The sequence below is a fragment of the Pseudaminobacter soli (ex Li et al. 2025) genome, assembly GCF_003012705.1.
Lineage (GTDB): Bacteria > Pseudomonadota > Alphaproteobacteria > Rhizobiales > Rhizobiaceae > Pseudaminobacter > Pseudaminobacter soli.
Genome location: NZ_PXYL01000024.1, coordinates 1 through 53,159 on the forward strand (window position 1 = coordinate 1; position 53,159 = coordinate 53,159).

A 53,159-nucleotide genomic window follows, 5' to 3' on the forward strand; every position below is an offset into this window, starting at 1 on the left:
CAGGGTGTGGCTGGCCGCGCGAATGCGGAGGCGAACAAACCCAGGCAAGCGCATCGAACGGGCGGTCGAAGGACCGCAAGATTTACCTAAACGAGCGCGTCCGACGACCGCCCGTCTTCCCAGGTTCCCTCATCCTGAGCTTGTCGAAGGATGACAATGGCCAGACGGTGAAAACCGGGCGTGGCAATGAATAGGTGCGTGCTTCGAGGCTCGCCCTGAGGGCGAGCACCTCAGCATGAGGGAAGTTGGCGCGGCACTTCAGAATGTGGGAGGCCAGCGCCAACCGTAGCCCTCATGGTGAGGGTGAGGAATGGTGCGCGGAGCGCACGAAAAGCCAAAGATTTGGCTTTTCGAATGACGAACGCCCGGAGCCATAGCGGAGGGCCGAAGCCCGAAGGGCGAGCCTCGAACCACGAGGGTGGGATGAAGTGCGGCCCCCTCAAGGGGGAGGGAGCGCGTCCTCAATACGGCCAGTCGCCCTTCCCAAGCGCACGCACCGCATCGACGATGCGCGTAAAGCTTTCGCGCGCGCGGCCGACCGAGTGGCGGGCCCGCAGATAGCCATGCACCAGTCCCGGCTCGTCGAACCACCAGGCCTTGCCGCCGGCAGCCAGGATGCGGTCGCGATAGTCGCGGCCGTCATCGGACAGCGGGTCACATTCGGCGGTGATGACGGCCGTCGGCGGCAGGCCGGAATAGTCCGCATCGTTGAACGGGGCGAAGCTCACATCCTCCGAGATGTCACGCCCGCCGGCCCGCATGTCGCGATAATAGTCCATGTCGCGAACGCTCAGCAGCGGGGCGTCGGAATGCGTGAGATAAGACCCCTGCCCGAGCTTACCGCCGAGGCCGGGATAGATCAGAACCTGGCCAATGGCCGCCCGGCTGTGACCGCGCGTGGTGTGCGCCACGGCCGCCGCCAGATTGCCGCCGGCCGAGTCTCCGCACAGAACGATGGGCTGCGAATAGGTCTTGGCCGCCCATTCGAAGGCCGCCCGGCAGTCGTCATAGGCTGCAGGGTGGGTGTGCTCCGGCACCAGGCGGTAGTCGACCAACACCACCTCGTAGCCGCTGCGCTCGCAGATTTCGGCGCAGACGTCGTCATGGCTGTCGAGCCCGCCCAGGATAAAGCCGCCGCCGTGGAAATAGAGCACCACGGCCGCGTCGTTCGGCTCGACATTGCGATAGATGCGAACCGGGATCTTGTGCGTCGGCGTTTCGACGGCGGAATCCGTCGCCGTCACGCTTGCAGGATAGCCGGCATGGAACTCGCGGCACATCCGGTCATAGGTGCGCCGCTGCTCTTCCACGCTGTGGTCGACCGCGTCCGGCGGATAGAAGCTGTTGGTGCGGTCGATGAAGGCCCAGGTCTCGGCATCGATCAGCTTGCTGTAGTCGGTCATCGGTCGTCCTCCTGCACTGCTATGCTATTTGCCCTTCCACACCGGGTCGCGCTTTTCGGCAAACGCGCGAAAACCTTCCATGTTGTCTTCGGAGGCGTAGAGCTCGTCGACGGTGCGGAACTTGCGCTTGGTGATCCAGTTCATGGCGTCCTGGAACTCCATCGCCTCGGCCCTGCGGGCCACTTCCTTGATGGAGGCGAAGACCAGCGGCGGGCCGCCGGCGAGCAGGCGGGCGATCTCCCAGACACGGTCCTCCAGCTTGTCGGCCGGCAGCACCTCGTTGACGAGGCCCCAGCGATGCGCTTCGGCCACGTCCATCCAGCGGCCGGTAAGCAGCAGGTCCATGGCGATGTGATAGGGAATGCGCTTGGGCAGTTTTATCGTCGCCGCATCGGCCAGCGTGCCGGCACGGATTTCCGGCAGCGCGAAGGAGGAATGCTCGGAGGCGTAGATGAGATCGCAGGACAGCGCGAGCTCGAAGCCGCCGCCCACCGCCATGCCGTTGACGCAGGCGATAACCGGCTTGTTCATGTCGCGCAATTCCTGCAGGCCGGCAAAACCGCCCACGCCATAGTCGCCGTCAACCGCATCGCCATTGGCGGCGGCCTTGAGGTCCCAGCCGGCGGAGAAGAACTTTTCGCCGGCCGTCTTCACGATGCAAACGCGCAGTTCGGGATCGTCACGGAAGGCCTGGAAGGTCAGGCCCATCTGACGCGAGGTGGCAAGGTCGATCGCATTGGCCTTGGGCCTGTCGAGCGTGACTTCGAGAATGGCGCCTTCGCGCCGGGTTTTTACGACATCGGACATTTTGGAAACCTCCCTGGCGGCTCAGCCTTCGACTGAGACCGCAACCTTTTTCTCGTGGGAAGCGGCGGCTGCCGCTTCGCCTTCGTTGGTCACCAGAAGCGCGTCGGCGATCCATGCACCCTTGCCCTCGCCGCAGACGATCAGCGGGTTCACGTCGAGTTCCTCGATCGTGCCCGCGCGTTCCTGGACGAAGCGCGAAATGGCGAGGATCGCGTCCACCGCAGCCGACACATCGGCCTTGGCGCGGCCGCGATAGCCGTCGAGTAGCGGGTAGAGCCGCAGGCTCTTCAGCGCCGCCTCGACTTCGTCGCGCGATGCGGGCAGAAGCAGCGTGGCGCTGTCCTTGAGCAGTTCGACCAGCACGCCGCCGGTGCCAACGGTCATGACCGGGCCAAACAGCGCATCGCGCGTAACGCCGACGATCAGTTCGGCGACGCCGCCCTCCACCATGCGCTCGACATAGAGGCCGGTGCCGAGCGGCAGCAAAGTCTCGGCGGTCACCCGCACTTCTTCCGCAGACTTGAGGTTGAGTTTCACCGCACCGAGCTCGCTCTTGTGGGCGACACCCAGCGCCTTCAACGCAACGGGGAAGCCGAGCTTCTCGGCAGCCGCGACAGCCTCCGCGACGCTGGCCGCGCGCGCGCCCTGCGGCACTGCAAGACCGGCCGAACGCAGCAGCGCCTTGGCTTCGGCCTCGTCGGGCGTATTGCGGGCCGAACCGGCAGTCGAATTTGCATTCGACCCGATGGCACCACTTGCCGGACGCGCCCATGCCTCGCCGATAAATGCCGCCGCCTCGGCCGCATCCATCGCCTCGACGATGCCCTGCAGAGGTACGATGCCGCGCTTGAACAGCTCGGCGGCGTGCGCCTCGGTCACGTTTTCCAGCATCGAGGCGACGATGGCGCCGCGTGCCTTGTTGGTCTTCACTGCGGACTTGAATGCGCGCACCGTCGGCCACCAGTCGGCATCCGAGCAGCGGTCGCCGCGCGGGAAGTCGAGCACCAGCATGTTGAGGTCGAACCCACCCGACACCATCGCGGTGAAGGTGTCGGTCATGGCCGGCTCGTTGGCCCAGATGAAGGTGTGGTAATCGAGCGGATTGGCCACCGCCACGAAGGAGCCGAGCGTCGATTTCACCCGCGACCAGTGCTCCTGGGTGAGCTTAGGGAAGCGCACCTTGCGGCCTTCCGCACTGTCGGCCATCACCGAGGCCTCGCCGCCCGAGCAGCTCATCGAGGACAGCGTGTAGCCAGGCAGCGGACCGAAGGCGTGCAGAACCTTCAGTGTCTCGAGGAAGGACGGGATCGAGTTGACCCGTGCAATGCCGAGGCGCTTGAGGAAGGCGTCGGACGAAGCGTCCGAGCCGGCGAGCGAGGCGGTGTGCGACACGGTCGCGGCGCGTGCCTGCTCGGAGCGGCCGACCTTCATGGCCACGATCGGCTTCTTCAGCTCGCGCGCCCGCGCCGCCAGCCGCTCGAAACCGTCGACCTTGTCAAAACCCTCGATGTGCAGGCCAAGACAGGAAACGCGGTCGTCCTCGATCAGGCCGAGCGCCATTTCGGAAAGACCCGTCTGCGCCTGGTTGCCGGCCGTCATCAGGAAAGAGATCGGCAAACCGCGCTGCTGCATGGTGATGTTGCAGGCGATGTTGGACGACTGCGTGATGATCGCCACGCCGCGCGTGCCGGGCTCCAGCCGCTGGCCGCCATGCTGGTCGGGCCACAGAAGCGCGCCGTCGGCATAGTTGATGAGGCCGTAGCAGTTCGGCCCGATGACAGGCATGGAGCCCGCCGCCGCGACCAGCTCGGCCTGCAGCCGCTCGCCGTCGTCATCGTCTGCGCCGGCTTCGAGGAAGCCCGAGGCGAAGCAGATCGCCCCGCCAGCACCACGTTCGGAAAGTTCGCGCACGATATCGATGGTGGCGAAGCGGTTGACGCCGATGAAGACGGCGTCGGGCGCGCCCGGCAGGTCGGCGACGGAGGTGTAGGCCTTCACGCCCTCCACCTCGTCGCGCTTGGGGTGCACCGGCCAGATGTCGCCGGCAAAGCCCATTTTCAGCGATTGCTTGACGACGTTGGGCGCAAACGAGCCGCCGCCGATGACCGCAATCGATTTCGGACGCAGGAGCCGTTCAAGACGCAGCATGGCTCAGCCTCCCACGGCGCGCAGCAGCGCGCGGCTGATGATGTGACGCTGGATTTCCGACGTTCCTTCCCAGATGCGCTCGACGCGGGCGTCGCGCCAGATGCGCTCCAGCGGCAGGTCGTCCATCAGGCCCATGCCACCATGGATCTGGATCGCCTCGTCGGCGATGAAGGCCAGAACCTCGGTGGCCTTGAGCTTGGCCATGGCCATGTCCTGGTCGGTCACGGTGCCCTGGTCATATTTCCAGCCGGCTTCGCGGGTGAGCAGCTCCGCCGCCTTCAGCTCCGTCGCCATGTCGGCCAGCTTGAAGGAAACGCCCTGGAACTTGCCGATCTGCTGGCCGAACTGCTCGCGCTGCGCGGCATATTCGATGGCATGGCCAAGCGCGCGCTCGGCACGTCCGAGGCAGGTCGAGGCGACCTGCAGGCGGGTTGCGCCGAGCCAGCTGTTGGCGACCTCAAAGCCCTTGTGTACCTCGCCCAGCACCTGGCTCTTGGGCAGGCGGCAATTGTCGAACTCGAGGATGGCGTTGGTATAGCCGCGATGCGAGACGTTGCGGTAGCCGTCACGCACATTGAAGCCCGGCGTGCCCTTGTCGACGAAGAAAGCGGTGATCTTCTTGCGCTTGCCGCGCGGGGAATCCTCCTCGCCCGATGCCATGAAGACGATGGCGAAATCGGCGATGTCGGCGTGGCTGATGAAATGCTTGGTGCCGTTAAGGACAAAATCGTCGCCGTCCTGCACGGCGCTCGCCTTCATGCCGCGCAGATCCGAACCGGCGCCCGGCTCGGTCATGGCCAGGCAGTCCCACTTCTCGCCGCGAATGCAGGGATAGAGGTACCTTTCCTTCTGGTCGTCGGTGCCGGCGAGCAGGATGTTGGACGGGCGCGCCACGCAGGTCCAGTGCAGCGCATAGTTGGCGCGGCCGAGTTCCTTTTCGTAGAGCAGCCACGACACCGTATCGAGGCCCGCGCCGCCGACTTCGGCTGGCATGTTAGCGGCGTAGAGACCGGCCTCGATCGCCTTGGCCTTGATCTCCTCGATCAGCTCACGGCGCAGATGCCCGGTGCGTTCGACTTCCGCTTCATGCGGGTAGAGTTCGTTTTCGACAAAGGCCCGCGTCGTGTCGACGATCAGGCGCTGTTCTTCGGTAAGCCCGAAATCCATGATTTACCTCCCATGCAAGTGGCTCGGTACAGCCACCTTGAATTCGACCCCCACTCCGGTTTGCTTCGCAAACCACCTCTCCCCCCCGGGGGAGAGGAAGGGCGTTTCAGCCGCATTCGCTACGCCAATCGCCCCCTCTGCGGATCACGAGACGAACGCTCGTGCCGCAGGTCTTTCCTCTCCCCCATCGGTCGAGTGAGAGGCGTCGCAAAGCGCGACGGAGTGGGGCCGAAATGACAGCGACACAAACCTTACGCTGCGGTTTTCCTCTTCACCGCAGCCGCCTTCTTCACCGGCTTCTCTGCCTTTGCCTTCGCGGCAGCCTTGGAAACCGGCTTCTTGGCGGCCAGCTTGGCGAGGCGCTTGGTGTAGTCGTTGTGCAGTTCACCAGCGCCCCAGCCCTTGCCCTTGTTCTGCTTGCCCAGCGCTTCCATGATAGCGACGAGGTTGTCGTCGCGGATCTTTTCCAGCTCACGGATCGACCATTTGTCGGACTGCTCGTCGGACTGGCCGGCAATGAGATCGACCAGCTCGTCATTGAACTCCGGCACGTCCATCAGCTTGGTCCACGGCCAGGACAGGCACGGACCGAACTGGGCCATGAAGTGGCGCATGCCCGCTTCGCCGCCGGCGATGCGATAGACCTGGAACATGCCCATCTGCGCCCAGCGCAGGCCGAAGGAGTAGCGCATGATGTCGTCGAGTTCCTCGACCGAGCAGATGCCGTCCTTGATCAGCCACAGCGCTTCGCGCCATGCGGCTTCCAGCAGGCGGTCGCCGACGAAGGCCTCGATCTCCTTGCGGATCACCACCGGCTTCATGCCGATGGAGGCGTAAAGCTCGCGCGCCTTCTCGACGAAGGCAGGCGTGGTCTTCTCGCCGCCGACGATCTCGACCAGCGGCAGGAGATAGACCGGGTTGAACGGATGGCCGACGACCAGGCGCTCCGGATGCTTCAGCGCCGGCTGCATATCGGTCGGCTTGATGCCCGAGGTGGACGAGCCGATCAGCGCATCGGCCGGGGCATGGGCGTCGATCTCGGCCAGCACCTTGTGCTTGATGTCGAGCCGCTCCGGCACGCTTTCCTGGATGAAGTCGGCGCCCGTCACCGCCTCGGCGATGGTCTTGGCGAAGGTCAGCTTGCCTTCCTGGGGCAGGCCGCCGGGCAGCATCTGCTTGTAGGCGCGGCGCGCGCCCTTCATCACCTCGTCGACCTTGCGCGAGGCCTCCGGATCGGGATCGTAGATCGCGACGTCGATGCCATTAAGCAACAGACGCGCGACCCAGCCCGCGCCAATGACTCCGCCGCCGATGGCGGCTGCTTTCTTGATACTGCTCATGCGGATGCTCCGGCTCTTTGGCTGGCTATTTCAGGATTGACGAGCGCGACGCGCTCGCCGACGCGGATGACCGCGGGATCGTAGGCCTGGCGGGAGAATACCTTCTCCACCATGGGCCGGAAGAAATCGAGCGGCAGGGTTTCGTAGTCAGGGTCGAAGCTCGACTGGTCCCACCGCTCGCAGAACTGGTCGCAGTCGTCGTAGTAGGGATGCCCGGCAAACTTATCGCGCGCATGGCGATTGCCGCCGACGTGATGCGCGTAATAGAGGCGCTGGAAATCCCCGTGCTTCTCGACCACCCAGTGGCATTGTTCGCGAACGAACGGCCGCAGGATCGCGGCCGCATATTCGTCGTGGTTGTAGGGCGCGTAGATGTCGCCGATGTCGTGCAGGAGCGCGCAGACGATCCAGTCGTCGTCGGCGCCATCGAGCCAGGCGCGGGTGGCCGCCTGGACAGAGTGGCCAAGCCGGGTGACCTTGTAGCCCGACAGGCTCTCATCGAGCTTTACGAGCGCGTCGAGAAGGCGCCCACCGGTCCTGACGGCGAACTCGATCTCATGCTCGTTGAGGAAGGCGTAGTCCTCGCGGTCGCCATCCTTCATCGCCGTGAACTTAACCGTTTCCATGGCGTCTCCTCCCTTCTCCGCCTGGAAGCCCTTGCCGGGTTATGCCGGCAAAGGCGCACGCTTGGTGAGGTTCAGCTTCTGGCGCACTTCCTCCGGCCCGATCACACGGGCGCCCATGCGCTCGATGATGCCGACTGCGCGATCGACCAACTGCGCGTTGGTCGCCAGCACGCCCTTGTCGAGCCACAGATTGTCCTCGAGGCCGACGCGGACATTGCCGCCGGCAATCACTGCGGCCGCGGCATAGGCCATCTGGTTGCGGCCGAGCGAGAAGGCCGACCAGTTCCAGTCCGACGGCACGTTGTTGACCATGGCCATGAAGGTGTTGAGGTCGTCCGGCGCACCCCACGGAACGCCCATGCAGAGCTGGACCAGCGCGTCGGGCTTCAGCACGCCTTCCTTGACCAGCTCCTTGGCGAACCAGAGATGGCCGGTGTCGAAGGCCTCGATCTCGGGCTTCACCCCCAGCTCGGTCATCATGCCGCCCATGGCGCGCAGCATGCCGGGCGTGTTGGTCATGACATAGTCGGCTTCATTGAAGTTCATAGTGCCGCAGTCGAGCGTGCAGATTTCCGGCAGGCACTGGCGCACATGCTCCATGCGGTTCGAGGCGCCGCCCATGTCGGTGCCCTGCTCCCTCAGCGGCAGCGGCGACTCGACCGGACCGAACACCATGTCGCCGCCCATGCCGGCGGTGAGGTTCAGCACCACGTCGACATTGGCGTCGCGGATGCGCTCGGTCACTTCGCGGTAGAGATGGACGTCGCGGCGCGGCTTGCCGGTCTCGGGGTCGCGGACGTGGCAGTGGACGATTGCGGCGCCGGCCTTGGCCGCATCGATGGCCGATTCGGCGATCTGCTTGGGCGAGCGGGGCACGTGCGGGCTGCGGTCCTGCGTTCCGCCCGAGCCGGTCACGGCACAGGTGATGAAGACCTCGCGGTTCATGGAAAGCGGCATAAATTCCTCCAGTCGATCGGCGCGTCTGCCACCCGGTTGCTCAAGCCCCGGATATCGCGCCGTTCCTCCATCGCGATCATTGCCTCCCTTGCGCGGCACTGCTTTGCACTTTACGAACATGGATTGATGAAAAGCGAAAAGCCCTCAGTCTTTCTTCCAGACCGTTCGCCGCTCAAGGTGACGATGCTGGTTTTCTCCGGCTGCTCCATCATGTGCGTGGCATCCGCCGTCGATCCGCTGCGTGCCGCGAACCGCGTGTCGGGTGAGACGCTGTTCGACTGGAGGCTGGTTTCGGTGGACGGCGAGCCACCGGTCACCACTTCCGGCCTGCCGGTGGCGGTCAGCGGCAAGTTCGATCCGGCGGAAAAGACCGACATGCTGGGTATCATCGGCGGATTCGGCACCAAGACGCAGGGCAGCCCTGCCCTGCTGGCGGGCCTGCGCCGCGTGGCCCGCTCGGCGCGCGCGGTGGGCGGCATCGAGGCCGGCACCTGGCTTGTCGGCCGCGCCGGACTGCTGGAAGGCCGCACCGCCACCACGCACTGGGAGGACATGGAGGACTTTACGGCCGCCTTCCCGGGCGTCGACGTGCGGCCGGACCGCTACATCATCGATGGCCCGATCTTCACCTCGGGCGGCGCCTCGCCCACCTTCGACCTGATGCTGCACCTCATCCGCTCGCGCCTCGGCATGGCGGTGGCGCTCGATGTCGCCAGCGTCTTCATCTACGACCAGGCGCGCGCGGCGACCGACGCACAGCCGCTGGTCTCGCTCGGCCGTCTCGATGGCTACGACCCGCGTCTCGCGCAGGCGATCCGCCTCATGGAAGCGCATATCGACCAGCCGTTGACGATCTCGGCCATCGCCCGGCGCACCGGCGTGACCACCCGCGCGCTGGAAAAGATCTTTGGCAAGTCGATCGGCGAGCCCCCCGGTGCCTATTATCTGCGCCTGCGCCTCAGCGCGGCGCGGCGGCTGGTGGTGGACACCTCCGTGCCCATGGCAGACATCGCCGCGCGCACAGGCTTCTCAAGTGCTGCGGGCTTTTCGCGCGCGTTTGCCAAGACATTCGGCATGTCGCCGACGCAGCTGCGGCGGCGCTGATCACCTGTGCGCCAGAATCCAGTCGGTAGCCGCCGCGATGTCCTCGACCACTTCAGTCGGGCGCGGCTCGAAGCGCGTCTCGTCGCCATCCCGGTATTTTCCCGTGCGCACCAGCAGCGCCGCGGAAAACCCGGCCCGCAAGGCGCCGGCAGTATCGCCCTCGGCGTCGTCGCCGACCATGACTGCCTCGCCGGGCGGACACTCCATGTTGGCAAGCGCGGAGAGAAAAAACTCAGGCGCCGGCTTGCCGAGCACGGTCGCCTTGCGTCCGCTGGCGAATTCGAGCGCCCGGACAAACGGTCCGGCATCGAGGCTGAGCTTGCCATCGGCATCCTTGAACACCCGATTGTCGGCCAGTGCCAGAAACGCGGCGCCGGCATTCAGCAGGCGGAAGGCCGCGTTGAGGCTCGAATAATCGAAGGCATCGGCCGCGTCGCCGACCACGACCGCAAGGCCCCTGCCCGACGGCAGATCGCGAAAATCGGGTTCAAGTGCCGGGTGGATCAGAAGATGCGCCGAGCAGTCATGCGCCTTCAGCCAGTCGCGCGCGGCATGCACAGGGGTAAAGAGTTCATCTGCGCCGACCTCGATGCCAAGCTTCTCCAGCCGTGCAAGAACATCTTGCCTGGTCGACCGCGTGGTGTTGCTGACGAAGCGCAGCGGCAGCCCGGCCTCGCGCAATCGCCGGACGGAGGCGGCCGCCTGCTTGATCGGGCTGTCGCCGTCATAGAGCACTCCGGATAGGTCCAGAAGCACGCCGCTGATCATGAGGAAAGCATGGCGAAGCGCGGCGACTTCGTCAAATCAATGACGGTCGCGGATCATTACCTGGCAGGTAATTGGTTCGACGCGCGGCTCGGCCCACAAAGGGATCGTCAACGACGAAACCCGATGGAGACACATCATGACCGAGCTCGAAACGATTGCGAAGAACTACATCGCCGCCTGGAACGAAGCCGAACCGGCTCGCCGGCGCGAGCTGCTGGAAGCCGCCTTCGCCACCGACATCCGCTACCACGACCCCATCATGCAGGGCGACGGCCATGGCGGCATCGGCGCGCTGATCGACGGTGTGCACAAGCAGTTCCCCGGCTTCCGCTTCACCCTGAAGGGCAAGCCGGACGGTTTTGCCGACCACATCCGCTTTTCCTGGGGCCTCGGCCCTGACGGCAGCGAAGCGGTCATCGAAGGCACCGATTTCGGCGTCATCGAAGACGGACGCCTGAAGCGCGTCACCGGCTTCCTCGACAAGGTGCCGGGATAAAGCTCACATCGTGCTTTTGACTGCCGGATAGAGGGCGCGATAGCGCTCGTAAGCTTTAGCATAAGCACCGGCCAGCGCCGCGTCGGGTTCGATGGTTTCGGCCGTCGCCGGCGCGGTGCAGGCGGCAAACGGGTCGGCGCCTTCCACCGCGATCAGGCCGAGACGCGCGGCACCGAAGGCCGCGCCGAAATCGCCGTCTGCCGGCAGATCGACGGGCAGCCCAAGCGCGGTGGCAATCGCCTTCAGCCAGTAGCGGGAGCGGGAACCGCCGCCGATTGCCGTCACCCGCGTCAGCGTCGTGCCGGCCGAGGCCAATGCCTCGAGGCTGTCTCGGAAGGCGAAGGCCACGCCTTCCAGCACGGCTTGCGCAAGGGCTGCGCGGTCGGACTCGCGGTCGAGCCCACTGAACACGCCGCGGATGGCAGCATCGTTGTGCGGCGTGCGCTCGCCCGAAATGTAAGGCAGGAAGGTGACGCCCGAAGGCGCCCGCAAGGCATCGCCAAGCTCGCCGGTCAACTCGCCCGCGCTCCGGCCGGTAATGCCGGCCAGCCAGTTCAGCGAGTCCGTCGCGGCGAGGATCACGCCCATCTGGTGCCAGGCATTCGGCAGCGCATGGCAGAACGTGTGCACCGCACTTTCCGGATTGGGTAGATAGGCGCCGTTGGCGGCAAACAACACGCCCGACGTGCCGAGCGAGGCAAAGGCTTCGCCGGGCTTGACCGTGCCCATGCCGCAGGCGGAAGCCGCATTGTCGCCCGCGCCACCGGCAATCACCACGCCAGCGCCCATGCCCCATCTCGCAGCCAGTTCGGCGCGCAGAATGCCCGCCTGCTCGGAGCCCTCGACCAGGCGCGGCATCTGCCGTTCGTCGAGATCCGTCGCAGCCAGAAGTTCCGGCGACCAGCGCCGCCCGGCGACATCGAGCCAGGACGTGCCGGCCGAGTCCGACATTTCGGAAATGTGCTCGCCCGCCAGCCAAAGCCGCAGATAATCCTTGGGCAGCAGCACCTTGGCGACGCGCGCAAAGACGCCCGGCTCGTTGTTCTTCACCCACATCAGCTTTGGCGCGGTGAAGCCGGGAAACACGATGTTGCCGGTGATCTTGCGAAAGCGCGGATCGGCGTCGAGCCGGGCGGCTTCGGCATGGCTGCGCGTATCGTTCCACAGAATGCAGGGACGCAGCACCTTGTCTTCGGCATCGAGCAGCGTCGCGCCATGCATCTGGCCGGACAGGCCGATGCCCTTTACCGCCGCCAGTTCCTTGGGGTGGCTGGCCCTGAGCGCGCCGACCGCTTCCTCGGTGGCACGGATCCAGTCGGCCGGCGCCTGCTCGGACCAGCCCAGATGCGGGCGCGACACATCAAGCGAACTGTTGGCCGAGGCGATGATGCGCTGGCCGCCATCCATCAGAAGCGCCTTCACGCCGGACGTGCCGAGATCGATTCCCAGATACATGTTCGTCCCTCCCGAACGCGCGGCAAACTGCCAGGCAAAATTCTCCCGCTCACCGCTTCATAACAAATACGGCCGCGCAGGGAACGTATTTTTTCGAGACCCGTAAAAAAGAGAGGACGCCGGCGTGGCGAACCGCGCCGGGCCAGGATTAGTTGCCGGAACGAACCGCCACGGTGGCGATGCCAGCACCCACCAGCAGCGTGCCGCCGGCCTTGTTGAACAGGCCGATGGCGCGCGGATTGCGCACCAGTTCGCGCGCCCGCGATGCCACCAGCGCGTAGCCAAAGGCATTGATGAAGGCGAGCGTGAGGAAGGTCGCCTCGAAGATCGTCATCTGCGTCCAGAAATCAGCATGGCGGTCGATGAACTGCGGCAGGAAGGCAACGAAGAAGGTGATGCTCTTGGGGTTGAGCGCGGTGACCAGCCAGGCATGCGCCATCATCTTGGCAGCCGAAGACGCCGTCTTGCGCGGCTCGGCCCGAAGCGTTCCTCCGGCGCGGAAGAGTTTTATGCCGAGATAGATCAGGTAGGCCGCGCCGATCCATTTGAGAATGGTGAAGACGGTGGCCGAAGCCATCAGCAGCGCGCCGATGCCGAGCATCGACAGCGTCATGGCCGTGAAGTCGCCGAGTGCTACGCCGACCGCCATCGGCAGTGCCGTGCGCCAGCCCTGCCCGAGCGCATAGGAAACCACCAACAGGATGGTGGGACCGGGGATGATCAGCAGAACGGCCGAAGCGGCTGCGAAAGCTGCCCAGGTTTCAAGCGGCATGGATATCTCCTTTGCTCAAAGGAAAGGATAAATCCCTGCCAGCGCGGCGAAGTAAAGGGCAAATTTTCGACCCGCTCCATGGCGTGTTTCGCGCGGCTGTTCATGGCAGAACCCTCGCGATTGCCGAAACAACGACCGAGAGATCAATATTCGCGCAAAGCACAATCGCCGCGGCAATGAAAGCCGCAGAAAACAGCATCAGATCCGTCTTGAACGTGTTGCCCATGATTCCCTCTCCAGCGGCGCAGACGGAGGTAGAAAGCGGGCTGGCCCAGATTGTGACGCAAGCGAGGAGTTGTTGTGGCTGCACAGGCGCCGACACACAATTTCGCCACAGCCGAGCAGGTCGCGAAAGCATAAGCCATTGCGGCGCAAAGGTTTCCGCAAGTTCATTCTTTATCAACCATGAATCCTGAAAATGCGAACGGCTTTGATCGCAGGGTTTCGCGATTGCCAGAGCGTTCGTGTTCAATCGTGGAAGCGTGTCCGTGCAGCAAAAACCCGCCTCGACCAATCCCTTCGACACCCAGTCCGACCAACCCGTGATGATCTCGCGCCGCGCCGCCCTGATCGGCCTCGGCTCGGCCCTGCTCGGCACGGCCGGCTGTTCGCAGACGATGGACCTCGCGTCCGTCCAGGTGGACGACTTCACCACCGGCTCCATCCGGCCGCGCATCAGCGTCGACAAGCAGGTGACGAGCCCGGACCTGATGTATGCGTCATTCACCGACAGCGGCTTCACGCTGCCTCCGGTGCCGTTTGCCAAGATCAATCCCAAATTCCAGCGCCAGATCGTGGTCGACCCGACCGGCGAGCGGCCGGGCACCATCGTCGTCCACCTGCAGGAGCGGTTCCTCTATCTGGTGCAGCCGGGCGGCGATGCGATCCGCTATGGCGTCGGCATCGGCAAGGAAGGCTTCGTCTGGTCCGGCCGCGCCAATATCCAGTACAAGAAGGAATGGCCGACCTGGACCCCGCCGGCCGAGATGATCGGCCGCAAGCCCGAGCTGGAAAAATACCGCGGCGGCCAGCCCGGCGGCCTCACCAATCCGCTCGGCGCCCGCGCGCTCTACATCTTCAAGGATGGCCGCGACACGCTGTTCCGCGTGCATGGCTCGCCCGAATGGTGGTCGATCGGCACAGCCGTCTCGTCCGGCTGCGTGCGCATGATCAATCAGGACGTGATCGATCTCTACAGCCGCGTCCCCCCCGGCACGCCCATCGTCGTGATGTAAACCCGGCGCCACCCACAGCCTGATTTCCAAATGAAAAACGCCCGGTCGAAACTCGACCGGGCGTTTTTGTCTTAAGCTATCCGCGAAGCTGTTACCGGTTGGCGGCGACCAGTGCGCGCTCCAGCTTGGCCATGCCCTCGTCCAGCAGCGCGTCCGAGATCGTCAGCGGCATCAGCAGACGGATGGTGTTGGCGTGCACGCCGCAGGAGAGCAGCACCAGGCCTTCGGCAAGAGCGGCCTGCGTGACGCGCTTGGTGGCGTCCGCATCCGGCTCCTGGCTGACGCGATCCTTGACGATGTCGAAGGCGATCATGGCACCCGGACCGCGGATTGCGGCCATCGGCACGATGTCGTTGCGCTGGGCAAAGCGGGTCAGCTCGCCCTTCATGCGGTCGCCGAGCGCGTTGGCGCGGTCGATCAGCTTCTCTTCCTTGATCACGTCGAGCACGGCAAGTGCTGCGGCGCAGGCCAGCGGGCTACCGGCATAGGTGCCGCCCAGGCCGCCCGGCTCCGGCGCGTCCATGATCTCGGCGCGGCCGACGACGCCCGAGAGCGGGAAGCCGCCAGCGAGCGACTTGGCGATGGTGATCAGGTCCGGCTCGACGCCGCTGTTCTCGATGCCGAACATCTTGCCGGTACGGGCGAAGCCGGTCTGCACTTCGTCGGCGATCAGCAGGATGCCGTGCTCGTCGCAGATCTTGCGCAGCGCCTCGAGCAGATCGGTCGGGGCCGGGTGGAAGCCGCCCTCGCCCTGCACGGGCTCGATGATGATGGCGGCGACGTTCGCCGGGTCGACGTCGGCGCGGAACAGATATTCGAGCGCCTTCAGCGAGTCGGCCACGGTCACGCCGTGCTGCGCCACCGGGAACGGGATGTGCCAGACGCCGGCCGGCATCGGGCCGAACTTCTTCTTGTAGGGCGCGACCTTGCCGGTCAGCGCGCTGGTCATCAGCGTGCGGCCGTGGAAAGCGCCGGTGAAGGCGATCACATTGGTGCGGCCGGTGTGGGCGCGGGCGATCTTGACGGCGTTCTCGACAGCCTCGGCGCCGGTGGAGAACAGGATCGACTTGGCCGGGCCCTTGAACGGCGCTATTTCGTTGAGCCGCTCGCAGAGCGCGATGTAGGGCTCGTAAGGCACGATCTGGAAGGCGGTGTGGGTATAGGCGTCGAGTTGGTCGCGCACCGCGGCGATCACCTTCGGATGGCGATGGCCGGTGTTGAGCACGGCAATGCCGCCACCGAAGTCGATGTACCGGTTGCCCTCGGCATCCCACAGTTCGGACCCTTCCGCGCGCTGGGCGAAAACGGCATTGGCGGTGGCGACGCCGCGCGGAACGGCCGCTACGCGGCGCGCCTGGAGGGAAGCATTGGTCGTCATGTCTATCCTCATTCGAGAAATCGTGATGCAGTCATGTACCCGAGAAAGCCCCGTCACGGCAACGTTGGGCCACATGGCCAGAGCGAAAGATCGACTGGCTCAGCGCAATTGGCACAGCAGCCGAGATTTGACGGTGGATCGTATTGCGCGTGGCCCGCAGGCGGGTGAAAATGTCGGGAACATAAGGCGAGGAGTTCTTTTATGGCCACGACATTCGTGATTGCCCAGGGCGGCGGCCCGACCGCGGTGATCAACCAGACCATGGTAGGCGCCGTCCTGGATGCCCGCAAGCGCCATCCCGGCGCCCACATTCTGGGCGCGCGCCACGGCGTGCGCGGCATTCGCGACGGCGACTATGTCGATCTGTCCGCCGTCCCCGAGGAGCAGCTGCTGCGCATCGCAGGAACGCCAAGTGCTGCGTTGGGCAGCACGCGTGACAAGCCCGATGCCGCCTATTGCGACCTCGTGCTGGCCGGGTTGAAGAAGCAGGGCGCCGACGCCTTCATCTATATTGGCGGCAACGACACGGCCGGCACGCAGGAAATCCTGGCCGAAGCAGCCGGCGGATCGATGGCCTTCGTCCATGCGCCGAAGACGATCGACAATGATCTGGTCGAGAACGACCACACGCCGGGCTTCATCTCCGCCGCCGAGTTCGTCGCAGGCGCCTTCCTCTCCGTCGACCTCGACTTCCGCGCCCTGCCCGGCATCTATGTCGGCATCGTCATGGGCCGCCATGCCGGCTTCCTGACGGCAGCGGCGGCGGCCTGGCGCTTCGACGAGGACAGCGGCCCGCACCTCATCTACGTGCCGGAGCGCGCCTTCTCGGTTCCGCGTTTCATCGACGACGTCCGCGCCACGCTCGACAAGCACAAGCGCTGCATCGTCGCCGTGTCCGAAGGCGTTGCCACCGAGGACGGACGGCCGCTGGTGGAAAGCCTGGTGCCGCCGGACCGGCTGGAGCGCGACGCGCATGGCAATCTAAAGCTCTCCGGCGGCGATCTCGGCCTTGCCTTCGAGCAGGCCCTGCGCGACGGCCTCCCGGGCAAACGCGCACGCGTCGACACGCTGGGCTACATGCCGCGCGGCAATATCGCGACCATCAGCCCTGTGGACGCTGCCGAAGCGTTTGAGGCGGGCGCATTTGCGGTGGAGCTTGCCGGAAAGGGCGGCGGCTCGGTGGCACTGCAGTTCGACGGGAAAAAGGCGGTGATGCGGGGCGTGCCGCTCGCCAGCGTGGCAGGCAAGACCCGCCACATGCCGGACGACTTCCTGCTGCCGGACGGCAACAACCTCTCAGATGCCGGCATGGCCTATCTGAAGCGGCTGGCGCCGGCGAAATACGAGGTCGGCAAGCCCTTCGTCTGACCGGGCATATGAGCGCGAGCGGCGGATCGCCACCGCTCGCGCGAATTCGAAAACTACTTGGCCTGGTGGGCGGCTAACCAGTCCTGAAGCTGCTTGATCTCGGCTTCCTGCGCCTTGATGATGTCCTCCGAAAGTTTCCGGATTTCGGGGTCCTTGCCGTATTCCAGCTGGGCCTTGGCCATGTCGATCGCGGCCTGATGGTGCGGGATCATGCCGAGCGCGAAATCGACATCGGCGTCGCCCGTATATTCGATCTTGCCCATGGCCTCATGCATCTTGTCCATCGCTTCCGCGTAACCCTTGGCAGCCGGCGAGGACGCGCCCTCGGACATGTTCATGCCGCTCATGTCGTGCCCGCTGTGGCTCTCCTCAGCCAGGGCTGTGCCGGCAGACCCGATCCCGAGAAACAGGGCAGCGGCGATGGCGGGGAGCTTGTGCTTGATGGTCATGGTCTTTTCCTTCTTCAGTGCCTGGGAGAAAGTTCTTTGTCCTGCGCCGCGGATTTTCCGGCGCCCGCGGCCGGCTTGCCGGCGAGTTCATCGAGGATCGGGCAATCGGGCCGCGCATCGCCATGGCAGTTGCGCACGAGATGGCGCAGCGTGTCGCGCAGGCTCTGCAATTCGGCGATCTTGCGGTCGATTTCGCCGAGCTTGATCTGTGCCAACGCCTTAACGTCGGCGCTCTCGCGCTGCGTGTCGCCATAGAGCGACAGCAGCTGGCGGCATTCCTCGACCGAGAATCCCAGGCTGCGCGAGCGCTGGAGAAACTTCAGCCGGTGCACGTCATTCATCGAATAGTCGCGATAGCCATTCTCCGAGCGCCCGGGCTTCAGGAGGCCGATGTCCTCATAGTAGCGGATCGTCTTGGCCGGCAGGCCGGAACGCTCCGATGCGTCACCGATATTCATTTCTCGATCTCCTAGAGTTTCAGCGTGCGCAGCCTGAGCGCATTGGCAATCACCGACACCGACGACAGGCTCATCGCGGCGGCGGCCAGCATGGGCGACAGCAAGATGCCGAAGACGGGGTAGAGCACGCCCGCCGCAATCGGCACGCCGACCGCGTTGTAGACAAAGGCGAAGAACAGGTTTTCCTTGATGTTCCGGATCGTCGCCTGCGCCAGCGTGCGGGCACGCACGATGCCGTTGAGGTCGCCCTTCACCAGCGTGATGCCCGCGCTTTCCATCGCAACGTCAGCGCCGGTGCCCATGGCGATGCCGACATCGGCAGCCGTTAGCGCAAGGGCGTCGTTGACGCCGTCGCCGGCCATGGCGACGATCGAGCCCTTGGCGCGCAGCTCGTCGATCAGCGCCTTCTTGCCTTCGGGCAGCACGTCGGCGCGCACCTCGTCGATGCCGAGCCGCGACGCGACGGCCTTCGCCGTACGCTCATTGTCGCCGGTCGCCATGATGATCTTCAGGCCCTTCTCGTGCAGCGCCCGGATCGCCTCGGCCGTGGTCGGCTTGATCGGATCGGCAACCGCAACGACGCCCGCCAGCTTGCCGTCGACGCCGACGAACATCGCCGTGCGGCCATCGGCGCGCAGCGCGTCGGCCTTGGCGGCGAGACCGTCGCCGTCCACGCTCGCCTCGTCCATCATGGCGCGGTTGCCAAGCGCGACCTTCCTGCCCGCCACGGTGCCGGACACACCCTTGCCGGTGGATGCATGGAAGTCCGTGACATCGACCAGCTTCGCCTTGCGCTCCTGCGCTCCGGCGACGATTGCCTCGGCCAGCGGATGCTCCGATGCTTTTTCGAGGCTGGCGGCCAGCGTCAGAAGTTCGACCTCGTCAAAGCCGTTGGCGGTGACGACATCGGTCAGCACCGGCCGCCCTTCTGTCAGCGTGCCGGTCTTGTCGACGATCAGCGTATCGACATGCGAAAATCGCTCCAGCGCCTCGGCATCCTTGATCAGCACGCCGGCATGTGCACCACGGCCGGTCGCTGTCATGATCGACATCGGCGTGGCAAGGCCCAGCGCACAGGGACAGGCGATGATGAGCACCGACACCGCCGAGACGATGGCGAAGATCATGCTCGGCTCGGGCCCGAAGATGCCCCAGATGACGAAGGCCGCGATCGCCACCGCCACAACGGCCGGCACGAAATAATAGGCCACCCGGTCGGCGAGGCTCTGGATCGGGGCGCGGCTGCGCTGGGCCTTGGCCACCAGCTCCACGATATGCGACAGCATGGTGTCGGCGCCGACCTTCTCGGCCTTCATGATCAGCGCGCCGTTCTTGTTCAGCGTGCCGCCGGTGACGACGTCGCCCTCGGTCTTCTCGACCGGCAGAGACTCGCCCGTGATCATGGATTCGTCCACAGACGAGCGGCCCTCGACCACCGTGCCATCCACCGGCACGCTGTCGCCGGGGCGGATGCGCAGACGGTCGCCGACCTTGACGTCTTCCAGAGGCACGTCGTGTTCGGAACCGTCGGCGCCGATCAGCCGCGCCGTCTTCGGCGCAAGGTTGAGCAGCGCGCGGATCGCCGACCCGGTGCGCTCTCGGGCCTTCAGTTCCAGCACCTGGCCGAGGAAGACCAGCGCGACGATGACCGCGGCGGCCTCGAAATAGACCGGCACGGTGCCGCCATGCCCGCGGAACTCATGCGGAAAGATGCCGGGCGCCAGCGTGGCGACCACGCTGTAGACATAGGCAACGCCTACGCCGAGCGAGATCAGCGTCCACATATTGGGGCTGCGATTGACGATCGATTCATAGCCACGATGGAAGAAGGGCAGCGCCGCCCAAAGCACCACCGGCGTGGCCAGCACCAGCTCGACCCAGACAGCGAATTTTTCGCCCAGCCAGTCGCGCACCGGAAGGCCAACCATCGGGCCCATGGTGAGCACGAGCAGCGGGATCGAGAGCGCAGCACTTACCCACAAGCGGTGCGTGAAGTCGATCAGCTCGGGGTTCGGCCCTTCCTCGCCGGTCGGCACGCCCATCGGTTCCAGCGCCATGCCGCAGATCGGGCAAGAGCCCGGCTTGTCGCGGATGATCTCGGGATGCATCGGGCAGGTATATTGCGTGCCCTTGGGCATCGGCTCGGGTGCCGGCCGGCCGCTGAGATATTTTTCGGGGTCCGCCATAAACTTCGCCTCGCAGCCGGCCGAGCAGAAATAGAAGCCCTGCCCCTCGTGGCGGACAAAATGGCTCGCGCTGGCACGGTCCACCTTCATGCCGCAGACCGGGTCATCCGCCGTGAGATACTTCTCCGGCGCCTTGCTGAACTTGTCGTGGCAGGACGCGCTGCAGAAATGATAGGTGCGGCCGTCATGGTCGGCGGTCGGCTTGCCGGCCGCGGGATCGACGGTCATCCCGCAGACCGGATCGCGAACGATATGCGCCGAGGGCTGCCCGCCGTGGTGATCGCCGCAGCTGTGTCCATGTCCGTGATGATGTTCCATTGCCTTGTTCCGCATCTGCTTGATGTAGGTATGGAAGCTAGGGCTTCCAGTAACTGGAAGGTCAAGGGCAGTGAACGAATATTCCTGAACGGTTGACAAAGCGGACAAGTTGCCTCTTCCAAGGAAGAGGGTTGCGAAAGGGCCCGCCGGCGCAATCGGCCGTGATGAGGTCCGGTTCGTGCTCGGAATGTTCAATCAGCGCATGGGTTCGTGATTGGTGCGCTGGGAAAAGGAGTGCCGATGAAACGTGTCGAGCTGCATGCTCGCCTGAAGGCCGCGCAAAAGCACGAGCTGGTCAGGGGCAAGGACATCACGACCTTGACGGCGTTCATGGACAACAAGGCACTCGAAGAGCACATAGAGCACTACGAGCAGCTCATCGAAAATCACGGAAAGAAAAACGGGAAGGAAGCGCAATCAGGCTCCCTTCCCGAGAATTCGGATAACTGAGGCGGGAAGCGATTTCCCGGCCTGGAACGGCAGCGCCAAAACCCTGCCGCAACTCCGTCAGGTGACGGCGGCGCGAACCGCGAAGCGCTTGTCCTGCCAGGCACCGGTCGCGAGGATGTCGCGCAGCACTTCCACCGCATCCCATACATCGCGATAACCGACATAGAGCGGCGTGAAGCCGAAACGCATGACGTTCGGCGCGCGGAAGTCGCCGATGACGCCACGCTCGATCAGCGCCTGCATGATCTCATACGAATTCTCATGCGAGAACGAGACCTGGCTGCCGCGCCGCGCGCCCTCGCGCGGGCACTCCAGCTTGACGCCGAATTCGCCGCACCGGGCCTCGACGAGCTCGATGAACAGGTCGGTCAGCTCGATGCTCTTCTTGCGCAGCAGGTCGAGATCGACATCGTCCCACACGTCGAGCGCGCCCTTCAGCGCCCTAAGCGACAAGATCGGCTGCGTGCCGCACAGGAAGCGGCGGATGCCGGGGCTGGCCTCATAGCCCTGCGTGAAGGCAAACGGCCTGGCATGGCCCCACCAGCCAGACAGCGGCTGCTGGATCTGGTCGTGATGGCGCTTGGCTGCATAGACGAAGGCCGGGGCGCCTGGGCCGCCATTGAGGTACTTGTAGGTGCAGCCCACGGCCAGATCGGCATTGGCGCCGTTGAGGTCGACCGGCATGGCGCCTGCCGTATGGCAGAGGTCCCACACCACCAGCGCGCCGACCGCGTGCGCCTTGGCGGTCAGCGCCGCCATGTCACGCAGCTCGCCCGACTTGTAGTTGACGTGGTTGACCAGAACCACGGCCACGCTGTCGTCGATCAGGTCCTCGATGTTCTCGGCAGCGACGCCTTCGAGGCGGATGGTCACGCCGGGGCGCGTCGCGGCAACACCCTCGGCCATGTAGAGGTCGGTCGGGAAGCTCGAGCCCTCGGCGACGATCACCGAGCGGTCCGGCCGCATCGACAGCGCCGCATGCAGGGCCTTGTAGATATTGGTCGAGGTGGTGTCGCAGACCACGGTTTCGCCGGGCTCGGCGCCGATCAGCCGGCCGACCTTGTCGCCCAGCTCCAGGGTGAGGTCGAACCAGCCGGCTTTGTTCCAGCTGCGGATCAGGCCCTCGGCCCATTCTTCCTTGGCCGCCTTCTCGAGCTCGATGAAGACATCCTTCGAGGCCGCGCCAAGCGAATTGCCATCGAGATAGATCACGCCCTTGGGCAGCACGAAGCGGTCGCGCATATGGCGCAGCGGGTCGGCGGCGTCGCGTGCCTCGATCGCCGCCAGGTCGGGAATTGCAGTCATGATAGTCGCTGTCCTTATTCGCGGAAGGTTTCGCGGGCCGGAGCTCCTGCGCCGCGGCTGCGGCGCAGGCTCGGCAACGCCAGCATGGCAAGCACGAACAGACCCGTGGCAAGCTTGAGATCGGGGGGCGGCATGCCCGCGGCAAGGCAGAGCGACACCAGCTGGTAGTAGACGACGGCGCCGACGAAAGGCGCCGTCAGCTGGCGCCAGACGGTCTGCTTGCCGACGATGGCCTCGCCGATCATCAAAGCGGCCAGGCCGTTGATGAGGATGCCGAGGCCCATATTGACGTCGGCAAAACCCTGCGACTGCACCATCACCGCGCCGCTGAGCGCCGAGAAGGCACCGGCCAGGCCGACGCCGCCGATGGTAGCGGCCCAGACATTGATGCCCTGCGCCTCGGCCATGTCGGGATTGGCGCCTACGGCGCGAACGGCCGTGCCCTGCTCGGTCTTGAAGAACAGATTGAGCACGATGAACACGACGAGCGCGAGCAGGCCTGCCGCGACGATCTTGCTGACCGGGAAGCCCGGCTGCGCGAACGGCACCCAGTCGAACACGGTGGGCGAGCCGAACACCGACAGGTTGGACTTACCCATGATGCGCAGATTGATGCTGTAGAGCATCGTCATCATGAGAATGCCGGCCAGCAGCGTGTGGATGCGGAAGCGCAGGTGGATGAAGGCCGTGCAGCAGCCGGCGACGAAGCCCGCAAGCAATGCGCAGCTGATGGCCGTCACCGGCGAGGCGCCGCCTGCCAGCAGCACGCCGCAGACGCAGCCGCCGAGCGGAAACGCGCCTTCGCTGGTGAGGTCGGGGAAGCTCAGCATGCGGAACGGGATCATGATCCCGAGCACGACGAAGCTGAGGATCAGGCTCTGCGCGAGCGTGACGGGAATGAGCGAGATGAAGCTCGCAAAGGTGGTTTGAACAAAATCCATCATCGGTCAGCTCGCCAGCAACATGCGGTCGGTCTTCACGGAGAAGTGGCCGATCAGATCGGGAACGGTGACTTTGGCTTTCTCCTCGCCCGCGATTTCGAGGCGGACGCGGCCGGCGTCCAACATGATCACGCGATGGCCGAAATCGACCGCGTGCTGCATGTTGTGCGTCACCATGAGAGTGGTGAGTTTCAGCGCGTCCACGGCGCGCACGGTGGCATCCATGACGATGTCGGCCGTGCGCGGATCGAGCGCTGCCGTGTGCTCATCGAGCAGCAGCAGATCGGGCGAGCCGCCCACCGCCATGATCAGCGACAGCGACTGGCGCTGGCCGCCCGAAAGCAGCTCCACGCGGGTATCCATCCGGTTCTCCAGCCCAAGGCCGAGAATGGAAAGACGCTCGCGATATGTAGCCAGACGCGCGGCGGTCAGGCCGCGGCGCAGCGTGCGCCTGGTGCTGCGCAGATCGGCGAGCAGCATGTTCTCGGCCACCGTCATCGAGGCGGCGGTGCCCTTCATCGGGTCCTGGAAGACGCGTGCCAGCCGAACCGCGCGCTTGTGCACGGGCATGTTCGACACGTCGCTGCCATTGACCAGGATCTGCCCGGAATCGAGGCCCAGTGAGCCGGAAATCGCATTGAGCATGCTGCTCTTGCCGGCGCCGTTGGAGCCGATGACGACCCCGAATTCGCCGGTGGCGAGCTTGAGATTGAGCCCATCGAGGGCGATCTTTTCGTCGGCCTGGCCGCGATAGAATGTTTTTCGCGCAGAGCGGATTTCCAGCACTGCTTCCTCCCTGGAATAGAACGGCGGCGCGAAAAGCGCCGCCGTATCGCTATCGACGAGTTAGTCGACGAAGCAGTTGCAGTTTTCCATGTCCGCCGGCAGCTCGGCGCCGAAGGCCTTCAGCGTGGCCTTGTTGATCAGCGGAGCATGGTCCTCATAGGCCGGACGGCTCGGCGCGATGGTCTTGGGGTCGGCGCCCTTCAGGATCTGCGCGGCGATCTTGCCGGCATTGATGCCGACCTGCGTGTAGTTGACGGCGAAGCTGGCGGGCACGATGCCCTTGCGCACCGCGTCGTCATCCGAATTCACGATCGGGATACCGGCCTGGCGCGCGGCGGCCGACACGGCGGCAACGGCGGGCTGCAGCAGGTTCGACGCCGGCGTGTAGATCACGTCGGCCTTGCCGGCGAAGGAGGCGATGCGCTGCTGGATGTCGTTGACGTTGTCGACGCCCACTTCGACCACTTCGAAGCCCTGGGCCGGAGCGGCTTCCTTGATCTTGTTGAGCAGGGCGACGTCATTGGCCTCGCCCGGATTGTAGGGCACGCCGAAGCGCTTGGCGTTCGGCAGCAGCTTGTGCGCGAAGGCCATGACGGCCGAAACGTCCTGCAGGTCGGTGGCGCCGGTGATGCCTTCGTCGCCAGCTTCCCACGACGGAACCAGATTGGCCGCGACCGGATCGGTGACGGCGGTGAAAACGATCGGAATGCCCGAGCCGGCCAGCGCCTTCTTGGCGATCTGCGAAACCGGCGTGGTGACGGTGTAGATCAGCTTCGGGTTGTCGGCCTGAAGCTTGGCGATCATCTGCGGCACCAGCGAGGCGTCGAAATTGGTGTGGCTTTCCGTGTAGACGACGTCCTTGCCCTCGACGAAGCCGGCTTCGGTCAGCGCCTGCTTGAAGCCCGCGATCGAGGCGTTGAGCTGCGGATGCTCGCCGAAATTGGCGATGCCGATCTTGATCGGATCGGCGAGAGCCGAGCCAATGCCCGCCACGAAAACGCCGGCCGCGACGATGCCGCGCAACCAGCCGGTCCTTGCCTTGTTCATGTCATTCCTCCCGATTCATAATCTGCCGCGGAAGCCCGCGGGCTCGCAGCACCGGCTGCGATTGGGAGGGATCATAACCGGCGCAAAACACCTGTCAAACAATTATATATAATTCTTGCGAAGCAGCCGCATGATATATAACCCTACGGCAGAAGGATCGCGCCAGCAGGATCGAACCGGATGCAGAACGGCGAACATACCACCAAGACGGAAGCGGCCTATCAGACGCTTCGGCGCGACATACTGGCCACGCGCCTGAGCCCCGGCTCACCGCTGAAACTTGGGGCTTTGCGCAGCGCCTACGGCATGGGCTGGACGCCCTTGCGCGAAGCGCTGTCGCGGCTTGAAGCCGAGCATCTGGTCACCGCCATAAGCAATCGCGGCTTCGCCGTCGCCCCCGTCTCACGCGCCGAGCTGGAAGACCTTACGAGAGCGCGGCAGGTTGTGGAAGTGCCGCTCCTCGTCGAGTCGATCGAAAACGGCGGCAGCGACTGGGAAGAGGCGGTCGTGACGGCGCATTATCGCCTGTCGCGCTGCAAGCTCGCGGTCGACGATCCATCCGACGACGCCGTCAACGAATGGGACGAGAAGCACCAGGCCTTTCATGCCGCACTGCTGAGCGCTGCGAAGTCACAGTGGCTGCTGCGCTTCCGCGAAACGATTACCGACCAGCTGCGCCGGCACCATCGCTTCCTCGGACTTGCGCCGACGCTGCGCGCCGCTGCCGGCCTCAAGAACGGCTATGAGGAAGCCGTGGCTGCCCTGCGCGAGGCCATGGCATTGGAACACCACACCGAACTGATGGAAGCCGCGCTCGACCGCGATGTGGAACGCGCGAAGGCCTTGATGACCGAGCACATCGGCTACACGCTGCACGTCTACATCCACGCCGAAGAAGAGCGGTCGAGCTCCACGCCTCCCGCGAGCAACGGAAAAACCATCTGATCATGACCGAGAAGACCGCTCCCCGTCCCCCGACGCTGGACGAGGTTCGTGCTGCGCGCGAACGACTGGCCCCGCATCTTGCCCGCACGCCGCTGGTCCATCTCGACCTCGGCCTGCCCGACCGGAAGATCTTCCTCAAGCTCGAAACCTTCTCGCCCATCGGCGCCTTCAAAATCAGGCCGGCACTCAATGCGGTACTGACGCGCGATCCCGCAGCGCTGCGTAACGGCGTCGCCACCATCAGCTCCGGCAACATGGCCTATGGCATGGCCTGGGCCGCGCGCCACGTCGGCGTGCCGATGGCCGCCTACATGTATGCCGACGCGCCGAAGACGAAGATCGAAGGCGTGCAAAAACTCGGCGGCGAGGTCCGCTTCATCTCGCACGAGGCCTGGTGGCAGTACATCACCGATGCGGAGCGCCCCGATATCGCCGAGCTCATCATCAATCCGGTGACCGACCAGGCCGTGCTTACCGGCAACGGCACCATCGGCATGGAGATCGTCGAGGACCTGCCGGACGTCGACTGCGTGCTGACGCCCTATGGCGGCGGCTCGATGACCAGCGGCGTCGGAAGCGCCGTGAAGGCGCTGCGGCCGGAGACAAAAGTCTTTGCCGTGGAAGGCGAGCACGCCGCGCCGGTCACGGCCTCGCTGGCCTTGGGCCGCATCGCGGAGGTCGAGACCACGCCGGCCTTCATCAAGAGCATCGGCGGCCCGTCCCTGTTGCCGCAGATGTGGCCGCTAGTGCGGGACCTGATCGACGGCACGGCCGTGGTGACGCTGGCTCAGGTGGTCGAGGCGATGCGCCTGCTGTTTTCCAAGGCGAAGATGGTGGCGGAAGGCGCCGGCGCGGCCGCACTTGCTGCCGCGATGACCAGCGAGCACGCCAGGGGCAATGTCGTCTGCGTCATCTCCGGCGGCAATGTCGACGCCGAAGATTTTATCAAGGTGTTGCGCGGCGAGATCCCGTCGGCTTGACCGGGGACCGGCGCTAGGCCGGTCTCAGCTCCAGACCGTGTGGCCGCCGCCAATATCCTGGCGCGTCAGCACCGGCGGCACATAGCTCAGATCTTTTACGGGGCTCGGCAGCTCGCCATCGGCGGGCACGAAGGCCTTGCGCGGGCGATCCGGATCGGCCACCGGCACGGCCTCCATCAGCCGCTTGGTATAGGGGTGCTGCGGGTTTTCGAATACCTGCGCGCGCGTACCGGATTCAACGAAGCGGCCCATATACATCACCGCCACGCGGTGGCTGATCTGCTCCACCACCGCCATGTCATGGCTGATGAACAGATAGGATATGCCGGTCTCGTTCTGGATGTCCTGCAAGAGGTCCAGCACCTGCGCCTGGATCGACACGTCGAGTGCGGCCACGCTTTCGTCGGCCACGATCACCTTGGGAGACAGCGAAAGCGCCCGCGCAATGCAGATGCGCTGCCGCTGGCCGCCGGAGAATTCGTGCGGATAGCGCTTCATCTGGTCGGCCGAGAGGCCGGTGCGGCGGAACAGATATTCGACGCGGTCGGTGAGTTCCGAACCCGACGCCAGCCCGTGGATCACCAGCGGCTCGGCCACCAGATCGCCCACCCGCATGCGCGGGTCGAGCGAGGCGTAAGGGTCCTGGAAAATCATCTGGATGTCGCGCAGCACCTGCTTGCGCTCGGGGCCCGTGAGACCGGCCGTCTCCTTGCCGCCGACGCGGATATTGCCGCGCCATGGAATGAGGTTGAGCAGAGCCTTGCCGGTGGTCGACTTGCCGCAGCCGGATTCGCCGACCAGCGACAGCGTCTCGCCCGGCTTGATCTGGAAGGTCACGCCTTCCACCGCATGCACGCGCTTGATCGGGCGCTGCAGGATGCCGCCCTTGATGTCGAAGCGCACGACAAGGTTTTCCACGTCGACGACCGGCGCCATGGCATCCGGCTTTGCCGCTGCCTCGGGCTTCTTCGGCGCGGCGGGTGCGCGCTTGGGCTGGGTGGTGCCGGTCATCTCGCCGAGACGCGGAACGGCGGCGAGCAGGTCTTTGGTGTAGGTGTCGGCGGGCGTTTCGAAGATCCGCTTCAGCGGGCCGCTTTCGACCTCCCTGCCCCGGTTCATGACCAGCACATGATCGGCCATCTCGGCCACGACGCCCATGTCATGGGTGATGAGAATGACCGAAACGCCGTTCTCGGCCTGCAGCTTGCGGATCAGCGCCAGGATCTGCGACTGCACGGTCACGTCGAGCGCGGTGGTCGGCTCGTCGGCGATCAGGATCTGCGGGCTCTGGGCAAGCGCGATCGCGATCATCACGCGCTGGCGCATGCCGCCCGAAAGTTCGTGCGGATACTGGTCGAGCCGGCGCGCGGCATCCGAGATCTGCACCTGATCCAGCAGATCCTTGGCCTTGCGCCGCGCTTCGGCCGCCGAAACCGGCTTGTGGGCCGCGATCGCTTCAGCCAGCTGGCGCCCGACGGTCAGCACTGGGTTCAGCGAGGTCATCGGCTCCTGGAAGATCATGCCGATATGACGGCCGCGCACCTGGCGCATCTGACCTTCGGAGAGAGCCAGGATGTTCTGGCCGTTGAGAATGGCTTCGCCCGAGGCGACGCGCGCCATGGGCTTGGGCAGGAGCTGCATGAGCGACAGCGCGGTCATCGACTTGCCCGATCCGCTTTCGCCGGCGATGCACAGCGTCTCGCCGCGTCCCAGATCGAAGGACAGGCGGTCGACAACGATCTTCGCACCCTGCGGCGTCGCCACCTGGGTCACGAGGTTCCTGACGCTGAGCAGCGTATCCTGCTGTGGCTTGTTCATGCTGCTGATTAGCTCCGAGAGGGGGAGCGGGACGCGGGACTCTCGGCCCGCGTCCCACGATTTCATTCGAAAACGACGCGCGGGAAATAGAACGACACGACCCAGTTGGGCATGTCGACGATTTCGCTGATCCGGAGATCGCCGCAGACCGAGCACAGCATGTAGGCGTCTTCCGCCGACAATCCGTGCTGCTTTCCAAGCAGGTCGACCATGTTGGCGACCGCAGCCTTGGCACCACTCATCAGGTCCGGGCCGATGCCGGTGGTGACCTCGTAGCCCTTGGCGTCGAGATGGCGCGTGACCGGTCCCGGCGTGGTGAAGCGCGGCATGGAGAGGTTGGCGTCCTTCACCACGTCGAGCGTCACCGCCACGTTCATAGCGCTTTCGATCGCCGTGCCGCAGACTTCGCCGTCGCCCTGCGCGGCGTGCGTATCGCCGATGGAGAACAGCGCGCCTTCCACCTCGACCGGCAGATAGAGCGTCGTGCCAGCTGCGATGTCGCGGATGTCGAGATTGCCGCCCACACGGCGCGGCGGAACCACCGAATGCAGGCCGTGCTCGGCAGGCGCCACGCCGATGGTGCCCGCAAAGGGCTTCAGCGGCACGCGCGCGTGCTTGCCGAACAGCGCCGGCTCGAGCGTTGCTGCGTCATACTTCCACAGCGCCAGCGCCGGCTCCTTGAACTGGTCGGCGAGCAGGCCGAAGCCCGGAATGTTCGCCGTCCAGCCAAAACCCGAAGGCTCGAACTGATGGATCGTGATCTTCAACGCGTCGCCCGGCTTGGCCCCATCGACATAGATGGGACCGGTGACCGGATTGACCTTCGAGAAGTCCAGCGTCGAGACGTTGGCAACGGTGCTGTCCGGCTTGAAATGGCCGGAGCCGCTGTCGACGCATTCGAACTTGAGCGTCGAGCCCGGCGTCACCTTCTCGACGGGCGGGATCGAACGATCCCACCCGAAGTGATGCTGCCTGCCGTGGATGGTATAGTCGCAGTTACTGCACATCTTTTGCGTAGACCTGATCGTAGTTGACGGGGATGTGGACCGGGTCGACGAACAGCTCGTCGGCACCGCCGATGCGCGAGGAGCGGATGGTGAAGCGCTCTTCGTTGAACACCGGGGCCCACGGCGCGTCTTCCATGATCTTCAGGTAGATGTCGCGCCACATGGCTTCGCGCTCTTCCTTCTTGGCCGGATCGACGATCGAGTCGGCCTCGGCGGCCTTCTTCTCGAGATCCTCGTTGCAGTACCAGGACCAGTTCCAGCCGCCCTGCACCGCGCCGCCGCAGCCCAGGATCGGGCCGTAGAAGTTGGACGGATCCGGGAAGTCGGCGATCCAGCCCATGCCGCCCGACCAGATCATCGGCGCGCCATCCGGCTCGCCGCCGGCGGCGATCACGTTGGCCTGCGCCAGCGACTTGATGGAAGCCTTGATGCCGATGGCCGCGAGATCCTGCTGGATGGCCTGTGCGATGCGCGGCTGCGGGTCGGTGTTGGCGACGAACAGCTCGGTCTCGAAGCCGTCGGCGAGGCCGGCCTCGGCCAGCAAGGCCTTGGCCTTGTCGACGTCATACGGATAGCCGGCGTAGTCCTTGGCGTAGCCCGGCATGGACGGCGGCAGCGGCTGGTTGGCCGGAACCGCGCGACCGTTGATGATGCGGACGATGCGATCCTTGTTGATCGCCATGTTCACCGCCTGGCGCACCTTGACGTTGTCGAACGGCTTGATCTTGACGTTCATGGTGACGTAGCCGGTGTGCAGCTGGCCGCCCTGGATGATCAGGTCCTTGAAGTTCGGGTCGTTCTTGACCTCGACGAACTTCGCCGGCGGGATGCCGTCGCCCGGAATGTCGACCTCGCCCTTCTGCAGGCGCATCAGCGCGACGACCGGCTCCTGGCCGACCTCGAACACGATCTGGTCGAGCTTGGGCAGACCCTTGTTCCAGTAGTCGTCGAAGCGCTGGAAGACGAGCTTCTGGCCGAGCGACCATTCGGCCAGCTTGAAGGCGCCGGAACCGACCGGATGCTTGCCGAAGTCGGCGCCCCACTTCTCCACCTCTTCCTTCGGCACGACGAGCGAGAAGTTGATCGCCATCACGTGCAGGAAGGTGGCGTCCGGGCGCGAAAGCTCGAACTTGATGGTGTAGGGATCGACGACCGTGATGCCGGAGAGGCCGTCGGCCTTGCCTTCGGAAGCTTCCTGGAAGCCGACGATGGAGCCGAAGAAGCCGGCGCCCGGGCTCTGCGTCTTCGGGTTGACGACGCGGTCGATGGAGTACTTTACGTCCTCGGCCGTCAGTTCGCGGCCGTTCTGGAACTTCACGCCTTTATGCAGGGTGAAGGTGAAGGTCTTGCCGTCTTCCGAGATCGTATAGTCTTCGGCGAGGGCCTTCTTGAGGTTCGTCGTGCCGGGCTCATAGTCCATCAGGCCGCTGAACAGCGACTTGATCATCGACCAGTTCTGCCAGTCGTAGCCGATCGCGGGGTCGAGCGTGGAGACGTCGTCCTTGTAGGTGACGGTCATCGAGCCGCCCTGCTTGATGTCGTCGGCCATGACGGGGCTGGCGAATGCCAGCGCGAGAGCGAGCGCCGCGACGCCCTTGAGAAGCTGTGTCTTCATCTTTTCTGTTCCTACTCCAGGGTTATTGTTTTCAGTGGACTTCAACGAAGCTTGATGCGCGGGTCGACCCACGGCGCGATGAGATCGGCCAGGAGGTTGCCCAGCACGATGGCGAAGGCCGAGATCATGGTGACGCCCATGATGATCGGAATGTCGATGCGCTGGATGGCCTGCCAGGCAAGCTGCCCGATGCCAGGCCAGCCGAACACGCTTTCGACCACCACGATGCCCGACATGAACAGGCCGATGTCGATGCCGATCATGGCGATGATCGGCAGGATGGCGTTGGGGATGGCGTGGCCGAACAGGATCTTGGCGCGCGTCAGGCCCTTGGCGCGGGCGGTGCGGATGTAGTCCTGCCTGAGCACGTCGATGAGCGAGGAGCGCATCATGCGCGAATACCAGCCGGCGCCGAGGAAGCCGAGCGTGATCGACGGCAGCACCAGATGCTTGAACGTGCCGTAGCCGCCGATCGGGAACCAGCCGAGCTGCACCGCAAAGACGTAGAGAAGCAGGATGCCGATGACGAACTGCGGCGCCGAAACGCCGACGAAGGAGACGATCATCAGGCCGTTGTCGGTCTTGCTGCCGCGCTTCAGCGCCGCCACCACGCCCATGGTGAGGCCGAGCAGCAGCTCGCAGAAGATGGCGCCGCACATCAGAAGTAGGCTCGCCGGCAGGCGCGACCGGATGAGTTCAGCCACTTCCGTCTTCTGCAGGTAAGAGCGGCCGAAATCGCCGTGCAGCAGGCCGGTGAGATAGCGCAGATACTGCTCGTAGAACGGCAGGTTGAGGCCAAGCTGCTGGCGGATGTTCTCGACCGTCTGGGCGGTGGCGCTGCGGCCGGCGATCTGGCGCGCCGGATCGGCGGGCACCAGATAGAGCAGCACGAAGGTGACGAGGCTGATCCCGAGCAGGATCAGAACCGTCTGCAGCAGGCGGCGGGCAACGTAGGCGAGCATCAGTGGTGGCCCTGCTGTGTCGGGTCGAGGATGTCGCGCAGCGCGTCACCGACCAGGTTGAAGGCAAGGGCCAGCAGCAGGATCGCAGCGCCCGGAATGAACACCAGCCACGGCGCGCTGGTGAAATAGGTCTGGTTCTCGAAGATGATGTTGCCCCAGGACGGGATCGGCGGCTGAACGCCGATGCCGAGGAAAGACAGCGTCGCCTCGAGCAGCACCGTGGTGGCGATGCCGAGCGTGGCCCACACGATGATGGTGGAGAGCTGGTGCGGCAGGATGTGGCGCAGCATGATGCGCATGTGCCCCGCCCCCATCGCGCGCTCGGCGTCGATGAAGTCGCGCTCGGCCAGCGAACGGGTCTCGGTGTAGATGACGCGGGCGATCTGCACCCAGTTGACCATGGCGATCACCATGGCGACGATCCACAGGCTCGGCGTGAAGATGGCCGCCAGCACGATGGCGAGCAGCAGAGCCGGAAACGCCATCATCAGGTCGGTGAAGCGCATCAGGATCGTCTCGACCCAGCCGCGGAAATAGCCCGCGCAGATGCCGACCACCGAGCCGGTGAACACCGCCAGGCCATTGGCGACGATGCCGATGATGAGCGAAGTGCGCGCGCCGTAGATCAGCCGGCTGAACAGGTCGCGCCCGACGAGATCGGTGCCGAACCAGAACTGCGCATCGGGCGGCAGCGGCGCGCCTTCGAGGCTGAGGCCCTCGAAGAACTGCTCGTAAGGATCATGGGGCACGATCCATGGACCGAAGACCGCCGCGAAAACCGCGATGGCGATGACGACCAGCCCGAAGACCGCGAGCGGCCGCCGGATGAGCCGGCCCAGCACGCCCCGCTGGGCAGCCACTGGCGCGGCAGGAGAAACTTCGACCGCGCTCATAGGGCTTCCCGCATATCGCTGATGGTTTCGACGAGGCGCGCGGCCATGGTTTCGAGCGTCATCCGCTCGGCCATCGCCGTAAGCCTCAGCTTCTGGAACGCCGCCTTGGCGCTGATGTTGTCGCGCACCATGAGAATGGCGGTGGCCTCGGCCAAAAGCTCACGGCTTTCGAGGCGCGCACGCAGGGCAGCGATCTCGGAGGTCATGGCCTGCCGGCGCTCAAAACCGTGCGAGGCCGCCACCAGCGCGCTGTAGAGGCCGGCGCTGCCGATGGGCTTCAGCATCTGCGCGTCGGCGCCCTGGCGCATGGCCCAGGAGACGCGGCCCGGCGCTTCGGAGCCGATCAGCGCGATCACCGGGATGGGCGCCCCGCCCGGCTTCCAGGGAAACTGGTCGTCATAGCCCATGTCGGCGTCGATCAGCACCACGTTGAAGCGGTCGAGCTCCGGCAGGTCGGTGATCTCGGGCCAGTAATGCGATGCCGCCACGCCGATGCGTTCGAACTGCGTCAGCAGCGCGTCGACATTGGGGTGCGGCTGGTGAACGACCAGCGCGCGCCAGCCGACGAAGGAGGGGGTTGGCCTCATATCGTTCATTGAACAACCCTCAGATGTGGAGCCTTGGCGGGAGACATGGCCTCCGCGCCGGGAATGCCGAGGCGAGAGCGGGTCAGGAACGGATCGGGCTCGATCGCTCCGCCTGCCTCGAAAACGACGTCGAAGTCGCCATCGGCGCGTGCCCGGCCGATATGGGCCGGCATCAGCACGTGATTGGTGCGCGCATCGACGATGCTCTCGCCGAACGGCGTCGAGAAAGGATGGGTCTTCGCCGCGGCCAGAACCTCGGCGATGTCGTCGGTGCCGGCCTGCCGGATCGCATTGGCGATCAGCATCACGCTGGCATAGGCCTCGACGAAGAAGGCCGTCACCGGATGAGTGCCCTGCTTGCCGGCCACCTGCTGCAGGAAGGCGCGGTTGGCTTCGCCCGACAGCGACTGGAAATAGCAGCTCACCGTATAATGTCCGGCGATCGATGGTCCGAGCAGAGCAGCCTCGCCCTCATAAAGATTGCAGCTCAGCACCGGCCGCACGCCCGCGGCAAAGGCGGGATCGGCAAGCCCGAGCTCATGATAGGCCTTCAGGAAGGCATGGGAGGACGGGCCGATGAGGTTGTTGAGGATGAAGTCCGGCTTCTTGGCCTTGATCTCGGCCACGATGTGATGGATCTCGACATCGCCGATCGGCACATTGCGCTCGCCCAGCACCCGGCCGCCCGAATGGTGCAGCACCTCGCGGGCAATGCGGTTCATCTCCCAGCCCCAGATGTAGTTCGAGCCGGTCAGGAAGGCGTTCCGGCCGAAGCGCGGCACGACGTAGTCGAGCAGCGGCAGCAGGTGCTGGTTGGGGCTTGCGGCGATGTATACGACGTTCTCGCTTGCCTCGAAACCTTCGTAGACGCACGGATACCAGAGCAGCGCGTCGGCCTTCTCTACGACCGGGATAACTTCCTTGCGGCTCCAGGATGTGGTGCAGCCCACGACATGGCGCAGCCCGGTCCGCTTGATCATGTCGCGGCAAAGGCCGGCATAGCGATCGGTATTGCCCTCGGGGTCGGCGTCATGGGGGACGAGTTCGAACGGATATTCACCGCTGGCGTTCACCGTCTCGATCGCCGCCAGGGCCCCATAGAAGCCCTGCTGACCCAGCGCCCAATAGAGGCCGGACCGTGAAAACAGCAGACCGATCGGTATCGAACTTCCCATATCCTCCTGACATTCCTCCAAATGCAAACGACCCCATTCGCGGAACGCAAATTCCGGAACGAGGCCCAAATGCCTAGCGAATTCTGATTTTCGGGCTTTATCTTTCGGCCTCGACCCTCTCTGTCAAGAAGATTCTGGCCGCAGCTAGGCGCGACCAGCAATTTTGAGGGTGCGAATTGCCGCAGTTAGGCAATTAACATGCGCCCGGCGGTGATCGCGAGAAAGAAAGCGAAAGCGAGCTTCAGATAGCGCGGACTACCTCAGCGTTTGCAAAAGCGACCTGAGCTAAGCCATGCTGCGGCCCTGAGGGACAAACTGCCGCGAGATTTTTGCAACTGGGCGCTGTATCTATCGGAAAACACTGGCCGGATAGGCGATGGACATGAATGCCAGGCAGGACATACACAACTCCGACATTCCCGTACTGTGCCAGGCATGCGAGGCGCGCCACCGCGGCGTCTGCGGTGCGCTGAACCCGGATCAGCTCGTCGCGCTCAGCAAGCAGTCGTTCAAATACCGTGCCGAGCCCGGCGAGGAGCTCGTCGGCGATAGCGAAAAGGTCGTCAATTTTTCGAACGTGCTGTCGGGCGTGGTCAAGCTCAGCAAGGTGCTGTCGGACGGACGGCAGCAGATCGTGGGCCTGCAGTTCGCGCCCGATTTCCTCGGCCGCCCCTTCAAGACGGAAAGTGCGCTGAACGCGGTGGCCGCGACGCCCGTATCGCTCTGCTCCTTCCCGAAATCGGCCATCGACCGCATGGTCAAGGAAGTGCCGGAGCTCGAGCACCGGCTGCTGAAGCAGACGCTGAAGGAACTGGACGAAGCCCGCGACTGGATGCTGACGCTCGGGCGCAAGACTGCGGCCGAAAAGGTCGCGAGCTTCCTGCACCTGGTCGCCACCCATATCGATCCCGAGGCCTCGATGGGCAGCGGGCCGGTCGCTTACGACCTGCCGCTGACGCGCGCCGACATCGCCGATTTCCTCGGGCTCACCATCGAAACGGTCAGCCGGCAGATGACCAAGCTGCGCAAGGACGGCGTGATCGAAATCGAACACAACCGCCACATCACCATTCCCGACATCGGCCGGCTCGAAAGACGCGCCAATATTTAGATAGGCTACGCCTCTCAGCCCTTTGCGCCGAACAGCGGCGCCATCGCCTCGCGCTCGTTGGCGATGTGGCGGCGCAGGGCAGCGAAGAAGCCGCGCAGCATGTAGCTCAGCGCATCGACATTGAGCACGTCGAGCCCCTGCCCGATGCGCCGCAGCCCCTCGGCAAGCTCGGCGGCGAAATCCGCATCCTCGATATGTTCGGCCTTCAGCCGCGCCACGAGCTCGACCGACGGCTGGGCATTGCCCTGCGCGCGGATATAGGCGGGAAACAGTACGCCCTCCTCATAGGCGTGAACTTCGCGCAGCAACGGCTCCAGCTTGCCGGAAGCAGCCAGGCATTGTTCGCGATTGAGCGCCTGCGGCAACGAGTCCGCAATCGCCTCGAGCAGGTCGCACAGCGCCAGTTTTTCGGCGTGGAGCCGGCTAAGCATCGTCTCCCGAACGCTGGCGCAAAACAGCGGCGCCACCGATTCGACAGTGTCGTCTCCGGTTGCGAGAGGCGGCCGGTCGCATCCGTCCCCCGCTCTCATCGACATTGCATGAACCTCCTCCTGCGCAAGCTGCGTCGATTTTGACGCATGGTTGGACGCCAGAAATGCACGCCGTGCGCGACCGCTCTTTGATCCAGATCAAGGAGCCTTGCGCGGCTAACGGCCAGTGTCCGGCCAAGGATCCGCGGGCTCGGCTTGCGGATTCGCAGCCGTTTTTGCCTCATAGGGGGACCGTTCATGAAATTTGGTGTCGAAATCGTCGGCGTCACCGCCGCCGCCTTTCTGGCGCTACTGGGGGCCGCCTTTGCAGGCGACGACCTCTTCCGGGCGCATATGTGGGTGCTGTTCTTCGCACTCAGCGTTGGCGCCATTCTGCTCATGCGCAACACGCGCTTCGGCGCGCAGGCCGTCGCGACCGACACGTCGGGCTATCTCGATGGGCCGATCCGCTACGGCGTGGTCGCCACCGTGTTCTGGGGTGTGGTGGGCTTCCTCGTCGGCGTCCTCATCGCCGCGCAGCTTGCCTTTCCCCATCTCAACCTTGAACCCTGGTTCAATTTCGGGCGCGTGCGTCCGCTGCACACCTCGGCCGTCATCTTCGCCTTCGGCGGCAACGCGCTGATCGCCACGTCCTTCTATGTCGTGCAGCGCACCTCGCGCGCGCGGCTGTTTGGCGGCGATCTCGCCTGGTTCGTGTTCTGGGGCTACCAGCTCTTCATCGTCATGGCGGCCACCGGCTACCTGCTGGGCATCACCCAGAGCCGCGAATATGCGGAACCGGAATGGTATCTCGACATCTGGCTGACCATCGTCTGGGTCGCCTATCTCATCGTGTTCCTGGGCACTATCCTGAAGCGCAAGGAACCGCACATCTACGTCGCCAACTGGTTCTACCTGTCCTTCATCGTGACGGTCGCGATGCTGCACGTGGTGAACAACCTGGCGGTGCCGGTCTCCTTCCTCAGCTCGAAGAGCTACTCGGCCTTCGCAGGCGTGCAGGATGCCCTCACCCAGTGGTGGTACGGCCATAACGCGGTCGGCTTCTTCCTCACCGCCGGCTTCCTGGGCATGATGTACTACTTCATCCCCAAGCAGGTGGATCGCCCGGTCTATTCCTACCGCCTGTCGATCATCCACTTCTGGGCGCTGATCTTCCTCTACATCTGGGCCGGTCCGCACCACCTGCACTACACCGCCCTGCCCGACTGGGCGCAGACGCTGGGTATGGTCTTCTCGATCATGCTGTGGATGCCCTCCTGGGGCGGCATGATCAACGGCCTGATGACGCTCTCGGGCGCCTGGGACAAGATCCGCACCGATCCCATCGTCCGCATGATGGTCATGGCCGTGGCCTTCTACGGCATGGCGACCTTCGAAGGCCCGATGATGTCGATCAAGACGGTCAACTCGCTCAGCCACTACACCGACTGGACCATCGGCCACGTGCACTCCGGCGCACTCGGCTGGAACGGCCTCATCACCTTCGGCGCCATCTACTTCCTGGTGCCCAGGCTGTGGAACCGTGAGCGGCTCTACTCGATGCGCATGGTGACCTGGCACTTCTGGCTCGCCACGCTCGGCATCGTCATCTACGCGGCCGCCATGTGGGTCGCCGGCATCCAGCAGGGCCTGATGTGGCGCGAATACGACGAGCAGGGTTTCATGGTCTACTCCTTCGCCGAGTCCGTCGCCGCCATGGTGCCCTACTACGTGCTGCGCATGCTGGGTGGTGTCCTCTACCTCAGCGGCGGCCTGCTGATGGCTTGGAACGTCTTCATGACCATCCGCGGCAACCTGCGCCAGGAAAAGCCGATCCCCGGCGCCACACCCGCACTGCAGCCGGCCGAATAGGAGCTTTAAATGTCATTGCTCGACAAACATTCCATTATCGAGAAGAACGCTACGCTGCTCTTGGTCGGCTCGTTCCTGGTGGTCACCATCGGCGGCATCGTCGAGATCGCGCCGCTCTTCTATCTCGACAACACCATCGAGAAGGTGGAAGGCATGCGGCCCTACTCGCCGCTGGAGCTGGCCGGCCGCAACATCTACGTCCGCGAAGGCTGCTATCTGTGCCACAGCCAGATGATCCGGCCCTTCCGCGACGAGGTGGAGCGCTACGGCCACTACAGCCTGGCGGCGGAGTCGATGTACGACCACCCGTTCCAGTGGGGCTCCAAGCGTACGGGGCCCGACCTCGCCCGCGTCGGCGACCGCTACTCCAACGAATGGCACGTCCAGCATCTGGTCGACCCGCGCTCGGTGGTGCCGGAATCGGTCATGCCCACCTACGCCTTCCTGAAGACCACCCCGCTCGATGTGAAGGACATCAAGTATCACCTCGAGGCCAACAAGGCGGTCGGCGTGCCCTACACGCAGGAGATGATCGACAACGCCGAGGCCGACATCAAGGCGCAGGCCGATCCGAACGCCAACACGGCCGACCTCCTGGCACGCTACCCAAAGGCCAAGGTCGGCGACTTCGACGGCAACCCCGCAGTCCTCACCGAGATGGATGCGCTGGTCGCCTATCTGCAGATGCTCGGCACGCTGGTCGACTTCTCGACCTATGACGACGCCGCCGGTAGCCGCTGACGGAGGACAAGATGGAAACCTACACCGCAATGCGCCACTTCGCCGACAGCTGGGGGCTGCTGATCATGGTGCTGTTCTTCGCCGGGGTCGTTTTGTTCGCCTTCCGCCCCGGCAGCCGCAAGCAGGCCGAAGAGGCCGCCCGTATCCCGCTCAAGGATGACTGAGAATGACGAAGAGAGAGATCGACCAAATTTCCGGTGTCGAGACCACAGGTCATGAGTGGGACGGCATCAAGGAGCTCAACAACCCGATGCCGCGCTGGTGGGTGTTGTGCTTCTACGTAACGATCGTCTGGGCACTCGGCTACACCATCGCCTACCCGGCCTGGCCGATGATCAGCTCGGCAACCACCGGCCTGCTCGGCTTCTCCAGCCGCGGCGAGCTGAAGAACGCGATGGCCGAGGCCGACGCTGCCAAGCAGGGCTTTGCCGACGCCATCGCCGCCAAGTCGGTGACCGAGATCATCGCCGACGACAAGCTGCGCGAGTTCGCCACGGCAGCTGGTGCCGCCGCCTTCAAGGTGAACTGCATCCAGTGCCACGGCTCGGGCGCGGAAGGCTCGCCGGGCTTTCCGAACCTCAATGACGACGACTGGCTGTGGGGCGGCAGCGCCGATGCGATCCACCAGACCATCGCGCACGGCATCCGCTATGCCGGCGACGCTGACACCCGCGTCTCCGAAATGCCGGCCTTCGGCGAAATCCTCGAGAAGGAGCAGATCCGGGATGTGGCCGCCTATGTCCACAGCCTGACCGGCACTCCGAGCGATGCTGCTGCCGCGACCGCAGGCAAGCAGGTGTTCGCCGACAATTGCGCCGTCTGCCATGGCGACGACGCCAAGGGCAACCGCGAGGTCGGCGCGCCGAACCTTGCCGACGCCATCTGGCTCTATGGCTCGAGCGAAGCCGACATCGCCCGCCAGGTGCGCACGCCGCGCCACGGCGTGATGCCGGCCTGGTCGGCCCGCCTCGGCGAAACCACAGTCAAGGAACTCGCCGTCTACGTCCACTCGCTGGGCGGAGGAGAATAAAATTGGAAATGCAGAGCATGGAGCGGGCTGACGTCGAACGGCTCGAAGCCGAACCGGTAAACTCGGCCAAGAGCCGGCAGCCGCTCTACGCGCCGCGCAAGAAAATCTTCCCGAAGCGTGCTTCGGGAAGTTTTCGGCGTTTCAAATGGCTGGTCATGGCGGTGACGCTCGGCATCTACTACCTGACGCCATGGCTGCGCTGGGATCGCGGACCCTACGCGCCCGACCAGGCGGTGCTGCTCGACATGGCCAACCGCCGCTTCTATTTCTTCCCCATCGAGATATGGCCGCAGGAGTTCTTCTTCGTCGCCGGCATGCTCGTCATGGCCGGCATCGGCCTGTTCCTCATCACCTCCACCGTCGGCCGCGCCTGGTGCGGCTATACCTGCCCGCAAACGGTGTGGGTCGACCTGTTCCTCGTTGTCGAGCGCGCCATCGAGGGCGACCGCAACGCCCGCATCAAGCTCGATTCCGCGCCCTGGTCCTTCGCCAAGCTGTGGAAGCGAGTGACAAAACACCTGATCTGGCTGCTGATCGCGGTCGCCACCGGCGGCGCCTGGATCTTCTATTTCGCCGACGCGCCGACGCTGCTGAAGGAGCTCTTCACGCTGCAGGCCGCGCCTATCGCCTACATCACCGTCGCGATCCTCACCGCCACCACCTACACCTTCGGCGGGCTGATGCGCGAGCAGGTCTGCACATACATGTGCCCGTGGCCGCGCATCCAGGCCGCCATGCTCGACGAGAACTCGCTGACCGTCACCTATAACGACTGGCGCGGCGAGCCGCGCTCGCGCCACGCCAAGAAGGCGGCCGCCGCGGGCGAGACGGTGGGCGATTGCGTGGACTGCAACGCCTGCGTCGCCGTCTGCCCGATGGGCATCGACATCCGCGACGGCCAGCAGCTCGAATGCATCACCTGCGCACTCTGCATCGACGCCTGCGACAGCGTCATGGACAAGATCGGCAAGGAACGCGGCCTGATCTCCTACGCCACGCTGAACGACTACCAGTCGAACATGGCGCTCGCGACCGACAACGGTACGCACGCAATCGACCCGGCCAAGGTTCGCACGCCCGCGGGCAAGCTGTCGGACCGCGTCGCGCATTTCCATATCCGCAAGTTGTTCCGGCCCCGCACCCTGGCCTATTTCGGCGTCTGGTCCCTCATCGGGATAGGTCTTCTCTATGCGCTGTTCAGCCGCGACCGGCTGGAGCTCAGCGTGCTGCATGACCGCAATCCGCAATTCGTGACGCTGTCGGACGGCTCGATCCGCAACGGCTACACGGTCAAGCTGCTCAACATGATCCCCGAACCGCGCACCGTCGTTCTGCGTCTTGAGGGGCTGAAAGGCGCCACCATGACCGTGACCGGCATAGACGAACATGCGCCGGAGTCCGCCGAGGTCGAGCTTGAGCCGGATCGGCTGAAGACGCTGAAAGTATTCGTCGCCCTGCCGCGCAATGCGCTGGCGACGGAAGCCATGTCCTTCCGCTTCGTGATCGAGGATCGCGGAAGCAGCGAAACCGCCCATAGCGATGCCAAGTTCCAGATTCCAGGGAGAAGGTAATGACCGCCGCACCGATCCGTACGAGAGAGTTCACCGGCTGGCACATGCTGGCCGTCATGGTCGCCTTCTTCGGCGTCGTCATCGCCGTCAACATCGTCATGGCGATCTACGCCAATACGAGCTGGACCGGACTGGTCGTCCAGAACAGCTATGTCGCCAGCCAGGAGTTCAACGAAAAGACGGCCGAAGCGCGCGCGCAGGCCGCGCGGGGCTGGAAGGACAAGCTCGAGATCGAGCCGGGCACCGTGAGCTTTGCGCTCGCCGATGCGGCCGGCAGCAGCATCGAGGCCAAGGGCGTCACCGTCACCTTCCGCCGCCCGGCCTACGAGGCTGAGGACGAGACCTTTCAGCTCACCCGCCAGCCCGACGGCGCATACGCCGCCGAGCACGCCGTGCGCGATGGGCTCTGGGTCGTCGAGATCGACGCAGATATCGGCGAGGCCCGCCCCTATCGCGTCGTCCACCGCATCGTGGTCAAGCAGGGGATATACAGATGAGCTGCTGCGCGCCGACCGAAATCGTCTCCGACATCGAGCGTGTCGAGCGCTCCGCCCCCTCCCCTGAGGAAATGCTGCTTGTCAGCCGCGCGCTGGGCGACGGCATCCGGCAAAGCGATCTTTCGGTGCCCGGCGTGCATTGCGGCGCCTGCATCCAGAAGATCGAAAGCGGCTTGTCGAAACTGGACGGCGTGGTCGCCGCGCGCGTGAACCTCTCGACCAGGCGCGTCAGCGTTCGCTGGCGCGAGGGCAAGATGCCGCCGCTTTTCGAGACACTGGATCGTCTCGGCTACGAGGCGCATCTGTTCGACCCCGCCGCCGACAAGAAGGACGAGACGCTTGGCGAGCTCATTCGCGCGCTTGGCATCTCGGGCTTTGCCGCGGCCAACGTCATGCTGCTTTCGATGTCGGTCTGGTCCGGCGCGGAGGGCTCTACCCGCGACATGTTCCATTGGGTCTCGGCGCTGATCGCGACGCCTGCGCTCGCCTTTGCCGGCCGCATCTTTTTCCGCTCCGCCTGGAACGGGCTGAAGCGCGGCCGCGCCAACATGGACCTGCCGATCTCCATCGGCGTGCTGCTCGCCTACGGCATGAGCCTCTACGAAACCATCCACCACGGCCAGCACGCCTATTTCGACGCCTCGGTGACCCTGCTGTTCTTCCTGCTGATCGGCCGCACGCTCGACCATGTGATGCGCGAGCGCGCCCGCGAGGCGGTGAAGGGGCTGGCGCGGCTGGCCGCGCGCGGCGCCATGGTGCTGCGCCCCGACGGCTCGCGCGACTATCTGCCCACTGAGGAGATCGAGCCCGGCATGCGCATCCTGCTTGCCGCCGGCGAGCGAGTTCCGGTCGACGCCCAGGTCGAAGAAGGCGCATCCGATCTCGACTGCTCGCTGGTGTCGGGCGAAAGCGCGCCGCAGCACGTGGCTCCGGGCGCAACGCTACGCGCCGGCACGCTGAACCTCACCGGCCCGCTCACCATCCGCGCGCTGGTCGCCGCAAAGGACTCCTTCCTTGCTGAGATGGTGCGCATGATGGAAGCGGCCGAGGGCGGCCGCACGGTCTATCGCCGCATCGCCGACCGCGCTTCCGCGCTCTATGCGCCGCTCGTCCACCTCACCGCCTTCGTGACCTTCCTTGGCTGGATGGCTGTTTCTGGTGACCTGCATCGCTCCATCACCATCGCCATTGCGGTGCTGATCATCACCTGCCCCTGCGCTCTCGGGCTCGCGGTGCCGATCGTGCAGGTGGTGGCCGCCCGTCGCCTGTTCGAAAGCGGCATCATGGTCAAGGACGGCTCGGCCATGGAACGCCTTGCCGAGATCGACACGGTCGTCTTCGACAAGACCGGCACGCTGACGGTCGGTGCGCCAAGGCTGGTCAATGCAAATGCGATCCAGTCGAACACGCTGGCGCTCGCCGCTGTCATGGCCGCACACTCCCGCCATCCGCTGTCGAAGGCAATCGCGACGGCCGGCGCTTCCGCACCGCACCAGGCACTTTCCGACATCCGCGAACTGCCCGGCTACGGCGTCGAGGCGCGCGCGGGCGAAAATCTCTACCGGCTGGGCCGCGCCGACTGGGCCGTCTCGGGCGGCAATGCCGAAACCGGAACGGTTCTCAGCCGGAACGGCCAGTTTCTGGCCGAGTTCGAATTCGAGGACCGGCTGCGCGACGGCGCGGTCGAGTCGGTGCGCCGGCTCGGCGATTTGGGCCTGCAGATGGAAGTCCTGTCTGGCGACCGGCCGGCAGCGGTCGCCAAGCTGAGTTCCGCGCTCGGCATCCAGGCCTTCCGCGCCGGCGTCCTGCCCGGCGACAAGGCCGAGCGCGTGACCGAACTCACGCGCGATGGACGAAAGCCATTGATGGTCGGCGACGGCCTCAATGACGCCCCCGCACTGGTGGCCGCTCATGTTTCCATGGCGCCCGCCACCGCCGCCGATGTCGGCCGCAACGCCGCCGATTTCGTCTTCCTGCGCGAGAGCCTGTCGGCCGTGCCGCTGGCGCTGCGCATCTCGAAGGATTCGGGCCGACTGATCCGCCAGAACCTGACGCTCGCGGTGGGCTACAACGCCATTGCCGTGCCGATCGCCATTCTCGGCCATGTCACCCCGCTGGTGGCGGCGCTGGCGATGTCGCTCTCTTCGGTTCTGGTGGTGGCGAACGCGTTGCGGCTCAAGGGAGCCGCCGGGCCGGCCATTGCGCAGGCCGCAGGCAACACTAAGATCGGCGGGTCCACGCTGGGTTCGATGGAGGCGGTTTGATGGCGACGCTGCTTTATCTCATCCCGATTGCACTGTTCCTCGGCGGGCTCGGCCTCGGCGCATTCATGTGGTCATTACGCAGCGGCCAGTATGACGATCTCGACGGCGCCGCATCGCGCATCCTGATCGATGACGAGGACGATCCCGAGCAGAAGCGCTAGGCTCCAGCGGCGGACAATCGAAAATACTCGCCGCCGCCCTTGAAACAGGATTTTCACAGCGCCAGATCACTTTCGCGCGACGCCATATTTCGACGCCCGCATCCAGTCCGCATTTTCCGCCGAATTTGCATTCGACCAGGAATACCCCAGTGAAGGGAGAGGACGATGTCTGCCAAGGAAGTGCTGTTCGACGCCGAGGCCCGCGAGAAGATGCTGCGCGGCGTTCACATTCTCGCCGATGCGGTGAAGGTCACGCTCGGCCCCAAGGGGCGCAACGTCGTCATCGACCGCTCGTTCGGCGCACCGCGCATCACCAAGGATGGCGTGACCGTCGCCAAGGAAATCGAGCTTGCGGACAAGTTCGAGAACATGGGCGCGCAGCTCGTCCGCGAGGTGGCATCGCGAACCAGCAGCGCTGCCGGTGACGGCACCACCACGGCAACCGTTCTTGCCCAGGCAATCGTCGAGGAAGGCAACAAGGCAATCGCCTCGGGCCGCAATCCGATGGACCTCAAGCGCGGCATCGATCTCGCCGTCAATGCCGTCGTGGCGGATCTGAAGAAGAACGCCCGCAAGGTCACGCGCAACGACGAGATCGCGCAGGTCGGCACCATCTCGGCCAATGGCGACCACGAGATCGGCCGCTTCCTGGCCGAAGCCATGCAGAAGGTTGGCAATGACGGCGTCATCACCGTCGAGGAAGCCAAGACCGCCACGACCGAGCTCGAGATCGTGGAAGGCATGCAGTTCGACCGCGGCTACATCTCCCCCTACTTCGTGACCGATCAGAAGAAGATGCGGGTCGAGTTCGAGGAACCCTACATTCTGATCTACGAGAAGAAGCTTGCCAGCCTGCAGGCCATGCTGCCGGTCCTCGAGGCGGCGGTGAAATCGGGCAAGCCGCTTTTGATCATCGCCGAGGATGTTGAGGGCGAGGTGCTGGCGACGCTGGTGGTCAACAAGTTGCGTGGCGGGCTGAAGGTCGCGGCCGTCAAGGCGCCCGGCTTCGGCGACCGCCGCAAGGCCATGCTTGAGGACATCGCCATCCTCACCGGCGGCAGCGCGATCAGCGAAGACCTCGGCATCAAGCTCGAGCACGTCACGCTGCAGATGCTCGGCAGCGCCCGCAAGGTGATGATCGAGAAGGAGACGACCACCATCGTCGGCGGCGCCGGCTCCAAGGCCGAGATCGAAGGCCGCATCCGCCAGATCAAGCAGCAGATCGAGGAAACCACCTCGGACTACGACAAGGAAAAGCTTCAGGAGCGCCTGGCCAAGCTCGCCGGCGGTGTGGCTGTGATCCGCGTCGGCGGCGCTACCGAAACGGAAGTGCGCGAGCGCCGCGACCGCGTCGATGATGCGCTGCACGCAACCCGCGCCGCGGTCGAGGAAGGCATTTTGCCGGGCGGCGGCGTGGCGCTGCTGCGCGCGGGCAACGCCCTCGATGGGCTCAAGCCGCAAAACGAGGACCAGCGCGTCGGCATCGAGATCGTTCGCCGCGCCATCGAGGCTCCGGCGCGCCAAATTGCCGAGAATGCCGGCACGGACGGTTCCGTCATCGTCAGCAAGCTGCGCGAGAACGCCGACCCGGCCTATGGCTGGAACGCGCAGACGGGCAAATATGGCGACCTGTTCAAGCAAGGCGTCATCGATCCGGTCAAGGTGGTGCGCGCGGCGCTCGAAGGCGCCGGCTCCATCGCCGGCCTGCTCGTCACCACCGAGGCGATGGTGGCCGAAAAGCCGAAGAAGGAAGCCGCGCCCGCAATGCCCGGCGGCGGCATGGAGTTCTGAGGCAGGGCAGTTACAGCCCAGGATCATCCCGGTGCTTGACTCCGGGGGGTGTTTGACTACTTTGCGCCCCCATGATGTGCATCATTCCGAACCTGTTCCGGCGAGAGCCGCAACGCATCAAAGCGGGCTTCTAGCCCGGACGCGATCGAAGCCTGGCTCGCGTTCGGGGGTGCCAGGGTTATCCAGTTTCCGTCAGATGCAAGAATCGCATCCTTGAAGTCGAAGACGAACTTCGACACCGAACCGTTTCCACGAGCCGCCGGGCATTCCGGCACCTTTGGGTCCAAAACGCTTGAGATTGCGTCCGGCAGTTCCTAAAAGGACCCGGAAAATCTCCCGCACCGCTCGACCGATCTCAGGACGCCTGCCGGCGAGCGACAGATATTTGAACCAACAGAGCGCCGAACCGATGATCCAGACGCCCTACTATCTAATCGACAAGACCCGGCTTCTGCCGAACATGGAAAAGATCGCCTATGTGCGCGAGCATTCCGGCGCCAAGCTGCTTCTGGCGCTAAAATGCTTCGCCACCTGGTCGGTGTTCGACCTGATGCGCGACTACATGGACGGCACCACCTCTTCCTCGCTCAACGAGGTTCGGCTCGGCCGCGAAAAGTTCGGCGGCGAGACGCACGCCTATTCGGTCGCCTATGCCGATCACGAGATAGACGAGGTGATCGCCAATGCCGACAAGATCATCTTCAACTCCATCGGCCAGCTGGAGCGCTTCGCCGACAAGGCGAGCGGCCTGGCGCGCGGCCTGCGCCTCAACCCGCAGATCAGCTCCTCGAGCTTCGATCTCGCCGACCCGGCGCGGCCCTTCAGCCGCCTGGGCGAATGGGATGTGGCCAGGATCGAGACCGTCATGGACCGCGTCAACGGCTTCATGATCCACAACAACTGCGAGAACAAGGACTTTGGCCTCTTCGACCGCATGCTCTCGCAGATCGAGGAAAGGTTCGGCTCGCTGCTCGGTCGCGTCGAGTGGGTCAGCCTTGGCGGCGGCATCCACTTCACCGGCGAAGGCTATCCCATCGACGCCTTCTGCGCGCGGCTGAAAGCCTTTGCCGAGCGCCACGGCGTGCAGGTCTATCTCGAGCCAGGCGAGGCCTCGATCACCAAGAGCACCACGCTGGAGGTGACCGTTCTCGACACGCTGAACAACGGCAAGAACCTCGCCATCGTCGACAGCTCGATCGAGGCGCACATGCTCGACCTCTTGATCTACCGCGAAAGCGCGAAGGTCGAGCCCAACACCGGCGAGCACAGCTACATGATCTGCGGCAAGTCGTGCCTGGCGGGAGACATCTTCGGCGAGTTCCGCTTCGACAGGGAACTGAAGGTGGGCGACCGCATTTCGATCCAGGACGCCGCCGGTTACACGATGGTCAAAAAGAACTGGTTCAATGGCGTGCGCATGCCGTCGATCGCGGTGCGCGAGCTGGACGGCACGCTCCGCGTCGTGCGCGAGTTCGGTTTTGAGGATTACGTCGCGAGCCTCTCGTGAGGCTCGTTGTATTTGGCTGACGGGAAAAGGAGACATACGCCCGAAATGAAGAAGAACGTACTGATCATCGGCGCTGGCGGCGTGGCACAGGTTGTGGCCCACAAATGCGCGCAACACAACGATCTGCTCGGCGATATCCATGTCGCTTCACGCACGGTCGCGAAATGTCGTGCGATCGTCGAGTCGGTCCGGGAAAAGAAGAGCCTGAAGAATCCGAACGGCGTGATCGAGGCGCATGCGCTCGACGCGCTGGACGTCGAGGCTACCAAGGCGCTGATCGAGAAGACGAAAAGCCAGATCGTCATCAATGTCGGCTCGGCCTTCGTCAACATGTCGGTTCTTTCGGCCTGCATCGCGACGGGCGCGGCCTATATCGACACGGCCATCCACGAAGACCCGCTGAAGATCTGCGAGACTCCGCCGTGGTATGCCAATTACGAGTGGAAGCGCCGCGAGGAGTGCGAGAAGGCTGGTGTCACCGCCATTCTCGGCGCCGGCTTCGACCCGGGCATGGTCAACGCCTATGCCAAGCTCGCAATGGACGAGTATTTCGACCGCGTCGATTCCATCGACATCGTCGACATCAATGCCGGCAGCCATGGCAAGTATTTCGCCACCAACTTTGACCCGGAGATCAACTTCCGCGAGTTCACCGGCCAGGTCTGGTCGTGGCAGGACAGCAAATGGGTCTCGAACAAGATGTTCGAGGTCGGCAAGGAATGGGACCTGCCGGTGGTCGGCAAGCAGAAGGCCTACATGACCGGCCATGACGAGGTGCATTCGCTGTCGCAGCGCCTCGGCGTGCCCACCGTCCGCTTCTGGATGGGCTTTGGCGACCACTACATAAACGTCTTCACCGTGCTGAAGAATCTCGGCCTCCTGTCCGAGCAGCCGATCAAGACGGCCGAGGGCCAGGAAGTCGTACCGCTCAAGGTGGTCAAGGCCGTGCTGCCCGATCCGTCGTCGCTTGCGCCCAACTACGCCGGCAAGACCTGCATCGGTGATGTGGTGAAGGGCGAGAAGGACGGCAAGGAGCGCGAAGTCTTCATCTACAACGTCGCCGATCACAAGGAAGCCTACGAGGAAGTTGGCAGCCAGGGCATCTCCTACACCGCCGGCGTGCCTGCCGTTGCGGCCGCGATGCTGGTTGCGAACGGCCAGTGGGACGTCAAGAAGATGGCCAATGTGGAAGACCTGCCGCCGCGGCCCTTCCTCGGCCTGCTCAACCAGATCGGCCTGCCGACGCGCATCAAGGATGCCGACGGCGACCGCGCGCTGGAATTCGACACCCCTGCGCTCGCCGCCGCAAGCTGATCCGGCGCGGCCTCAAGCCGCGTTCAGCCGATAGTCTCGACGCCCCCTCCCTCACCGGAGGGGGCGTTTTCGTTTGCATAGAGCGTGTTTTCGAGCGGCTTGGGCGGGGTCGCATTGGCCTCGGCGCGTATCCAGTTCAGGAACGCCGTCACCGACGCCTTCGGCGTCCCATGCTTGATGACCACGTAATAGGCCGCGCGCGGCCGCAGGATCTCTACCGACACCCGCACCAGCTGCCGGCGCTCGAGCAGGTCGTCGACCATCCGGTGCCAGCCGAGCGCGATGCCCTCGCCGCGCAACGCCGCATAGAGCGCATCCGTATAGAAATTGCAGCTTAGCGTGATGTTCATCGGGTCCCCGCCATGCCCGAACGCCTTCAGCCACTGCTCCCAGCCGATCCAGCTCGGCTCCATCGAATGGCTGGCGATGAGGTTGTGCCGGGCAAGGTCGGCGACGCAATCGGGCGAGCCGCGCTCTGCGAGATAGTCCGGGCTGCACACCGGGAACAGGTCGTCACCGAACAGCATGATCGCCTTGCCGTCGGGCCAGTTGCCATCGCCATAGCGGATCACCACGTCGATGTCGTCGCGGCGGAGATCGACGCTGCTGTCTTGCGTGACGATCTTCAGCTTGATGTCGGGCTCGGCGCGCCGAAGGCTCGACACTTTGGGCAGGAGCCAGAAATGCGAGAAGGCCACGGTGGCCGAAATCGTCAGCTCGGCCGCATCGCCCATGCTGGTGATCGAGCGCACCGTGTCCGCCACGATGCCGAGCGCCTCCGACATCGCGCCCGACAGCGCCCTGCCCTGCTCGGTCAGCTCAATGCTGCGATGCAGCCGTCGGAACAGCGGAAAGCCGAGGCTGCTCTCCAGCGCCTGCACCTGGCGGCTCACCGCCGCCTGGGTGATGCCCAGCTCGACCGCCGCGCGGGTAAAGCTCTGCTGCCGCGCCGCTGCCTCGAACACCACCAGAGCCGTCATGGACGGAAGCTGCCGACGAAATCCTGCCATTACCTGACCTCATGCACGGCGTTCCAAAAAATGCCGTTGACGCTGTTATCGCATAATGAATGCTTATGCACAGCCGATATCCGCGAGGCTGCTTCACGGCGGCGTTTCTTGCGGGAGGAGATCGCAATCGAACATGGTTTGGCGCCAGCCGCAGCCATGTTCCTGGCAGCTGAGAAACGGAAATTTCGACATGACCACCCTTGCCACGCCCGCAGCCCCTGCAGAACCGAGGTCCGGCGGGCGCGAGGCGCGACGCCGCGCCCGCCTGAACCGGTCGACCGGCGCGCTGCACCGGCCCTATATCGTCCGCGGCATTCCCACCTACGACATCATGTCGGAGGAAAATCTTGTCCGCATCGAAAAGACGGCCGATCGCATCCTCGCCGAGATCGGCATCGAGTTCCGTGACGATCCGGTGGCCCTCGACCACTGGAAACGTGCCGGCGCCCATATAGATGGCGTGCTGGTCAAGTTCGAGCCGGGCATGCTGCGCGAGGTCCTCAAGACCGCGCCCGCTGAGTTCACCCAGCATGCGCGCAACCCTGCCAATTCGGTGCAGATCGGCGGCAAGAACGTCGTCTTCTCGCCGGCCTATGGCTCGCCCTTCGTCATGGATCTGGACAAAGGCCGCCGCTACGGCACGATCGAGGACTTTTGCAACTTTGTGAAGCTGGCGCAGTCCTCGCCCTGGCTGCACCATTCGGGCGGAACGATCTGCGAGCCGGTGGACGTGCCGGTCAATAAGCGTCACCTCGACATGGTCTACGCTCATATCAAATACTCGGATCGTGGCTTCATGGGTTCGGTGACGGCCGAGAGCCGCGCCGAGGATTCCATCGACATGGCGCGCATCCTCTTCGGCGAGAAGTTTGCCGACGAAAACTGCGTCATCCTGGGCAATGTGAACGTCAACTCGCCGCTCGTGTGGGACGCCACCATGACGACGGCGCTGCGCGCCTATGCCCGCGCCAACCAGGCGGCGGTGATCGTGCCCTTCATCCTCGGCGGCGCCATGGGGCCGGTCACCAATGCCGGCGCCATCGCCCAGTCGCTGGCCGAAACCATGGCCGGCTGCGCGCTGACCCAACTCGAGCGCCCCGGCGCGCCGGTGATCTTCGGCAATTTTTTGTCGTCGATGTCACTGCGGTCCGGCTCGCCCACCTTCGGCACGCCAGAGCCGGCGATCGGCTCGATGGTCATCGGCCAGCTCGCGCGGCGGCTAAATCTTCCCCTGCGCTGCTCGGGCAATTTCACCACCTCGAAGCTGCCCGACGCGCATGCAATGAACGAAGGCACCATGTCGATGCTGGCGGCGGTGCATTGCGGCGCCAACTTCATCCTCCACTCGGCCGGCTTCCTCGACGGTCTGTTGTCCATGTCCTACGAAAAATTCGTCATGGACGCCGACTTCTGCGGTGCGCTCCACAGCTATCTCGACGGCGTGAAGGTGGACGACAACCAGCTCGCGCTCGACGCTTTCCAGGAGGTCGGCCCCGGCAACCATTTCTTCGGCTGCGCCCACACCGTGGCCAACTACGAAACCGCCTTCTGGGATTCGGAAATCGCCGACAACGAGGCCTTCGAAAAATGGGAAGCCGCCGGCTCCGAGGACGCCGCGACGCGTGCCAACAAGCGCTGGAAAAAGGCCTTGGCCGAGTACGAAGCACCGGCCCTGGACGAAGGCATCGACGAGGCGCTGAAAGACTACATGGCTCGCCGCAAGGCTTCGATGGAAGACGCCTGGTACTGAGGCACGGTCCACGACGGCAGGCTGATAGCTAGCCGACGAAGCACGACATCATCAGCTCTATCAACGAAGCGGAAGCCCCCTGGGCTTTCGCTTTTTTCATCGCGGCCGTGGCTTTCTCAGAAGCAGATTACTTGTCCCCCAGGAGCATCTGGAGACAGTCAACGCCGGAGAGCAGATTTTCACGGCCTACGCAATCCGCCGGCTATCCATCGCCTAATCGGCAGATGCCGGCGCTGACCTTCAGCCCCACCAAGTCAAAAATTGCCTGTCTGACCCAACCCATCGGAACGATTGTGGAAAAGACCGGCATCATTCCCATTTGAAATTTCATATTGAGGAGTCGTTAACCGGGAGGTTGCACGGTCATCACGCATGAATTTCTCCCTGAAGTTCATGCAGGCGGCTCCGGATACCCCCACACCCCTGCTCCGGAGTCGCCACCTTTCCCTGGAATTCGACGCTGTCGCCAGACAGCCAAACAGACACCGAGGGACGACCCGATCGTCCACTCAATCCCTGCTGACTTTTCGCTGGTATCTGGCGCGCCCCTCCCCTCTCGCCTTGTTTTCCCGTTCCCGCGCCTCGGGTGAAACCCGGCGCGATCAAGGCGACGGTTTACGGCGAGTTCAGTACGCTGCTTGATTGGACCGCGCGGCAGGCCGGTGGCGACTGGACAAACAAAAACACTCCCGGAGCTGGGCTCGCGGGAGTGTTTTGATCTTTGGTTGCGGGGGTTGGATTTGAACCAACGACCTTCAGGTTATGAGCCTGACGAGCTACCGGGCTGCTCCACCCCGCGATAAACTTGTGTGGCGTTGGCGAGCAGCCCGGTTTGCTGGTTTGCCGGTCCTCAAAGGCTTTGCCTTCTGCGGTCCGGCGGGGCTGCTCCACCCCGCGTCAAGTGTTCGTTCCAAAGCAAAGGGCCGCGTTCGATTGTGCTCGATGCGGCCCGCGGGTCCCGTTTGTTGCGGGCCTTTTGTCGTTTGGAGAAGATTTTCATGCATTTGGCAGACCTGGCAGCGACTTACTCTCCCGCGTCTTGAGACGAAGTACCATCAGCGCTGGAGCGTTTCACGGCCGAGTTCGGAATGGGATCGGGTGCAGCCGCTCCGCCATAACCACCA

The 53,159-nt window shown here is 64.6% G+C and carries 50 protein-coding genes, 1 tRNA gene and 1 rRNA gene; 21 read left to right on the plus strand and 31 right to left on the minus strand.

Going from position 1 to position 53,159, the window contains the following annotated elements:
• Positions 1–194: hypothetical protein (locus C7I85_RS31425; protein WP_210203087.1), on the plus strand; the 194-nt coding region annotated here is incomplete at its 5' end.
• 267 nt (positions 195–461) lie between these two features.
• On the opposite strand, the gene C7I85_RS26770 is transcribed toward C7I85_RS31425, so the two are convergent.
• The 7 genes from C7I85_RS26770 to C7I85_RS26800 all read right to left on the minus strand — a co-directional run bounded on the left by C7I85_RS26770 (position 462) and on the right by C7I85_RS26800 (position 8,448).
• A complete protein-coding gene (locus C7I85_RS26770; protein ID WP_106727061.1) occupies positions 462–1,403 on the minus strand; it encodes an alpha/beta hydrolase in 942 nt (313 codons plus the stop codon).
• A gap of 24 nt (positions 1,404–1,427) precedes the next feature.
• A complete protein-coding gene (locus tag C7I85_RS26775) occupies positions 1,428–2,210 on the minus strand; it encodes a carnitinyl-CoA dehydratase (RefSeq protein WP_106727062.1) in 783 nt (260 codons plus the stop codon).
• A gap of 21 nt (positions 2,211–2,231) precedes the next feature.
• Complete coding sequence (locus C7I85_RS26780; RefSeq protein ID WP_106727063.1) at positions 2,232–4,358, minus strand: acetate--CoA ligase family protein; 2,127 nt, start codon at positions 4,356–4,358, stop codon at positions 2,232–2,234.
• Positions 4,359–4,361: 3 nt separating this feature from the next.
• Positions 4,362–5,525, minus strand: coding sequence for an acyl-CoA dehydrogenase family protein (locus C7I85_RS26785; protein WP_106727064.1), 1,164 nt, complete (start codon positions 5,523–5,525; stop codon positions 4,362–4,364).
• A gap of 251 nt (positions 5,526–5,776) precedes the next feature.
• Positions 5,777–6,865: a carnitine 3-dehydrogenase gene (locus C7I85_RS26790; RefSeq protein ID WP_106727065.1), complete on the minus strand. Its 1,089-nt coding sequence runs from the start codon at positions 6,863–6,865 to the stop codon at positions 5,777–5,779.
• Positions 6,862–7,491, minus strand: a complete 630-nt coding sequence (locus tag C7I85_RS26795; RefSeq protein ID WP_106727066.1) for an HD domain-containing protein — start codon at positions 7,489–7,491, stop codon at positions 6,862–6,864. Before C7I85_RS26795 ends, C7I85_RS26790 begins: the two co-directional genes overlap by 4 nt.
• A gap of 39 nt (positions 7,492–7,530) precedes the next feature.
• Positions 7,531–8,448, minus strand: a complete 918-nt coding sequence (locus C7I85_RS26800) for a 3-keto-5-aminohexanoate cleavage protein (protein WP_106727067.1) — start codon at positions 8,446–8,448, stop codon at positions 7,531–7,533.
• Positions 8,449–8,571: 123 nt separating this feature from the next.
• Here C7I85_RS26800 and C7I85_RS26805 point away from each other — a divergent pair, with 123 nt between their 5' ends.
• A complete protein-coding gene (locus C7I85_RS26805; RefSeq protein WP_106727068.1) occupies positions 8,572–9,552 on the plus strand; it encodes a GlxA family transcriptional regulator in 981 nt (326 codons plus the stop codon).
• Here the strand turns inward: C7I85_RS26805 and C7I85_RS26810 are convergent, their stop codons facing one another.
• Positions 9,553–10,320 (minus strand): TIGR01458 family HAD-type hydrolase, encoded by a 768-nt coding sequence (locus C7I85_RS26810; RefSeq protein ID WP_106727069.1) that lies wholly within the window; start codon positions 10,318–10,320, stop codon positions 9,553–9,555.
• Positions 10,321–10,456: 136 nt separating this feature from the next.
• Between C7I85_RS26810 and C7I85_RS26815 the strand changes: the two genes are divergently transcribed.
• Positions 10,457–10,816, plus strand: a complete 360-nt coding sequence (locus tag C7I85_RS26815; RefSeq protein WP_106727070.1) for a nuclear transport factor 2 family protein — start codon at positions 10,457–10,459, stop codon at positions 10,814–10,816.
• A gap of 3 nt (positions 10,817–10,819) precedes the next feature.
• Here the strand turns inward: C7I85_RS26815 and xylB are convergent, their stop codons facing one another.
• The 3 genes from xylB to C7I85_RS32110 all read right to left on the minus strand — a co-directional run bounded on the left by xylB (position 10,820) and on the right by C7I85_RS32110 (position 13,269).
• Entirely contained in the window at positions 10,820–12,271 is a 1,452-nt protein-coding gene (gene xylB, locus C7I85_RS26820; RefSeq protein ID WP_106727071.1) for a xylulokinase, read from the minus strand.
• A gap of 148 nt (positions 12,272–12,419) precedes the next feature.
• On the minus strand, positions 12,420–13,043 hold the full coding sequence (locus tag C7I85_RS26825; protein ID WP_106727072.1) for a LysE family translocator: 624 nt from the start codon (positions 13,041–13,043) through the stop codon (positions 12,420–12,422).
• Positions 13,044–13,143: 100 nt separating this feature from the next.
• Positions 13,144–13,269 (minus strand): hypothetical protein, encoded by a 126-nt coding sequence (locus C7I85_RS32110; RefSeq protein WP_280954426.1) that lies wholly within the window; start codon positions 13,267–13,269, stop codon positions 13,144–13,146.
• Between the two features lie 319 nt (positions 13,270–13,588).
• Here C7I85_RS32110 and C7I85_RS26830 point away from each other — a divergent pair, with 319 nt between their 5' ends.
• Positions 13,589–14,278, plus strand: a complete 690-nt coding sequence (locus C7I85_RS26830) for a L,D-transpeptidase (protein WP_245445125.1) — start codon at positions 13,589–13,591, stop codon at positions 14,276–14,278.
• A 91-nt stretch (positions 14,279–14,369) separates the two neighbouring features.
• Here the strand turns inward: C7I85_RS26830 and gabT are convergent, their stop codons facing one another.
• Entirely contained in the window at positions 14,370–15,656 is a 1,287-nt protein-coding gene (gabT, locus tag C7I85_RS26835) for a 4-aminobutyrate--2-oxoglutarate transaminase (protein WP_106727074.1), read from the minus strand.
• Between the two features lie 201 nt (positions 15,657–15,857).
• Here gabT and C7I85_RS26840 point away from each other — a divergent pair, with 201 nt between their 5' ends.
• Positions 15,858–17,024, plus strand: a complete 1,167-nt coding sequence (locus tag C7I85_RS26840) for a diphosphate--fructose-6-phosphate 1-phosphotransferase (protein WP_106727075.1) — start codon at positions 15,858–15,860, stop codon at positions 17,022–17,024.
• A gap of 53 nt (positions 17,025–17,077) precedes the next feature.
• Here the strand turns inward: C7I85_RS26840 and copM are convergent, their stop codons facing one another.
• The 3 genes from copM to C7I85_RS26855 are packed head-to-tail and all read right to left on the minus strand — an operon-like array spanning position 17,078 to position 20,435.
• Complete coding sequence (copM, locus tag C7I85_RS26845) at positions 17,078–17,473, minus strand: CopM family metallochaperone (protein ID WP_106727076.1); 396 nt, start codon at positions 17,471–17,473, stop codon at positions 17,078–17,080.
• 14 nt (positions 17,474–17,487) lie between these two features.
• On the minus strand, positions 17,488–17,931 hold the full coding sequence (gene cueR, locus C7I85_RS26850; protein WP_106727077.1) for a Cu(I)-responsive transcriptional regulator: 444 nt from the start codon (positions 17,929–17,931) through the stop codon (positions 17,488–17,490).
• Positions 17,932–17,942: 11 nt separating this feature from the next.
• Complete coding sequence (locus C7I85_RS26855; RefSeq protein ID WP_106727078.1) at positions 17,943–20,435, minus strand: heavy metal translocating P-type ATPase; 2,493 nt, start codon at positions 20,433–20,435, stop codon at positions 17,943–17,945.
• Positions 20,436–20,675: 240 nt separating this feature from the next.
• Between C7I85_RS26855 and C7I85_RS26860 the strand changes: the two genes are divergently transcribed.
• Positions 20,676–20,885, plus strand: coding sequence for a hypothetical protein (locus tag C7I85_RS26860; protein ID WP_106727079.1), 210 nt, complete (start codon positions 20,676–20,678; stop codon positions 20,883–20,885).
• Between the two features lie 57 nt (positions 20,886–20,942).
• Here the strand turns inward: C7I85_RS26860 and kynU are convergent, their stop codons facing one another.
• The 4 genes from kynU to C7I85_RS26880 are packed head-to-tail and all read right to left on the minus strand — an operon-like array spanning position 20,943 to position 24,964.
• Positions 20,943–22,190: a kynureninase gene (gene kynU, locus C7I85_RS26865; protein ID WP_106727080.1), complete on the minus strand. Its 1,248-nt coding sequence runs from the start codon at positions 22,188–22,190 to the stop codon at positions 20,943–20,945.
• Between the two features lie 14 nt (positions 22,191–22,204).
• Entirely contained in the window at positions 22,205–23,131 is a 927-nt protein-coding gene (locus C7I85_RS26870) for an ABC transporter permease (protein ID WP_106727104.1), read from the minus strand.
• Between the two features lie 6 nt (positions 23,132–23,137).
• Complete coding sequence (locus C7I85_RS26875) at positions 23,138–23,917, minus strand: ABC transporter ATP-binding protein (protein WP_106727081.1); 780 nt, start codon at positions 23,915–23,917, stop codon at positions 23,138–23,140.
• 60 nt (positions 23,918–23,977) lie between these two features.
• Positions 23,978–24,964, minus strand: a complete 987-nt coding sequence (locus C7I85_RS26880; protein ID WP_106727082.1) for an ABC transporter substrate-binding protein — start codon at positions 24,962–24,964, stop codon at positions 23,978–23,980.
• A 180-nt stretch (positions 24,965–25,144) separates the two neighbouring features.
• Between C7I85_RS26880 and C7I85_RS26885 the strand changes: the two genes are divergently transcribed.
• Both C7I85_RS26885 and C7I85_RS26890 read left to right on the plus strand, forming a co-directional pair.
• Positions 25,145–25,909, plus strand: a complete 765-nt coding sequence (locus tag C7I85_RS26885; protein ID WP_106727083.1) for a GntR family transcriptional regulator — start codon at positions 25,145–25,147, stop codon at positions 25,907–25,909.
• Positions 25,910–25,911: 2 nt separating this feature from the next.
• Positions 25,912–26,889, plus strand: a complete 978-nt coding sequence (locus tag C7I85_RS26890; RefSeq protein WP_106727084.1) for a pyridoxal-phosphate dependent enzyme — start codon at positions 25,912–25,914, stop codon at positions 26,887–26,889.
• A 24-nt stretch (positions 26,890–26,913) separates the two neighbouring features.
• Here the strand turns inward: C7I85_RS26890 and C7I85_RS26895 are convergent, their stop codons facing one another.
• The 7 genes from C7I85_RS26895 to C7I85_RS26925 form a co-directional block, all read right to left on the minus strand.
• Complete coding sequence (locus C7I85_RS26895; RefSeq protein WP_106727085.1) at positions 26,914–28,707, minus strand: ABC transporter ATP-binding protein; 1,794 nt, start codon at positions 28,705–28,707, stop codon at positions 26,914–26,916.
• A gap of 62 nt (positions 28,708–28,769) precedes the next feature.
• Positions 28,770–29,714, minus strand: coding sequence for an acetamidase/formamidase family protein (locus C7I85_RS26900; RefSeq protein ID WP_106727086.1), 945 nt, complete (start codon positions 29,712–29,714; stop codon positions 28,770–28,772).
• A complete protein-coding gene (locus C7I85_RS26905; protein ID WP_106727087.1) occupies positions 29,704–31,329 on the minus strand; it encodes an ABC transporter substrate-binding protein in 1,626 nt (541 codons plus the stop codon). The genes C7I85_RS26900 and C7I85_RS26905 overlap by 11 nt, the downstream gene beginning before the upstream one ends.
• Positions 31,330–31,370: 41 nt before the next feature.
• The gene (locus C7I85_RS26910; protein WP_106727088.1) at positions 31,371–32,291 is read right to left on the minus strand and encodes an ABC transporter permease; all 921 of its coding nucleotides are present in this window, start codon (positions 32,289–32,291) and stop codon (positions 31,371–31,373) included.
• Positions 32,291–33,184 carry an ABC transporter permease gene (locus C7I85_RS26915; protein WP_106727089.1) on the minus strand — a complete coding sequence of 298 codons (894 nt, stop codon included), beginning with the start codon at positions 33,182–33,184 and terminating at the stop codon, positions 32,291–32,293. The genes C7I85_RS26910 and C7I85_RS26915 overlap by 1 nt, the downstream gene beginning before the upstream one ends.
• Positions 33,181–33,780: an ANTAR domain-containing response regulator gene (locus C7I85_RS26920; RefSeq protein WP_106727090.1), complete on the minus strand. Its 600-nt coding sequence runs from the start codon at positions 33,778–33,780 to the stop codon at positions 33,181–33,183. The genes C7I85_RS26915 and C7I85_RS26920 overlap by 4 nt, the downstream gene beginning before the upstream one ends.
• The gene (locus C7I85_RS26925) at positions 33,777–34,946 is read right to left on the minus strand and encodes a transporter substrate-binding domain-containing protein (RefSeq protein ID WP_106727091.1); all 1,170 of its coding nucleotides are present in this window, start codon (positions 34,944–34,946) and stop codon (positions 33,777–33,779) included. The genes C7I85_RS26920 and C7I85_RS26925 overlap by 4 nt, the downstream gene beginning before the upstream one ends.
• Before the next feature lie 382 nt (positions 34,947–35,328).
• On the opposite strand from C7I85_RS26925, the gene C7I85_RS26930 reads away from it, so the two are divergent.
• A complete protein-coding gene (locus tag C7I85_RS26930) occupies positions 35,329–36,057 on the plus strand; it encodes a Crp/Fnr family transcriptional regulator (protein WP_106727105.1) in 729 nt (242 codons plus the stop codon).
• 14 nt (positions 36,058–36,071) lie between these two features.
• Here C7I85_RS26930 and C7I85_RS26935 read toward each other — a convergent pair whose 3' ends face one another.
• Positions 36,072–36,593, minus strand: a complete 522-nt coding sequence (locus tag C7I85_RS26935; RefSeq protein ID WP_245445123.1) for a hemerythrin domain-containing protein — start codon at positions 36,591–36,593, stop codon at positions 36,072–36,074.
• A gap of 192 nt (positions 36,594–36,785) precedes the next feature.
• On the opposite strand from C7I85_RS26935, the gene ccoN reads away from it, so the two are divergent.
• The 9 genes from ccoN (at position 36,786) to groL (ending at position 46,454) form a co-directional block, all read left to right on the plus strand.
• Entirely contained in the window at positions 36,786–38,399 is a 1,614-nt protein-coding gene (ccoN, locus tag C7I85_RS26940) for a cytochrome-c oxidase, cbb3-type subunit I (protein ID WP_106727092.1), read from the plus strand.
• Positions 38,400–38,408: 9 nt separating this feature from the next.
• The gene (ccoO, locus tag C7I85_RS26945) at positions 38,409–39,140 is read left to right on the plus strand and encodes a cytochrome-c oxidase, cbb3-type subunit II (RefSeq protein ID WP_106727093.1); all 732 of its coding nucleotides are present in this window, start codon (positions 38,409–38,411) and stop codon (positions 39,138–39,140) included.
• 11 nt (positions 39,141–39,151) lie between these two features.
• Positions 39,152–39,304 carry a cbb3-type cytochrome c oxidase subunit 3 gene (locus tag C7I85_RS26950; RefSeq protein ID WP_106727094.1) on the plus strand — a complete coding sequence of 51 codons (153 nt, stop codon included), beginning with the start codon at positions 39,152–39,154 and terminating at the stop codon, positions 39,302–39,304.
• 2 nt (positions 39,305–39,306) lie between these two features.
• On the plus strand, positions 39,307–40,170 hold the full coding sequence (gene ccoP / locus C7I85_RS26955; protein ID WP_106727095.1) for a cytochrome-c oxidase, cbb3-type subunit III: 864 nt from the start codon (positions 39,307–39,309) through the stop codon (positions 40,168–40,170).
• A gap of 8 nt (positions 40,171–40,178) precedes the next feature.
• Positions 40,179–41,741, plus strand: a complete 1,563-nt coding sequence (gene ccoG, locus C7I85_RS26960; protein WP_428832913.1) for a cytochrome c oxidase accessory protein CcoG — start codon at positions 40,179–40,181, stop codon at positions 41,739–41,741.
• A complete protein-coding gene (locus C7I85_RS26965) occupies positions 41,741–42,238 on the plus strand; it encodes a FixH family protein (RefSeq protein WP_106727096.1) in 498 nt (165 codons plus the stop codon). Before ccoG ends, C7I85_RS26965 begins: the two co-directional genes overlap by 1 nt.
• A complete protein-coding gene (locus tag C7I85_RS26970; protein ID WP_106727097.1) occupies positions 42,235–44,502 on the plus strand; it encodes a cation-translocating P-type ATPase in 2,268 nt (755 codons plus the stop codon). Before C7I85_RS26965 ends, C7I85_RS26970 begins: the two co-directional genes overlap by 4 nt.
• On the plus strand, positions 44,502–44,663 hold the full coding sequence (ccoS, locus tag C7I85_RS26975; RefSeq protein ID WP_106727098.1) for a cbb3-type cytochrome oxidase assembly protein CcoS: 162 nt from the start codon (positions 44,502–44,504) through the stop codon (positions 44,661–44,663). The genes C7I85_RS26970 and ccoS overlap by 1 nt, the downstream gene beginning before the upstream one ends.
• Before the next feature lie 165 nt (positions 44,664–44,828).
• Positions 44,829–46,454, plus strand: a complete 1,626-nt coding sequence (gene groL / locus C7I85_RS26980; RefSeq protein ID WP_106727099.1) for a chaperonin GroEL — start codon at positions 44,829–44,831, stop codon at positions 46,452–46,454.
• Between the two features lie 56 nt (positions 46,455–46,510).
• Here the strand turns inward: groL and C7I85_RS30715 are convergent, their stop codons facing one another.
• Complete coding sequence (locus C7I85_RS30715; RefSeq protein WP_146148979.1) at positions 46,511–46,693, minus strand: hypothetical protein; 183 nt, start codon at positions 46,691–46,693, stop codon at positions 46,511–46,513.
• Between the two features lie 170 nt (positions 46,694–46,863).
• Between C7I85_RS30715 and nspC the strand changes: the two genes are divergently transcribed.
• Both nspC and C7I85_RS26990 read left to right on the plus strand, forming a co-directional pair.
• Positions 46,864–47,961, plus strand: a complete 1,098-nt coding sequence (nspC, locus tag C7I85_RS26985; protein WP_106727100.1) for a carboxynorspermidine decarboxylase — start codon at positions 46,864–46,866, stop codon at positions 47,959–47,961.
• 45 nt (positions 47,962–48,006) lie between these two features.
• Positions 48,007–49,275 carry a saccharopine dehydrogenase family protein gene (locus C7I85_RS26990; RefSeq protein WP_106727101.1) on the plus strand — a complete coding sequence of 423 codons (1,269 nt, stop codon included), beginning with the start codon at positions 48,007–48,009 and terminating at the stop codon, positions 49,273–49,275.
• A 23-nt stretch (positions 49,276–49,298) separates the two neighbouring features.
• Here the strand turns inward: C7I85_RS26990 and C7I85_RS26995 are convergent, their stop codons facing one another.
• Positions 49,299–50,285 carry a LysR substrate-binding domain-containing protein gene (locus tag C7I85_RS26995; RefSeq protein ID WP_245445124.1) on the minus strand — a complete coding sequence of 329 codons (987 nt, stop codon included), beginning with the start codon at positions 50,283–50,285 and terminating at the stop codon, positions 49,299–49,301.
• A 190-nt stretch (positions 50,286–50,475) separates the two neighbouring features.
• On the opposite strand from C7I85_RS26995, the gene C7I85_RS27000 reads away from it, so the two are divergent.
• Positions 50,476–52,035 carry a trimethylamine methyltransferase family protein gene (locus C7I85_RS27000; protein WP_106727103.1) on the plus strand — a complete coding sequence of 520 codons (1,560 nt, stop codon included), beginning with the start codon at positions 50,476–50,478 and terminating at the stop codon, positions 52,033–52,035.
• Between the two features lie 722 nt (positions 52,036–52,757).
• Here C7I85_RS27000 and C7I85_RS27005 read toward each other — a convergent pair.
• A tRNA-Met gene (locus C7I85_RS27005) sits at positions 52,758–52,834 on the minus strand.
• Positions 52,835–53,046: 212 nt separating this feature from the next.
• Positions 53,047–53,159: ribosomal RNA gene (gene rrf, locus C7I85_RS27010) — 5S ribosomal RNA — on the minus strand; the annotation flags it as partial.

Excerpts from the sequence above, each read along its gene's own strand:
- C7I85_RS26770 (WP_106727061.1), bottom strand. The coding sequence starts at position 1,403 with ATGACCGACTACAGCAAGCTGATCGATGCCGAGACCTGGGCCTTCATC.
- C7I85_RS26775 (WP_106727062.1), bottom strand. The coding sequence starts at position 2,210 with ATGTCCGATGTCGTAAAAACCCGGCGCGAAGGCGCCATTCTCGAAGTC.
- C7I85_RS26780 (WP_106727063.1), bottom strand. The coding sequence starts at position 4,358 with ATGCTGCGTCTTGAACGGCTCCTGCGTCCGAAATCGATTGCGGTCATC.
- C7I85_RS26785 (WP_106727064.1), bottom strand. The coding sequence starts at position 5,525 with ATGGATTTCGGGCTTACCGAAGAACAGCGCCTGATCGTCGACACGACG.
- C7I85_RS26790 (WP_106727065.1), bottom strand. The coding sequence starts at position 6,865 with ATGAGCAGTATCAAGAAAGCAGCCGCCATCGGCGGCGGAGTCATTGGC.
- C7I85_RS26795 (WP_106727066.1), bottom strand. The coding sequence starts at position 7,491 with ATGGAAACGGTTAAGTTCACGGCGATGAAGGATGGCGACCGCGAGGAC.
- C7I85_RS26800 (WP_106727067.1), bottom strand. The coding sequence starts at position 8,448 with ATGCCGCTTTCCATGAACCGCGAGGTCTTCATCACCTGTGCCGTGACC.
- C7I85_RS26810 (WP_106727069.1), bottom strand. The coding sequence starts at position 10,320 with ATGATCAGCGGCGTGCTTCTGGACCTATCCGGAGTGCTCTATGACGGC.
- C7I85_RS26815 (WP_106727070.1), top strand. The coding sequence starts at position 10,457 with ATGACCGAGCTCGAAACGATTGCGAAGAACTACATCGCCGCCTGGAAC.
- xylB (WP_106727071.1), bottom strand. The coding sequence starts at position 12,271 with ATGTATCTGGGAATCGATCTCGGCACGTCCGGCGTGAAGGCGCTTCTG.
- C7I85_RS26825 (WP_106727072.1), bottom strand. The coding sequence starts at position 13,043 with ATGCCGCTTGAAACCTGGGCAGCTTTCGCAGCCGCTTCGGCCGTTCTG.
- C7I85_RS32110 (WP_280954426.1), bottom strand. The coding sequence starts at position 13,269 with ATGGGCAACACGTTCAAGACGGATCTGATGCTGTTTTCTGCGGCTTTC.
- C7I85_RS26830 (WP_245445125.1), top strand. The coding sequence starts at position 13,589 with ATGATCTCGCGCCGCGCCGCCCTGATCGGCCTCGGCTCGGCCCTGCTC.
- gabT (WP_106727074.1), bottom strand. The coding sequence starts at position 15,656 with ATGACGACCAATGCTTCCCTCCAGGCGCGCCGCGTAGCGGCCGTTCCG.
- C7I85_RS26840 (WP_106727075.1), top strand. The coding sequence starts at position 15,858 with ATGGCCACGACATTCGTGATTGCCCAGGGCGGCGGCCCGACCGCGGTG.
- copM (WP_106727076.1), bottom strand. The coding sequence starts at position 17,473 with ATGACCATCAAGCACAAGCTCCCCGCCATCGCCGCTGCCCTGTTTCTC.
- cueR (WP_106727077.1), bottom strand. The coding sequence starts at position 17,931 with ATGAATATCGGTGACGCATCGGAGCGTTCCGGCCTGCCGGCCAAGACG.
- C7I85_RS26855 (WP_106727078.1), bottom strand. The coding sequence starts at position 20,435 with ATGGAACATCATCACGGACATGGACACAGCTGCGGCGATCACCACGGC.
- C7I85_RS26860 (WP_106727079.1), top strand. The coding sequence starts at position 20,676 with ATGAAACGTGTCGAGCTGCATGCTCGCCTGAAGGCCGCGCAAAAGCAC.
- kynU (WP_106727080.1), bottom strand. The coding sequence starts at position 22,190 with ATGACTGCAATTCCCGACCTGGCGGCGATCGAGGCACGCGACGCCGCC.
- C7I85_RS26870 (WP_106727104.1), bottom strand. The coding sequence starts at position 23,131 with ATGGATTTTGTTCAAACCACCTTTGCGAGCTTCATCTCGCTCATTCCC.
- C7I85_RS26880 (WP_106727082.1), bottom strand. The coding sequence starts at position 24,964 with ATGAACAAGGCAAGGACCGGCTGGTTGCGCGGCATCGTCGCGGCCGGC.
- C7I85_RS26885 (WP_106727083.1), top strand. The coding sequence starts at position 25,145 with ATGCAGAACGGCGAACATACCACCAAGACGGAAGCGGCCTATCAGACG.
- C7I85_RS26890 (WP_106727084.1), top strand. The coding sequence starts at position 25,912 with ATGACCGAGAAGACCGCTCCCCGTCCCCCGACGCTGGACGAGGTTCGT.
- C7I85_RS26895 (WP_106727085.1), bottom strand. The coding sequence starts at position 28,707 with ATGAACAAGCCACAGCAGGATACGCTGCTCAGCGTCAGGAACCTCGTG.
- C7I85_RS26900 (WP_106727086.1), bottom strand. The coding sequence starts at position 29,714 with ATGTGCAGTAACTGCGACTATACCATCCACGGCAGGCAGCATCACTTC.
- C7I85_RS26905 (WP_106727087.1), bottom strand. The coding sequence starts at position 31,329 with ATGAAGACACAGCTTCTCAAGGGCGTCGCGGCGCTCGCTCTCGCGCTG.
- C7I85_RS26910 (WP_106727088.1), bottom strand. The coding sequence starts at position 32,291 with ATGCTCGCCTACGTTGCCCGCCGCCTGCTGCAGACGGTTCTGATCCTG.
- C7I85_RS26915 (WP_106727089.1), bottom strand. The coding sequence starts at position 33,184 with ATGAGCGCGGTCGAAGTTTCTCCTGCCGCGCCAGTGGCTGCCCAGCGG.
- C7I85_RS26920 (WP_106727090.1), bottom strand. The coding sequence starts at position 33,780 with ATGAACGATATGAGGCCAACCCCCTCCTTCGTCGGCTGGCGCGCGCTG.
- C7I85_RS26925 (WP_106727091.1), bottom strand. The coding sequence starts at position 34,946 with ATGGGAAGTTCGATACCGATCGGTCTGCTGTTTTCACGGTCCGGCCTC.
- C7I85_RS26930 (WP_106727105.1), top strand. The coding sequence starts at position 35,329 with ATGAATGCCAGGCAGGACATACACAACTCCGACATTCCCGTACTGTGC.
- C7I85_RS26935 (WP_245445123.1), bottom strand. The coding sequence starts at position 36,593 with ATGTCGATGAGAGCGGGGGACGGATGCGACCGGCCGCCTCTCGCAACC.
- ccoN (WP_106727092.1), top strand. The coding sequence starts at position 36,786 with ATGAAATTTGGTGTCGAAATCGTCGGCGTCACCGCCGCCGCCTTTCTG.
- ccoO (WP_106727093.1), top strand. The coding sequence starts at position 38,409 with ATGTCATTGCTCGACAAACATTCCATTATCGAGAAGAACGCTACGCTG.
- C7I85_RS26950 (WP_106727094.1), top strand. The coding sequence starts at position 39,152 with ATGGAAACCTACACCGCAATGCGCCACTTCGCCGACAGCTGGGGGCTG.
- ccoP (WP_106727095.1), top strand. The coding sequence starts at position 39,307 with ATGACGAAGAGAGAGATCGACCAAATTTCCGGTGTCGAGACCACAGGT.
- ccoG (WP_428832913.1), top strand. The coding sequence starts at position 40,179 with ATGCAGAGCATGGAGCGGGCTGACGTCGAACGGCTCGAAGCCGAACCG.
- C7I85_RS26965 (WP_106727096.1), top strand. The coding sequence starts at position 41,741 with ATGACCGCCGCACCGATCCGTACGAGAGAGTTCACCGGCTGGCACATG.
- C7I85_RS26970 (WP_106727097.1), top strand. The coding sequence starts at position 42,235 with ATGAGCTGCTGCGCGCCGACCGAAATCGTCTCCGACATCGAGCGTGTC.
- ccoS (WP_106727098.1), top strand. The coding sequence starts at position 44,502 with ATGGCGACGCTGCTTTATCTCATCCCGATTGCACTGTTCCTCGGCGGG.
- groL (WP_106727099.1), top strand. The coding sequence starts at position 44,829 with ATGTCTGCCAAGGAAGTGCTGTTCGACGCCGAGGCCCGCGAGAAGATG.
- nspC (WP_106727100.1), top strand. The coding sequence starts at position 46,864 with ATGATCCAGACGCCCTACTATCTAATCGACAAGACCCGGCTTCTGCCG.
- C7I85_RS26990 (WP_106727101.1), top strand. The coding sequence starts at position 48,007 with ATGAAGAAGAACGTACTGATCATCGGCGCTGGCGGCGTGGCACAGGTT.
- C7I85_RS26995 (WP_245445124.1), bottom strand. The coding sequence starts at position 50,285 with ATGGCAGGATTTCGTCGGCAGCTTCCGTCCATGACGGCTCTGGTGGTG.
- C7I85_RS27000 (WP_106727103.1), top strand. The coding sequence starts at position 50,476 with ATGACCACCCTTGCCACGCCCGCAGCCCCTGCAGAACCGAGGTCCGGC.